The organism is Fervidicella metallireducens AeB, assembly GCF_000601455.1.
GTDB classification, from domain to species: domain Bacteria; phylum Bacillota; class Clostridia; order Clostridiales; family Caloramatoraceae; genus Fervidicella; species Fervidicella metallireducens.
On record NZ_AZQP01000002.1, the window covers coordinates 57,672 to 115,342 of the forward strand.

The 57,671-nt window shown below is 33.0% G+C and carries 57 protein-coding genes, 1 pseudogene and 1 other annotated feature (2 of these 59 cut by a window edge); all 58 genes and pseudogenes read left to right on the forward strand.

The features are described from left to right. On the forward strand, positions 1–1,016 hold the 3' portion of the coding sequence (locus Q428_RS01115) for a replication-associated recombination protein A (RefSeq protein ID WP_035377395.1). Its footprint begins 256 nt before the window's first position; 1,016 of the gene's 1,272 nt are visible here — the last part of the coding sequence; its start codon lies off the left edge, out of view; its stop codon occupies positions 1,014–1,016. 90 nt (positions 1,017–1,106) lie between these two features. Continuing rightward, on the forward strand, positions 1,107–2,168 hold the full coding sequence (locus tag Q428_RS01120; RefSeq protein WP_035377397.1) for a M24 family metallopeptidase: 1,062 nt from the start codon (positions 1,107–1,109) through the stop codon (positions 2,166–2,168). A 238-nt stretch (positions 2,169–2,406) separates the two neighbouring features. Then, complete coding sequence (locus Q428_RS15590) at positions 2,407–2,556, forward strand: CPC_1213 family protein (protein WP_169734712.1); 150 nt, start codon at positions 2,407–2,409, stop codon at positions 2,554–2,556. A 16-nt stretch (positions 2,557–2,572) separates the two neighbouring features. After that, positions 2,573–2,704, forward strand: a complete 132-nt coding sequence (locus tag Q428_RS16220; RefSeq protein ID WP_278244851.1) for a hypothetical protein — start codon at positions 2,573–2,575, stop codon at positions 2,702–2,704. Between the two features lie 203 nt (positions 2,705–2,907). Continuing rightward, on the forward strand, positions 2,908–3,360 hold the full coding sequence (locus Q428_RS01125; RefSeq protein ID WP_035377399.1) for an RrF2 family transcriptional regulator: 453 nt from the start codon (positions 2,908–2,910) through the stop codon (positions 3,358–3,360). Between the two features lie 2 nt (positions 3,361–3,362). After that, positions 3,363–4,553 carry a cysteine desulfurase NifS gene (gene nifS / locus Q428_RS01130; protein ID WP_035377401.1) on the forward strand — a complete coding sequence of 397 codons (1,191 nt, stop codon included), beginning with the start codon at positions 3,363–3,365 and terminating at the stop codon, positions 4,551–4,553. Then, positions 4,554–4,982: a Fe-S cluster assembly scaffold protein NifU gene (gene nifU / locus Q428_RS01135; protein ID WP_035377403.1), complete on the forward strand. Its 429-nt coding sequence runs from the start codon at positions 4,554–4,556 to the stop codon at positions 4,980–4,982. 8 nt (positions 4,983–4,990) lie between these two features. Next, the gene (gene mnmA / locus Q428_RS01140; RefSeq protein ID WP_035377404.1) at positions 4,991–6,070 is read left to right on the forward strand and encodes a tRNA 2-thiouridine(34) synthase MnmA; all 1,080 of its coding nucleotides are present in this window, start codon (positions 4,991–4,993) and stop codon (positions 6,068–6,070) included. Positions 6,071–6,182: 112 nt separating this feature from the next. Next, a complete protein-coding gene (locus tag Q428_RS01145; protein ID WP_035377406.1) occupies positions 6,183–6,692 on the forward strand; it encodes a PRC-barrel domain-containing protein in 510 nt (169 codons plus the stop codon). An 11-nt stretch (positions 6,693–6,703) separates the two neighbouring features. Next, positions 6,704–7,714, forward strand: coding sequence for an AI-2E family transporter (locus Q428_RS01150; RefSeq protein ID WP_161633572.1), 1,011 nt, complete (start codon positions 6,704–6,706; stop codon positions 7,712–7,714). A gap of 101 nt (positions 7,715–7,815) precedes the next feature. Then, positions 7,816–8,026 (forward strand) — a binding site (T-box leader). Positions 8,027–8,095: 69 nt separating this feature from the next. After that, positions 8,096–10,726, forward strand: a complete 2,631-nt coding sequence (gene alaS / locus Q428_RS01155) for an alanine--tRNA ligase (protein ID WP_035377410.1) — start codon at positions 8,096–8,098, stop codon at positions 10,724–10,726. A gap of 376 nt (positions 10,727–11,102) precedes the next feature. Further along, on the forward strand, positions 11,103–12,863 hold the full coding sequence (locus tag Q428_RS01160) for an Ig-like domain-containing protein (RefSeq protein WP_035377412.1): 1,761 nt from the start codon (positions 11,103–11,105) through the stop codon (positions 12,861–12,863). A 56-nt stretch (positions 12,864–12,919) separates the two neighbouring features. Then, entirely contained in the window at positions 12,920–17,104 is a 4,185-nt protein-coding gene (locus tag Q428_RS01165; protein WP_051514794.1) for a CehA/McbA family metallohydrolase, read from the forward strand. Positions 17,105–17,239: 135 nt separating this feature from the next. Beyond that, positions 17,240–17,494: an IreB family regulatory phosphoprotein gene (locus Q428_RS01170; RefSeq protein ID WP_035377414.1), complete on the forward strand. Its 255-nt coding sequence runs from the start codon at positions 17,240–17,242 to the stop codon at positions 17,492–17,494. 27 nt (positions 17,495–17,521) lie between these two features. Next, a complete protein-coding gene (locus Q428_RS01175; RefSeq protein WP_035377417.1) occupies positions 17,522–18,586 on the forward strand; it encodes a hypothetical protein in 1,065 nt (354 codons plus the stop codon). 14 nt (positions 18,587–18,600) lie between these two features. After that, positions 18,601–19,119, forward strand: coding sequence for a hypothetical protein (locus Q428_RS01180; RefSeq protein ID WP_035377418.1), 519 nt, complete (start codon positions 18,601–18,603; stop codon positions 19,117–19,119). A 16-nt stretch (positions 19,120–19,135) separates the two neighbouring features. Further along, positions 19,136–20,086: an aldo/keto reductase gene (locus Q428_RS01185; RefSeq protein WP_035377420.1), complete on the forward strand. Its 951-nt coding sequence runs from the start codon at positions 19,136–19,138 to the stop codon at positions 20,084–20,086. Positions 20,087–20,098: 12 nt separating this feature from the next. Next, a complete protein-coding gene (gene ruvX / locus Q428_RS01190; protein WP_035377422.1) occupies positions 20,099–20,512 on the forward strand; it encodes a Holliday junction resolvase RuvX in 414 nt (137 codons plus the stop codon). Between the two features lie 62 nt (positions 20,513–20,574). Further along, the gene (locus Q428_RS01195) at positions 20,575–20,850 is read left to right on the forward strand and encodes a DUF1292 domain-containing protein (protein WP_423219565.1); all 276 of its coding nucleotides are present in this window, start codon (positions 20,575–20,577) and stop codon (positions 20,848–20,850) included. 49 nt (positions 20,851–20,899) lie between these two features. Next, positions 20,900–21,586, forward strand: a complete 687-nt coding sequence (sfsA, locus tag Q428_RS01200; RefSeq protein ID WP_051514796.1) for a DNA/RNA nuclease SfsA — start codon at positions 20,900–20,902, stop codon at positions 21,584–21,586. 111 nt (positions 21,587–21,697) lie between these two features. Beyond that, positions 21,698–21,934: a FeoA family protein gene (locus Q428_RS01205; protein WP_035377424.1), complete on the forward strand. Its 237-nt coding sequence runs from the start codon at positions 21,698–21,700 to the stop codon at positions 21,932–21,934. Further along, positions 21,934–23,775 carry a ferrous iron transport protein B gene (feoB, locus tag Q428_RS01210; RefSeq protein WP_035377426.1) on the forward strand — a complete coding sequence of 614 codons (1,842 nt, stop codon included), beginning with the start codon at positions 21,934–21,936 and terminating at the stop codon, positions 23,773–23,775. The genes Q428_RS01205 and feoB overlap by 1 nt, the downstream gene beginning before the upstream one ends. Before the next feature lie 12 nt (positions 23,776–23,787). Then, positions 23,788–23,934, forward strand: coding sequence for a hypothetical protein (locus tag Q428_RS15320; protein ID WP_161633573.1), 147 nt, complete (start codon positions 23,788–23,790; stop codon positions 23,932–23,934). Positions 23,935–24,040: 106 nt separating this feature from the next. Next, positions 24,041–24,502 carry a Fur family transcriptional regulator gene (locus tag Q428_RS01215; RefSeq protein WP_035377428.1) on the forward strand — a complete coding sequence of 154 codons (462 nt, stop codon included), beginning with the start codon at positions 24,041–24,043 and terminating at the stop codon, positions 24,500–24,502. 529 nt (positions 24,503–25,031) lie between these two features. Further along, on the forward strand, positions 25,032–26,696 hold the full coding sequence (locus tag Q428_RS01220) for a ribonuclease J (protein WP_035377430.1): 1,665 nt from the start codon (positions 25,032–25,034) through the stop codon (positions 26,694–26,696). Between the two features lie 137 nt (positions 26,697–26,833). Then, positions 26,834–27,307 (forward strand): QueT transporter family protein, encoded by a 474-nt coding sequence (locus tag Q428_RS01225; protein ID WP_035377431.1) that lies wholly within the window; start codon positions 26,834–26,836, stop codon positions 27,305–27,307. Between the two features lie 91 nt (positions 27,308–27,398). Next, positions 27,399–29,243 (forward strand): translational GTPase TypA, encoded by a 1,845-nt coding sequence (gene typA / locus Q428_RS01230; RefSeq protein ID WP_035377433.1) that lies wholly within the window; start codon positions 27,399–27,401, stop codon positions 29,241–29,243. Between the two features lie 65 nt (positions 29,244–29,308). Continuing rightward, positions 29,309–30,334 carry an endolytic transglycosylase MltG gene (mltG, locus tag Q428_RS01235; RefSeq protein ID WP_035377435.1) on the forward strand — a complete coding sequence of 342 codons (1,026 nt, stop codon included), beginning with the start codon at positions 29,309–29,311 and terminating at the stop codon, positions 30,332–30,334. An 80-nt stretch (positions 30,335–30,414) separates the two neighbouring features. Further along, a complete protein-coding gene (locus tag Q428_RS01240) occupies positions 30,415–31,068 on the forward strand; it encodes an O-methyltransferase (RefSeq protein ID WP_035377437.1) in 654 nt (217 codons plus the stop codon). A 3-nt stretch (positions 31,069–31,071) separates the two neighbouring features. Beyond that, positions 31,072–32,295: a peptidase U32 family protein gene (locus Q428_RS01245; protein WP_035377439.1), complete on the forward strand. Its 1,224-nt coding sequence runs from the start codon at positions 31,072–31,074 to the stop codon at positions 32,293–32,295. A 1-nt stretch (position 32,296) separates the two neighbouring features. Further along, positions 32,297–32,932 (forward strand): uridine kinase, encoded by a 636-nt coding sequence (udk, locus tag Q428_RS01250; protein WP_035377440.1) that lies wholly within the window; start codon positions 32,297–32,299, stop codon positions 32,930–32,932. Positions 32,933–33,322: 390 nt separating this feature from the next. Beyond that, entirely contained in the window at positions 33,323–34,006 is a 684-nt protein-coding gene (gene sigK / locus Q428_RS01255; protein WP_035377441.1) for an RNA polymerase sporulation sigma factor SigK, read from the forward strand. 387 nt (positions 34,007–34,393) lie between these two features. Further along, the gene (locus Q428_RS01260; protein WP_035377442.1) at positions 34,394–34,903 is read left to right on the forward strand and encodes a YqeG family HAD IIIA-type phosphatase; all 510 of its coding nucleotides are present in this window, start codon (positions 34,394–34,396) and stop codon (positions 34,901–34,903) included. Continuing rightward, complete coding sequence (gene aroE, locus Q428_RS01265) at positions 34,875–35,705, forward strand: shikimate dehydrogenase (RefSeq protein WP_242847739.1); 831 nt, start codon at positions 34,875–34,877, stop codon at positions 35,703–35,705. Before Q428_RS01260 ends, aroE begins: the two co-directional genes overlap by 29 nt. Positions 35,706–35,806: 101 nt before the next feature. Next, positions 35,807–36,865 carry a type IV pilus twitching motility protein PilT gene (locus tag Q428_RS01270; RefSeq protein WP_035377445.1) on the forward strand — a complete coding sequence of 353 codons (1,059 nt, stop codon included), beginning with the start codon at positions 35,807–35,809 and terminating at the stop codon, positions 36,863–36,865. Between the two features lie 298 nt (positions 36,866–37,163). After that, positions 37,164–38,851 (forward strand): annotated as a pseudogene (locus Q428_RS01275) (GspE/PulE family protein). A gap of 5 nt (positions 38,852–38,856) precedes the next feature. Further along, complete coding sequence (locus tag Q428_RS01280) at positions 38,857–39,915, forward strand: type IV pilus twitching motility protein PilT (RefSeq protein WP_035377446.1); 1,059 nt, start codon at positions 38,857–38,859, stop codon at positions 39,913–39,915. Between the two features lie 13 nt (positions 39,916–39,928). Next, positions 39,929–41,134 (forward strand): type II secretion system F family protein, encoded by a 1,206-nt coding sequence (locus Q428_RS01285; protein WP_035377448.1) that lies wholly within the window; start codon positions 39,929–39,931, stop codon positions 41,132–41,134. Positions 41,135–41,186: 52 nt separating this feature from the next. After that, a complete protein-coding gene (locus Q428_RS01290) occupies positions 41,187–41,564 on the forward strand; it encodes a prepilin-type N-terminal cleavage/methylation domain-containing protein (protein WP_051514797.1) in 378 nt (125 codons plus the stop codon). 130 nt (positions 41,565–41,694) lie between these two features. Beyond that, positions 41,695–42,237, forward strand: a complete 543-nt coding sequence (locus Q428_RS01295; protein WP_035377450.1) for a PilW family protein — start codon at positions 41,695–41,697, stop codon at positions 42,235–42,237. A 128-nt stretch (positions 42,238–42,365) separates the two neighbouring features. Continuing rightward, positions 42,366–43,685 (forward strand): DUF7305 domain-containing protein, encoded by a 1,320-nt coding sequence (locus Q428_RS01300; protein WP_035377452.1) that lies wholly within the window; start codon positions 42,366–42,368, stop codon positions 43,683–43,685. A 29-nt stretch (positions 43,686–43,714) separates the two neighbouring features. Next, positions 43,715–44,074 carry a type IV pilus modification PilV family protein gene (locus Q428_RS01305; RefSeq protein WP_035377454.1) on the forward strand — a complete coding sequence of 120 codons (360 nt, stop codon included), beginning with the start codon at positions 43,715–43,717 and terminating at the stop codon, positions 44,072–44,074. A gap of 35 nt (positions 44,075–44,109) precedes the next feature. Beyond that, on the forward strand, positions 44,110–46,788 hold the full coding sequence (locus Q428_RS01310) for a vWA domain-containing protein (protein WP_035377455.1): 2,679 nt from the start codon (positions 44,110–44,112) through the stop codon (positions 46,786–46,788). Positions 46,789–46,883: 95 nt separating this feature from the next. Then, positions 46,884–47,444 carry a PulJ/GspJ family protein gene (locus tag Q428_RS01315; RefSeq protein ID WP_035377456.1) on the forward strand — a complete coding sequence of 187 codons (561 nt, stop codon included), beginning with the start codon at positions 46,884–46,886 and terminating at the stop codon, positions 47,442–47,444. Positions 47,445–47,449: 5 nt separating this feature from the next. Beyond that, positions 47,450–48,433, forward strand: a complete 984-nt coding sequence (locus Q428_RS01320) for a PilW family protein (RefSeq protein WP_161633575.1) — start codon at positions 47,450–47,452, stop codon at positions 48,431–48,433. Then, positions 48,423–50,021, forward strand: coding sequence for a hypothetical protein (locus tag Q428_RS01325; RefSeq protein ID WP_035377459.1), 1,599 nt, complete (start codon positions 48,423–48,425; stop codon positions 50,019–50,021). The genes Q428_RS01320 and Q428_RS01325 overlap by 11 nt, the downstream gene beginning before the upstream one ends. A 46-nt stretch (positions 50,022–50,067) precedes the next feature. After that, the gene (locus Q428_RS01330; protein ID WP_035377461.1) at positions 50,068–50,814 is read left to right on the forward strand and encodes a prepilin peptidase; all 747 of its coding nucleotides are present in this window, start codon (positions 50,068–50,070) and stop codon (positions 50,812–50,814) included. Positions 50,815–50,825: 11 nt separating this feature from the next. Next, on the forward strand, positions 50,826–51,308 hold the full coding sequence (locus Q428_RS01335; RefSeq protein ID WP_035377463.1) for a prepilin-type N-terminal cleavage/methylation domain-containing protein: 483 nt from the start codon (positions 50,826–50,828) through the stop codon (positions 51,306–51,308). Next, on the forward strand, positions 51,305–51,772 hold the full coding sequence (locus tag Q428_RS01340; RefSeq protein ID WP_035377465.1) for a type IV pilus modification PilV family protein: 468 nt from the start codon (positions 51,305–51,307) through the stop codon (positions 51,770–51,772). Before Q428_RS01335 ends, Q428_RS01340 begins: the two co-directional genes overlap by 4 nt. A 21-nt stretch (positions 51,773–51,793) precedes the next feature. Next, complete coding sequence (locus tag Q428_RS01345; protein ID WP_035377467.1) at positions 51,794–52,261, forward strand: prepilin-type N-terminal cleavage/methylation domain-containing protein; 468 nt, start codon at positions 51,794–51,796, stop codon at positions 52,259–52,261. Then, positions 52,258–53,430 (forward strand): hypothetical protein, encoded by a 1,173-nt coding sequence (locus Q428_RS01350; RefSeq protein ID WP_035377469.1) that lies wholly within the window; start codon positions 52,258–52,260, stop codon positions 53,428–53,430. Before Q428_RS01345 ends, Q428_RS01350 begins: the two co-directional genes overlap by 4 nt. Positions 53,431–53,462: 32 nt before the next feature. Next, positions 53,463–54,491 (forward strand): pilus assembly protein PilM, encoded by a 1,029-nt coding sequence (gene pilM / locus Q428_RS01355; protein WP_035377471.1) that lies wholly within the window; start codon positions 53,463–53,465, stop codon positions 54,489–54,491. Positions 54,492–54,495: 4 nt separating this feature from the next. Continuing rightward, positions 54,496–55,020, forward strand: coding sequence for a PilN domain-containing protein (locus Q428_RS01360; protein ID WP_035377472.1), 525 nt, complete (start codon positions 54,496–54,498; stop codon positions 55,018–55,020). Between the two features lie 11 nt (positions 55,021–55,031). After that, complete coding sequence (locus Q428_RS01365; protein WP_035377474.1) at positions 55,032–55,721, forward strand: hypothetical protein; 690 nt, start codon at positions 55,032–55,034, stop codon at positions 55,719–55,721. Next, positions 55,696–56,217 (forward strand): shikimate kinase, encoded by a 522-nt coding sequence (locus Q428_RS01370; protein ID WP_035377535.1) that lies wholly within the window; start codon positions 55,696–55,698, stop codon positions 56,215–56,217. The genes Q428_RS01365 and Q428_RS01370 overlap by 26 nt, the downstream gene beginning before the upstream one ends. 108 nt (positions 56,218–56,325) lie before the next feature. Then, positions 56,326–56,751 (forward strand): type II 3-dehydroquinate dehydratase, encoded by a 426-nt coding sequence (gene aroQ, locus Q428_RS01375; RefSeq protein WP_035377476.1) that lies wholly within the window; start codon positions 56,326–56,328, stop codon positions 56,749–56,751. A 124-nt stretch (positions 56,752–56,875) separates the two neighbouring features. After that, on the forward strand, positions 56,876–57,433 hold the full coding sequence (gene efp / locus Q428_RS01380) for an elongation factor P (protein ID WP_035377478.1): 558 nt from the start codon (positions 56,876–56,878) through the stop codon (positions 57,431–57,433). Between the two features lie 71 nt (positions 57,434–57,504). Then, positions 57,505–57,671: the 5' end (the start) of a CD1247 N-terminal domain-containing protein gene (locus tag Q428_RS01385; RefSeq protein WP_035377479.1), read on the forward strand. 274 nt of this gene lie beyond the right edge of the window; 167 of the gene's 441 nt are visible here — the first part of the coding sequence; its start codon is at positions 57,505–57,507; the stop codon falls past the right edge of the window.

The window sequence follows — 57,671 nt, forward strand, 5'->3', positions numbered from 1 at the left end:
TTGGTACTCTTTTAACCCACAATGGAGTTTTGCTGTATTTAGACGAAATACAGAATTTTAATAAAAAACAACAGCAGTCACTTCTTGAGTTCATTGAAAATGGACAAATAACCCTTATAGCAAGCACCACTGAAAATCCTTACCACTACATCTACAAGGCCATATTAAGCAGGGCATCTGTATTTGAGTTTAAGCCTCTAAATGAGAATGAAATAAAAAGAGCTGTTTTAAGGGCAATAGAAATTCTTAACAATGAAGAAGATAATAAAACATTCTTTAATGATGAAGCAGTAAGCTATATCTCAAGGATATGCGGTGGTGATGTCAGAAGGGCATTAAATGTAGTTGAACTGTGTGCAGGATCAGTAGAATCAGATGAAGTTGGAAACAAATACGTAGATTTAGACAGGGTAATGGAATGCAGTCAGATAAAAATACTTAATTATGATAAGGATGGGGACAGTCACTATGATATCCTAAGTGCTTTTCAAAAATCAATTAGGGGCAGTGATGTAGATGCATCCTTACACTATTTAGCCAGATTGATTAAAGCAGGAGACTTAATCTCCATTTGTAGGAGACTTTTGGTGATAGCATCTGAGGATATTGGACTTGCATACCCTAATGCTATTGTTATAACAAAAAGTTGTGTAGATTCCGCAATGCAGCTTGGATTTCCAGAGGCAAGGATACCCCTTGCACAGGCAGTTATAACATTGGCAACATCACCAAAATCCAATTCAGCTATATGTGCTATCGATAAGGCTTTGATGGATTTAGAAGAGAAGAACATTGGAGATATACCTGTATATTTAAAGGATTCACATTACTCAGGTGCTGAAAAGTTAGGTAGAGGAATAGAGTATAAATATCCGCATGATTATCCTAACAACTATGTAAAACAACAGTATTTACCAGACAATATAAAGGATGCTCTTTATTATTTCCCAGGAAAAAATAAGATGGAAGAAAAAATACAGCTATATATGAGAGGCATAAAAAATGAAATTAAATGAATTAATTAATATGCAAAATTAGAAAATTTAGTGTTATAATGAAAATTGCATAGACCTTATTTAACACTTAAAAAAGGGAGGACATGGATTATGAAATTAAACAATTTACTTCAACAAAATAACTTAGATGGAATACTTTTAACAAACAAGTATAATCTAAGATATTTTACATCTTTCACAGGAACTACTGGTTTTGCTCTAGTTACAAAAACAGGTAGATATTTCTTCTCAGATTTCAGATATAAGGAACAGGCAACAAATCAGGTTACACCAAGGGGATTCGAATTTGTACTCTGGGATAGATCTATGAAATCAGTTGCAGAATTTTTAAAGAAAAATGAAGTTAAAAGGCTGGGAATTGAAGATCAGGATGTAACTTTATCATATTACAATAACTTAAAAACAGAATTTGAAGGTGTGGAACTTGTTGCACTGGAAGACAAGGTTTCAAAAACAAGAATGATAAAAACAGAAGAGGAAATAGAAAACATAAAAGAAGCTGTTAGAATAGCTGATATTGCATTCTCAAAGATTCTTGAAAAAGTTAAAGAAGGAGCAAAGGAAAAGGATTTATCAGCAGAAATAGAATACATAATGAAACTTAACGGTGCTGAAGATAAATCATTTGATTTTATTGTTGCTTCAGGCTACAGATCAGCTATGCCTCATGGTGTTGCAAGCGATAAGACAATTGAAAAAAATGAATTTGTTACATTTGATTTTGGATGTTACTACAATGGATATGCTTCAGATATAACAAGAACAATTTTCTTTGGTGATGAAATAACTGAAAAGCATAAAGAAATATACAACACAGTTCTTGAAGCCCAGCTGCTTGCAATAAGCAAAGCTAAGGCTGGAATGAAGGCAAGTGAACTTGATAAGGTTGCAAGAGATTATATAACTGAAAAAGGATATGGAGAATATTTTGGACATGGCTTAGGACACGCACTAGGTCTTGAAATTCATGAACAGCCATTCGTTTCAAAGATTGGCGATATTGTACTTGAAGAAAACATGGTTGTTACAATTGAGCCAGGTATTTACATTGAAGGATTCGGTGGAGTACGAATTGAAGACGATGTAATAATTAAGAAGGACGGCTGTGAAGTACTAAACAAGAGTCCAAAGGAACTACTAATATTAAAGTAGGGACATATAAGTAGTGATATAAACCAATAAATAGCATCTCCCTTCAAAGGAAATACTAACAACAGAGTAGACTTTGAAGGGAGATGTTTTCTTATGCCCAAAATGGCTAGGCAAATATGAAAATATCGAAAAAATATATATAATATATGACAACACTAAGTATATGTCCCTATACATGTGTCCCTATACATAAAACTTTCTTCACTGGAGAATATAAAAATAGAAAGGGGAGATGTTTATGTCAAACAATAAGATAAGGGAAACAAAAAATAATAGAAAACATGATGAAAGATTTAAAAAAATAAATATTAAGCATGACCCTCAGGAAGAGAGTGCACGTGCAGTATTTCACAAAAGAACTGAAGTGGATTTGGATGATATACATTAGGAGGGTGATTTAATAAATGACACACAGAGAAACTAAAAAGGAAACAAAAATGCAGAACAAACAAAGTGCAACACCACCTATAATACACAATGATGAAATAAAAAAGAAATTTCCAAAGGGAGTAATTAAGGGAACGGATAGAATATAACTGATTAAATCAGGAATAGCTGACAAGCCAGATGAATTTGGAATATTAAATTTTGACAGGGCAAATTCATTTTACACTTGTCAGTTATTTTATATTTATATATTTAAAATTTTGGTTTTATTAAAGTTGACAATTTTGCTCGGTTATAATAGAATTAATTTAGTAGATATCCTATCTTTTTACTCGGAATTCGAGGTGATTTAATGAAATTATCAACAAAGGGTAGATATGGTGTTAAGGCTATGTTTGAATTGGCTTTATCAACGGCATTAAATGATGAGCCGGTGTCAATAAAAATGATAGCAGAAAAACAAAATATATCAGAATATTATCTTGAACAACTCTTTGCCAGCCTTAGAAAGGCTAAGTTAATAAAAAGCATAAGAGGGGCTCAAGGAGGATATGTCCTGGCAAAACCGCCTAAGGATATAACTGTTGCTGATATTTTAAACGTACTTGAGGGTCCTGTTGAAATATCAGACTGCATAAGCGATGAGGATTCAAGTTGTTCAAGATCAGGTTACTGTGCAACTAGATTACTTTGGATAAAGATATATGACAGTGTAAACCAGGTGATTAATTCTATTACACTACAGGATATGTTAAATGATTATTATGAAATGCAAAAAACTAATATTTTGCAAAGGGGAGAATAAATATGGAACAAAAAAGATTAATTTACATGGATCATGCAGCTACTACATACACAAAGCCTGAAGTTGTTGAGACAATGATGCCATTTTTTACAGAGCAGTTTGGAAATGCTTCATCTGTTTATACCTTTGGAAGAAAATCAAAGGCTGCTGTTGAAACAGCAAGAGAACAGGTTGCAAAGGCAATAGGTGCAAAATCAGATGAGATTTACTTTGTAAATGGTGGATCTGAAGCTGATAACTGGGCAATTAAAGGAATAGCATGGGCTCATAGAGATAAGGGAAATCACATTATAACTACAAAAATAGAACATCATGCTGTTCTTCATGTATGTGAGTATTTAGAAAATAACGGATTTGAAGTAACTTATCTTTCAGTTGATGAAAATGGTCTTATTGATCTTGATGAACTTAAAAGGGCTATAACAGATAAGACTATATTAATAACAATTATGTTTGCAAACAATGAAATTGGAACTATTCAGCCAATAGCAGAAATAGGTAAAATAGCAAGGGAAAGAGGAATTATATTCCATACAGATGCTGTTCAAGCTGTTGGAAATGTTGCAATAGATGTTGAAAAGATGAATATAGATCTTTTATCCTTAGCAGGACATAAATTCTATGGACCAAAGGGAATTGGTGCTCTTTATATAAGAAAGGGTATAAAAATAGAAAACCTTATTCACGGCGGCGGACAGGAAAGAAGGAGAAGGGCAGGAACTGAGAATTTACCAGGAATAGTTGGTCTTGGTAAAGCTATTGAAATGGCAACTGAAAACCTTGAGGAACATAACGAAAAAATAAGAAAAATGAGAGATAGATTATTAAATGGAATTATGGAAAAAATTCCATATACAAAACTTAATGGCCATCCTGAAAAAAGATTGCCTGGAAACATTAATGTTAGTTTTAAATTTATTGAGGGTGAATCATTGCTGTTAATGTTAGATCAGCTAGGTATTTGTGCCTCAACAGGAAGTGCTTGCTCATCAGGCTCACTGGATCCATCACATGTTTTACTTGCAATTGGACTTCCTCATGAAATAGCACATGGCTCATTAAGATTGTCGCTTGGTGACTTAACGACAGAAGAAGATATTGATTATGTACTGGAAGTACTTCCGAAAATAGTTCAAAGATTGAGAGAAATGTCTCCTCTCTATGAAGATTTTATAAAAAAGGGGGAAAACTAAATGTATAGCGATAAAGTAATGGATCATTTTATGAATCCAAGAAATGTTGGAGAAATTGTTGATGCTAATGGTGTTGGTGAAGTAGGAAATGCAAAATGTGGAGATATTATGAAAATCTATCTTGAGGTTGAAGACAATATAATAAAAGATGTTAAGTTTAAAACATTTGGATGTGGAGCAGCAATAGCTTCAAGTTCAATGGCTACTGAACTTATTAAGGGAAAGACTTTAGAAGAAGCTTGGAATCTTACAAACAAAGCTGTTGCTGAAGCATTAGATGGACTTCCTCCAGTTAAGATGCATTGTTCAGTTTTAGCAGAGGGAGCAATTCATAAAGCAATTAATGATTATAGAATAAGAATGGGTCTTGAACCATGGGAAGATAACATAACAGATTTAGATGATCACCACCACCATAATAATGAGTAGGTGAAATTATGAAGAAAAAAGTTGTTATTGGTATGAGCGGTGGAGTAGATAGCTCCGTTGCAGCATACTTGTTGCTTCAACAGGGATATGACGTAATCGGTATAACTATGCAGATATGGCCTGAAAACAAGGCTGTTGAAGAAAGAGAAGGAGGGTGTTGCTCATTAACTGCGGTTAATGATGCACGAAGGGTTGCTGATAAGCTTGGAATTTATTATTATGTAATGAATTTCAAAGAAGTCTTTGAAAAGAAGGTAATAAATTACTTTGTTGATGAGTATCTTGCAGGTAAAACCCCTAATCCTTGTATTGCATGTAATAAACATATAAAGTTTGATGAGTTTTTAAAGAAAGCTCAGATGCTTGGAGCTGATTATATTTCAACAGGTCATTATGCCAAGGTAGTTAAGGACGAAGAAACAGGAAGGTATTTGCTTTTAAGATCTAGGGATGACAGAAAGGATCAAACATATGCTCTTTACAATCTGACTCAGTATCAGCTATCTCATACGGTAATGCCATTAGGGGACTATACAAAGGATAGAATTAGAGAAATAGCTGATGAATTAGGTTTAATTGTAGCAAACAAACCAGACAGTGAAGAGATTTGTTTTGTTCCAGACAATGATTATGCAGGATTTATAAAAGAAAGGGTACCGGATAAAGTTAAACCTGGGAATTTTGTAGATGTTAATGGAAACGTAATTGGAAAGCATAAGGGTATAGTCCACTATACTATTGGTCAAAGAAAGGGTCTAGGCCTTGCCCTTGGAAAACCCGTCTTTGTTGTTGACATCATTCCTGAAAAAAATCTTGTGGTTATAGGGGATGAAAAGGAAGTATTTAAGGATACCCTTTATGCAGAGGATATAAATTTAATTCCATTTGATAAGTTAAATGGTGATCTTAGAGTTACAGCTAAAATCAGATATAGTGCAAAGGAAGCCCCTGCTACAATATCCCCTTATAAAAATGGAGTAATTGTAAAGTTTGATACTCCTCAGAGAGCCATCACCAAAGGTCAATCAGTTGTATTTTATAATGGTGATGTAGTTGTAGGCGGAGGAATAATAAAAGATGTGTTATAAGTCAGTATCGTTGATACTGGCTTTTTTTTGCATAAAAATGTGCTTCGTTTATTTTGTGATAATGAGGTAATAATAAATATTAATCAAAACAGGAAGGGGGTATATATATCAAATGAAAAAATATTTAGACCTAAGGGGAATAAATGTAGTAGATGAAAAGGGAAATTTAAAGGGAAATGTTGATGACTGTATTTTTGATATTAAAAGAAGGAAAATCTATTCTCTTGTTGTTTCTACAAGGAGCTTTTTTTCTCCTTGGTTTTTAGTGTCTTTTTGTAATATATCTGCTATAAATGACTCAGTAATAATAAGGGAAAATCCTTTTAAAATAAATAAAAAGCTTGTTAAAAAGAACAAACAATTTATGATTCAATATTATATTGGAAAAGAGATTATTGATACTGAAGGCAATACATTAGGCATACTTTCAGATTTAATTTTTGATGAAAAGAGCGGATATGTCAAAGCTATTATATGTTCAAGGGGGGTTGTGGATGATCTTATTGAAGGAAGAAGAATAATAATTTTAAATGATTTAACTGTATTTGGAAGGGAAAAAATAATAGTTGAGAAAAGCTCCATGGAGATAATAAACAATATTACATTGAATAAATTTAAATAACGAGGATGATTATGTTGAAAAAAATAAGTATTAAATACATAATAATTATTGTCTTAGTATTACTAATGATTTCATTGGTTTTTATTTCAAGAACAATAATAAAACCTATAGTATTTTCTGCAATTATGGCATATATTTTAAATCCACTTGTAAAATTAATATCAGGCAGGGGAATAAAAAAGAAGAATGCAGTTTTGATTTCTCTGGCATTATTATTGGGTATTTTTATTCTCATAATATTATATGTAATACCAGGTGTAATAAAAGATGTTATGGGGATATTATCCAACATAGATAAATATAATCAAATGATAAATAGTCTTATTCCTAAAATAGGTTATGATGGATTTCCAGTGTACCTAAAGGAAGTTATAGATGCAACTTTAATTAAAATTCAAGAATTTTTAAAGAATTATTTATCCAATACTTTTAGTGAAATTTTAAATTTTACAATGGAGATTCCAACCTACGCATTGACTCCTATATTCATTTACTATTTTTTAATTGACTCTGACTATTTTTCAGGCATTTTAAAGTCCTTTTTTTCCATAAAATTCAGAGGAAAAATGATAGAACTATGGCATGAAATTGATAAAATCCTTGGTTCATTTATAAGGAGTCAAATAATCCTATCAATTATAATTGCAGGGATGACTTTTGTTGCATTATCAGTTATGAAAGTAAAGTACGCAATAATAATTGCACTGATAAACGGTATAACGAATATAATACCATATTTTGGACCAATAATAGGTTTCCTGCCGGCTTTTTTTATAGCAGCCTCTGAATCACTTAAAAAAGCTGTGATTGTGTCTATTACAATGTTCATTATTCAAGAAATTGAAAGTTCAGTTATAGCACCAAAGCTTATGGGAGAAAGTCTTGGAATACATCCGGTTTTTATCATGATAGTTCTTATTCTTGGAGGAAAATATTTTGGTGCCTGGGGACTTGTGCTTTCCGTTCCTTTGGCAGGGATGGTAAGAGTTACTTACAGATATATAATTAAAAACCTATTTTAGAGTGCAAATTAAGGTTATAGTCAGGTATTTAACCAAGGGACTTTTTAATTACTACTCTGGAATTGACAATTTTATATTGCTTCTGTATAATGGTGTAAAAGTTAAATGCAATGAGAGGAAGGAGTACATCTTAAACTTACTTTAAGAGAGAAGGCGGTTGGTGCGAGCCTTTAGAAGTTGAGATAGAAGCAGTCCTGGAGCAGTGCCGCTGAAATAAGTAAGCGACAACGGTGGCAAACGTTATCTGCCTTAAGAGACCTTGATGAGAGGTAATGTGGGTGGTACCGCGGAGATTTGACCTTCGTCCCTTTTTTGGGATAGAAGGTTTTTTATTTGTCAAAATTAATAAAACAATACATAAGCATTAGGAGGTAATATTTTATGATGGGAGTTAACGAAATCAGGGAAAAATATCTATCTTTTTTTGAAAGCAAAGATCATTTAAGGCTTGAAAGTTTTCCTTTAGTTCCTAAAAATGATAAGAGTTTATTGCTAATAAATGCAGGCATGGCTCCATTAAAGCCATATTTTACAGGACAGGAAATACCGCCAAAAACCAGAATAACAACATGTCAAAAATGCATAAGAACTGGGGATATAGAAAATGTAGGGAAAACATCAAGACATGCTACTTTCTTTGAAATGTTAGGTAATTTCTCCTTTGGAGACTATTTTAAGGAAGAAATAATTCCATGGGCATGGGAGTTTGTTACAGAGGTTTTAAAAATATCAAAGGAAAAACTCTATGTAACCATATATTTAGAGGATGATGAGGCTTTTGAAATCTGGACAAGAAAGACAGATGTAGATCCATCAAGAATATTCAGATTAGGTAAGGATGATAATTTCTGGGAGATAGGTCAGGGACCATGTGGGCCATGTTCAGAAATACATTTTGACAGAGGAGAAGGTAAAATAAATACTGTTGAAGAATTTATTAAAGCTGCAGAGGAAGACAGGGTTGTTGAGTTTTGGAACCTGGTATTCACACAGTTTGACAAAGATGAAGATGGAAATTACAACAGGCTTGCAAAGACAAATATTGATACAGGTATGGGTCTTGAAAGAATGGCAACAATAATGCAGGGAGTTAAGTCAATCTTTGAAATCGACACCATGAAGAATATATTAAATAATGTTTGTAAAATTTCTGGTGTTGAGTATGGAAGCAGTGAAAATAAAGATGTTTCACTTAGAATAATTACTGATCATATAAGAAGTGTTACTTTTATGGTAAGCGATGGAATTCTTCCGTCTAATGAAGGAAGAGGCTATGTTTTAAGAAGATTATTAAGAAGGGCAGCAAGACATGGTAAACTTCTTGGAATCAATAGAGCCTTCTTAAATGAGCTTTGTGATGTTGTTATAGAAAATTCAAAGGATGCATATCCAGAACTTGCAGAAAAAAGAGATTATATAAAGAAAGTAATTAAGCTTGAGGAAGAAAGATTTGATGAAACTATAGATTCAGGTATAAATATATTAAATGATTATATTTCAGAGCTTAAATCAGAAAACAAAAAAACGCTGTCTGGTGAAAAGGTATTTAAACTATATGATACCTATGGATTCCCATTAGAGCTGACACAGGAAATACTTGAAGAGAACGGTATGGATGTTGATTTAGAAGGTTTTGAAACGGAAATGAAATTACAAAGGGAAAGAGCCAGGGCTGCAAGGGGAGAAACAAATTACATGGGAACAGATATGAATGTTTTCATGACACTTCCTCCTTCAGTTACAACTGAGTTTAAGGGTTATGCAAGTACAGTTTCTGAGGGTGAAGTTCTTGTTATTGTAAAGGGAGATGAAATAGTTGAGAGTGCAGAAGAAGGCTGTGAGGTAACTTTAATTCTTGACAGAACTTCTTTTTATCCAGAAATGGGAGGTCAGGTTGGAGACAGTGGAGAAATAGTGTCAAGTGGATTTAAGGTTAAAATTGAGGATTGTAAAAAGACTGCAAACGGCAAGGTTATACATGTTGGTAAGGTTGTAGAAGGTACAGTAAGACAAGGGGATAAGGTTACAACAATTGTAAACAAATCAAGAAGAATGGATATAGCCAGAAATCATACTGCAACACACCTTATACATGCGGCCCTTAGAAAAATACTTGGAACCCATGTAGAACAATCAGGTTCACTTGTAACACCAGAAAGATTAAGGTTTGACTTTACCCACTTTGAAGCTATATCCCACGAAGACTTAAAGAAGATTGAAACCCTTGTAAATGAAAAAATAATGGATGCAATTGATGTTGAAACTATTGAAACTTCAATTGAAGAAGCACGAAAAATGGGAGCTGTTGCTCTATTTGGAGAAAAATATGGCTCAAGTGTAAGAGTGGTTAAAGCTGGAGATTTCAGTATGGAACTTTGTGGAGGAACCCATGTGGCAAATACTGCTTCAGTAGGAATGTTTAAAGTTATATCTGAAAGTGGAGTAGCTGCCGGAGTTAGAAGAATTGAGGCAGTTACAGGAAAGGGTGCCCTTGAATATGTAGAAGGCCTTGAAAATACAATAAAGGAAGCTGCAGCAGCATTAAAAACTTCAGTTAAAGATATAACAAGAAGAGTTGAAACGGTTATGACAGAACTTAAGGAAAAAGAAAAGGAAATAGAAGTTCTTAAGGCTAAAATGGCTTCAAATGTAGCAGATGAAATAATAAACAATGCTGTTGATATAAAAGGTGTAAAGGCGGTAACAGCAGTTGTAGAACTAGATGCAGATGGATTAAGAGGATTAGGAGATAAACTTAGGGATAAACTTGGAAAATCTGTAGTGGTACTTGCAAGTACAAAGGATGATAAGGTTACATTCATTGCAATGGCAAGTAAAGAAGCTGTATCTTCAGGTGTTCATGCTGGAAACATAATAAGAGAGGTTGCAAAAATTGCCGGCGGCGGCGGTGGTGGAAGACCTGATATGGCACAGGCTGGAGGAAAGGACAAAACAAAGGTAAAAGAAGCACTTGAAGTTGTTAATGGACTTGTTGAAAGTATGATTAAATAAAAAAGGCGAGGTGAAATTCACCTCGCCTTAATTAAAGTTAAAATACACATTAAAATATTCTATTATTTTTGGATAAAAATATTTGTTATAAGGACGATTGATGTTGTAAGTGAAAAACTTGCGATTTTTTTTTGTTTTAAATTTGTATAATATTAGTTATATTTAAAGTGTGCAAAAAGTGGAAAATAAGTATAATAATACTACATATTATAGGGAGGGTTGATAATGCTGAAGATGTAAAGGACAAAAAATTACTACAAAAAATTTTTTATGGGATAATATGTACAACATGAATCCTCTTGTTAAGTCGCTGGAAAATACAATCAATTGATTGGGTTTTCTCCAGACATTTGATAAATTGAAGGGGGACTGAGATATGAAAAGAAAGATATTAATATGGCTCTTGACGATAAATTTTTTAATACTTAATTTATTTGCTTTAAATACATATGCAGCAAGTAAAATTACTCCTCAAATAATTGGTCTGAATTCATCTTATGCTACAGGAGTTTCACCAACGGTATATCTACTTACTAATGGTTTTAAGGGAAAGGTTCAATATAGAGTAGTTTTAAATGATTTAGTTACAGCTAAAAGTATTGACATTACAAAGGGCTATACAAAGGCAGTTTTGAATTCTGTTAAGCAAAAAATCGTTTTACCTAAATTAAGCGACGGGTACTACAGAGTATTTGTCTATGTAAAAAAACTTGGCAGTAAAGCTAGTTACGACGGCTATTTAGTAAAAAGTCTAAATGTATATGTAAACAGTTTAACTATTACAAACAAGGGTTTTGTTGCAGGCTCAAAAAAAGAAAATCTTCCTCAATTAGTTAAGAAAGATGTAAATATCAAGGCTGATAAGGTAGTTTATAAAAATGCTAAAGTTGACGGAGATTTGTATGTTAACTCAGACAATGTATCATTAGAAAATATTAAAATTAAAGGGAAGATATACTTAGATCCAGGTTTTTATGGAAATACTAACTTAGATAAAGTTTGGGCAAGCGAAATAAAAGTATTATCTGGTGGAAGCAATAGCATTCATTTTAACAATATAACTACTGACAGGCTAACAATAGATTCAAAGTCCAACGTTAGGGTAGCTTTAAAGGATAGCAGAATTTCAAGGATAAATATTAATACACCTTCGATATTACATAATGAAGGGACAAGTATTGGTAGTGTTGAAGTAAATACTAATAATTCAAATAAAGTTGTTGAGTTTAGAGGTAGTATTGATACTAAAGTAGTTGTGAAGGGAGAAAGTTATATTAAATCCCAAGGGGGAATAAAACTTTTGCAAATATCACCAATTGAATCAGACTCCAAAGTTGTAGTGGAAGGGAAAGTAGAAACAATTGAATTAAAATCAGAGACTAAATTAGAGCTCAATAATGCGGAAGTTAGAACATTAGTTGCAGATTCGAAGGCAGAAGTTGTAGCAAATAAAGAGTCGAAGGTTGAAAAGATAGAAGGAAACAAAAAAGAGGATTTAAAAGTATCAGGAGAAGGACAAATACCAAAGGATAGTGGCTCAACAGGCGGTTCTTCAGGTAACACAGGCCCTCAAACAGGAAATACGGGCAGTACTGGTGGAAGTGGTTCAACTGGAGGTTCCACAGGTTCTGGAGAAACAAGTACTATATTAGTTAATGACGTAAAAATTTGCGATTCGGTTATATTGTTGAATATAGATGATGAATTAGATATTTCTTATTCTATAGAACCAGCTAATGCTACAAATAAAACTTTAGTATGGAGCAGCAGTGATGAAAAAATATTAACAGTAACAAATGGAAAAATAAAGGCTAAATCAATAGGTGATGCGACTGTAACAATTAAATCACAGGATAATAGGGTTACAAGAACACTAAAGGTTAAGGTTATTGATAATGGAATAACCGTTAATATTAAGAAGGAAGCGGAAAAGGTTGCAATTTATGTAAAGAGTAAGAATTCAAAGGAGATAGTAACTTTAAAGATTACACAAGGTGATAGCATAAAATATATTGACCAAATTAATTTAAACAACAATACCCAAAAAGTTACTACTATTTTGGAGAATGGTCTATATAGGATTTATGTAAAGGGATTAAACAGCGAAGTAATAAATATTGATTTTACTATAAATTAAAAAAGCATTATTAAGGGCAATCCCTTAATACAAAAAAGTTTCAGGGAGGGGTATAAGTGATTAAGAAAAAAATGACTAGGAAATTGACGTCTTTGTTCCTTGTCTTTGTTATGGTCTTAAACTTTTTCAGTATAAGCATTCCAGTTCAAGCAGCTCAACCAGATACAGTAGCTTCATGGGACTATATATCAGCACCAACTTCCTATCCAATTCCTGCAACAGGGGGGACATATAAGGACACTGCATTTTTAAAGAATTTTAAGGATGCTACCCCTAGTTATAGTGCAGTAAGTTTATCAATTAACGGATGGGATAATGGCACTAATACAAAGTATTGGCAGATTGAGTTTTCAACAAAGGGATATGACAATTTAATTTTATCTGCAAAGACCCGTTCTTCTTCAACAGGGCCTAGGGACTTTAAATTAATATACAGCGTAGATGAAGGAAACACGTGGGCTGATGTTCCAAATAGCACATATGCAATAACAGGTACTACTCTAAACAACTACATGTCAGCAATTAATTTGCCAAGTGAGATTTCAAACAAAGATAAGGTTTATATTAGATTTATAATGACATCTAATGCTTCAAGTTCATCTACTACTGTTCTTGAAGTTGCGCCAACAGGAACAAGTAACATAAATAATATATCAGTTACAGGAACACCAGTTTCAAATGCTGAAACTGTGGCAGGTATTGAGGCATCTCCTGAAAGCGGAAATGAAATTGCTCTTGGATCTAAGGTTGCTCTTTACTGTGCAACTGAAGGTGCAACTATTATGTATTCTATAAATGACAGTGAATTTACACCATATAACCCAGAAACACAGATTACTCTTACAACACTTCCTGCAACTATTAAGGCCTATGGAATGAAGGAAGGATTAAATAACAGCGTTGTATCTACATTCAACTATACTCAAGGGAAGACTTTATCAGTTACTGCAAATCCAAACGGCGGTGCTGTAATTTTGCATAAAGCAGTTATGTTATCATGCGAGACACCAAATTCAACAATTAAATATTCACTTGATGATGGTGTAAATTGGAATGATTATACTGAGCCAATAATTCTAAGGCAACTTCCTACAACAATTAAAGCATATGCAAAGGCAGAGGGGTTATTGGACAGCCCAATTTCAACATTTAGCTTTACTCAAAAGGTAAATACTGAATACAATATATATTTTGGACAAATACATTCGCATACAACTAACTCTGATGGTCTAGGGACACTTGATGATGCTTATAGCTATGCAAAGAACACAGCAAAGCTTGACTTTTTTGCAGTGACTGACCATTCTAATTCCTTTGATAATGCTCTAATATCAAGCATGGCTGATGGATCAAAGAGCACAAAGTGGCTAAATGGAAGGGATGCAGCAGATAGATATACTGGCAACACTTTTGTTGGTATTTATGCCTATGAAATGACGTGGTCTAATGGAACTGGGCATATAAACACATTTAATACACCTGGTTTTGAGACTCGTGATAATGCAAAGTATAAACAGCCAGATGGCCTAAAACAGTATTATGATCTTTTGAAGTTATTCCCAGATTCAATTTCACAGATGAACCATCCAGGGCCAACCTTTGGAGATTTTAATGATTTTGCATATTATGACCCACAAATAGATAAGTTGATTACCTTAATTGAAGTAGGAAATGGAGAAGGAGCTATAGGAAGCAGTGGATATTTCCCATCCTATGAGTATTATCAAAGGGCACTTGATAAGGGCTGGCACCTTGCACCTACAAATAACCAGGATAATCACCTTGGAAAATGGGGAACAGCAAATACAGGAAGGACTGTTGTGTTAGCAGATAGTTTAACAAGGGATAATATATATGACGCAATGAGGAACATGAGGGTTTATGCTACTGAAGATAACAATTTAAAAATTAATTATACATTAAATGGCGAGATAATGGGAACTATTTTTGAAAGCAAGCCTGAAAGCGTAAATATTAAAGTTGATATTGAAGATCCAGATAACGAAGCTCTTGGAAAGATTTCAGTAATTGCAAATGGTGGGAAGGTAGTTGCAACGAAAATTGTTACAGCTAATAAGGATTTAATAGAATTTAACCTTTCGGCAAATTATTCATATTACTATATAAGGGTTGATGAGGCTGATAAGGATATTGCAGTTACAGCACCAGTATGGATTGGAGAGGTTGATAAGGCTGGAATTTCAAAGACTTTTGGAAGCACAACACTACCAATTAAGGGTGAGAGCTTTAAGATAACTTCAAATCTATTTAACAATGAAAATTATCCAATGGAAATAACAAGTTTGGTTTATTCAATTAATGGCAATGTAATAAACGAAGCACATGATCTAGCTGCAGTTGCATCCTTAGGAGCCGCTGCATATTCATTTGATTATACTCCGCCGGCTTCAGGAAAATTTAATATCGATGTTAAGATGATGGCAAGGATAAATGGAGTTGAAAAGATTTTCACTGATGTTTTGAAGGTAGAGGTAGTTGATCCTTTAGTGACTACAAAGGTTGTTGTTGATGCAACTCATTACAATGACTACGTATATGGGTATTACGCAAATAATTTAAACAACTTTACAACCATTGCAAACAGTCAAAAGATTGCTGTAAACATTGAAAAGAACAAGCTTACTGATGAAGTTTTAAAGGATGCACAGCTTTTAATAATTACAGCACCAGCTAAAAAAGCAGGAACAGTAAATGGTATATCATATCAGCCGCAGAGCTTCAGTGATGAGGATATTGCAGTTGTGAAAAGGTTTGTAGATAGAGGCGGAAATTTAATTGTTTGTGGAATTGCAGACTACCAGGATGGAACAGGCGAATATCAAACTTCAACACAGATGAATAGACTTTTAGAAGGAATTGGAGCCTCTACAAGATTTAACAACGATGAAGTTGTTGATGATATTAATAAGTTAAATAATCAAAACTATAGGCTTGCCTTTAGAAACTATAATTTTAATTCACCTTATTTGAATGGTGTTTTACCAGAACAGAATTATAGCTTTTATAGTGGTTGTTCATTGAATATTGATGAAAATTCACTTAATACAGGAAGGGCTACTTGGCTAGTTAAGGGATATGACACAACAAGGTCAATAGATTCTAATAAAAATGTAGCAGGAGTTTCACTTCCAGAGGGAAGTGTATATGCACTTGCAGTAGAAAACCTTCCAGGTGGAGGAAAGATGTTTATTGGGGGAACAGTGTTTATATCAGACTTTGAAGTAAAAGTTCAGCTTGATAATTCTGCTCAGCTTCAAAACAGCAACTACAATATTACTTTAAACATATTAGACTCAATTAAGAAGGTTATACCAGTAACTCCAATAGCAAATGTTAGAGAAGGACAAAAGGGAGATGTATACTGCGTAGAAGGAACGGTAACTGCAGGTAAGACTCCTTCTGATAACGCCTTCTTTGACACTTTATATATTCAGGATTCTACAGGTGGTATTAATCTTTTCCCGATTTCAGATGGGAATATAATGGTTGGCCAAAGGGTAAGAGCCATTGGAACATTGGATGAGTATCAGGGAGATTTGGAATTAAGGGTGATTGAATATTCAGTAACAGATATCTCAGTAAATCCTATAGATCCCACATTATTGTCAACTAAGGATGCCATGGACAGTAAGTTTGGTGGGTTATTGGTAAAGGTTATTGGAAAAGTAACTAGGATGGATAGTCAAAATATTTATGTAGATGATGGTACTGGGGAAGCACGTGTATTCCTTGATGGATATATAGGAGATGGAAGTGGAGATTCTACAAAGGCTGGCAAATGGGATGAAAGAATTAAGGTTGGAAGCAAGATAAGTGCAATTGGATTGGCTTCTGTTGATCCTTTTGGACCAAGGTTAAGGGTTAGAAATACTTCAGAGGTTGTTTGGATTGAGGATTCACCACAAAGGGATGATTTTGAAATAATAACTACTGAAGTGCCAGAAAAGATTATAAAGGGTCAGGATGTAAGAATAAGCATTAAAGGAATAAACTATACTAAACAAGACAAAAGGGTTGCTTTGATTGTTGCTTTATATGATGAAAATGATAAGATGCTGCTCTATGGGGCATCACAACAGATAATTAAGGTTACTGATAGTGCTACATTAACTGTTATGATGAGCATACCAAATGTTCAAGGTAAGCTGAAAATAAAGTACTTTATTTGGGAATCTTTAGATAATATGATTCCGCTTTCAGATATGCATGAAATTGAATAGAAAAATAGGCAGGCTTAGTCCTGCCTATAACTTTTAATATGGAAAAATAATAACAATCATAAGGATACATTTGATTTAAACTGAATAACATGGTATATTAAAATTAAACATACTAGAGAGAAAGGTGTGGTTTGAATGACCGAACGCCATGAAGGTACTATGAAATTCAGCTTTAAAATGGAAGAAAAGAATAAAACAAAAGAAATTTTAAAAGAAGTGTATAATGCCCTTCAGGAAAAGGGATATAGCCCAATAAATCAATTGGTAGGATATATTTTATCAGGGGACCCTACTTATATAACTAGTCATAATAATGCAAGGGGACTTATAAGAAAACTTGAGAGGGACGAAATCTTAGAAGAACTTTTAAGAAGTTACCTTAAGGATTAGTTTAATATTATTTAGAGGGTGCTAAAGATGTTAAAAAAAATACTGGTGTTGTTTTTTGGTTTTTTCAGTATAATTTTTTCTGTTAACGCTAAGGAGCGATACATAATATTTATAGAAAACATCACCATTGAACAACTTAGTATTTATGAGGAAACAAAGGAAATAATGGAGAATTCAGTAACTGCCTTGTCTATTCAAAGAACAAACGGAGGGGAGTTTGGTTTTTTCAAGAGCCTGGTAAATGAAAAACCAGCTGAATTAAAGGAAGAAGATGTTCCTGAATATATAAATGATATAGAAGCCAATAATGTGATTATAAAGGGTTATGTTGAAAAAGACGGTACATTGTATGTGCCGTCTAAATTTTTGCTTTCTGGACAACCTGACAGGGATAGGATATACATATATCATATAAGTTCATTAGGGGAATTAGAGGATTTTTTACAACAAATAAAAGACAAAAAAAATAAAGTCATATTGATTATTTCATGGAAAAGGTATTCGGAAAAAAGATATGAAAGATTTCTATTGCCATTGATTTATTACGATGGAGAGAATGGGGGAATTTTTTATTCTGAAACAACAAAAAATATGGGCATATTAGATTATAAAAATATTAATAACATTATAAAAGGTAATTTTAAGGATTTAAAAATTGTTAAGGGAAATTTAAATGACATATATGTAAAAAGAATTTTACTTCTGAACCAAAAAAGAGACTTTCTAAAACTATTCAGCTACTTTATATGTGTAATAACCCTGTTTAATGTTTTATTGCTAAAGGTAAATAATTCAGAAAGGATACCATATTTAAGCCTTTCTATAATAATGATTCCAATTATGGTGCTGATAGAACCTTTATTTCTTTTGGATAATTTTATTTTAAAAGTGATTTTAATAGCTGTTGGAACGTTAATATTAGTTTTGTGTGTAGAGAAAAGTGGTGTATATATTCCAATAATACTGTTTTTAATTGTTATTTATGGGGATGCTCTGACAACCAACTATCTTTTAAAAAATTCCCTCTTAAGCTATGAACCCTCATTAGGAGCAAGGTTTTATGGGATAGCAACGAATACCTGGGAATTATAATTGCCTATAATTTTATGATAAGCAAAAGGCTTAAATCTAAAACACAGTGGACTATATGGTTTCTTAATGGATTGTTGTTATTATCAAGTAAATGCGGAAGCAACTTTGGAGGGTTTTTAACATGTTTTGGCCTTACTATAATTACAGCACCTTTAGTAATTATTTTAACACTCCTGTTTTTTGCAGCCTTTATAATATTAAAATCGGATAATCATATAAATGTTTTTTTCAGAAATGTTTTAACAGGAAACAGGGAATACATTTTAACTGTATTGAAAAGTAAGTTATACACCCAAAGGAGACTTATAACTTTTAATAGATGGACAGTAATAACAGCTGCAACTGCAGCAGTGTTTATATATGAAGTTTTAAGGGGAAAACTCAATTTTAGTGGAAATAAGTTTATTTTTGTGTTATGTTGTATTTTGATAACATTTCTGAATGACTCAGGAATAGTATCCCTTGCTTTATTTTTAACTTTATATGTAAACTACCTTTTCTTTATTAACTGTATTGAAAAGATTAATGATTGAGTATCTGGAGGATATTATGGAGTATATAAGATTAGGCAAGTCAAAGCTTGTGGTTTCAAAACTTTGTTTTGGTGGATTAACCGTAGGCCCCCTTCAGGCTGATTTACCTGTAGAAGAAGGAGCTAAGGTTATTGCACATGCCTTTAATTTGGGTGTTAACTTTATTGATACTGCTAAGTTATATAAAACTAATCCTTATATAAAAAGAGCAATGGAGCTGTCTTGCAACAAAGAAATATTAATTGCATCAAAATCCTATGATTACACATATGAAGGTATGAGGGACAGTTTAAAAGAGACATTGGAAGAACTAGGACTTAAAAGAATGGCTTTGTTTATGTTACATGAACAGGAGAGCAGATTAACACTAAAAGGTCACGAAGAAGCTCTAAGATATTTAGTAGAAGCAAAAAAATGTGGATTGATAGATGCTGTAGGTGTTTCAACCCACGCAGTTGAGGTTGTAGAGGCAGTATGCAGTATGGATGAAGTTGATGTTGTGCATCCTATAGTTAATATTAAGGGACTTGGAATAATTGACGGAAGTATAGATGAAATGCTTGCAGCAATTGAAAAAGCATATAAATGCGGTAAGGGAATATATGCAATGAAACCCCTTGGCGGAGGGAATTTAATGGCATCAGCTGATGAATGCTTTAATTTCGTATTAAATAATCCTTACATTCATTCCATAGCCGTTGGAATGCAGACCATTGATGAGGTAAATGCAAACGTATTACGCTTTGAAGGAAAAACAATTGATGAAGGATTAAGGGAAAAACTTAAAAACAGAACAAAACACCTACATATAGATTTTTGGTGTGAAGGCTGTGGAAGCTGCGTTAAAGCATGTAAAAACAAGGCTTTAGAAATATCAGATAATAAGGTGATTGTAAATAAGGAGAAATGTGTTTTATGTGGGTATTGCTCTGCATATTGCCCAAATTTTTGTATTAAAATAGTTTGAGGGAGGATATTAATGAGAGTATTAGGACTAGACATAGGAGAAAAAACAATAGGTGTTGCAGTCAGCGATCCAATGGGCTGGACAGCACAGGGAATAAAAACAATTAGAAGAACAGGTATTAAAAACGATATAAAAGAAATAATAGATATTGTAAAAGAGTATAATGTTGAAAAGATTGTAGCAGGTCTTCCTAAAAATATGAATGGAACATTAGGGCCTATGAGTGAAAAAATTATGAATTTCTGTGAAAAATTAAAAAATAAATCTGGTCTGGAAATAATTTATCAGGATGAAAGATTAACTACTGTTGCTGCAGAAAGAATGCTTATAGGAGCCGATGTTTCAAGAAAAAAGAGAAAGGAAGTAATTGACACAGTTGCCGCTACATATATACTACAAGGATATCTTGATAGGATAGGCAAATAAAGGTTGACAATTATATCCTCAAACATTACAATTACAGTATATTAAAAATCGAGGTGATTTAAATGGAGAACATGGAAAACATGGAAAACGTAGTTGTTCTAACTGATGAAAATGGTGTAGAAACTAAATTCGAAGTTATAACAGCTCTTGAAGTTGATGGAAAGGAATATTTTGTTCTTTATCCTGTAGATTCAGAAGAAGATGATGCAGTTGTGTTCAGACTAGATACAAACGAAGATGGCGAAGAAATGCTTGCTGAAATTGAAGATGATGAAGAATTTGAAAAGGTAGCTCAAGCTTATGAAGAATGGCTTGAAGCAGAAGACGACGAAGAGTAATTAATGAGGATATACCTATAGGTATATCCTTTTCATATGGGGTGAAATTATGACTGTTAAAATCGAGGGAGACAAGGTTTTGGGAATATTTATAGAAAGACCAAATCGTTTTGAGGCACTTGTTAATATAGATGGCAGTATAGAAAGGGTTCATGTTCCAAACACTGGGAGAATGAGAGAGATGCTTTTTCCAGGAACAGAGGTTATCCTTGTAAAGTCTCAGAATCCTAATCGAAAGACTAGATATAGTCTTATGTTTGTATATAAAAATAATCATTTAATATGTATAAATTCAGCATTAGCTAATAAGGTTTTTGAAGATGCTTTGTTAACAGGAAAAATAAAATGGCTAAATGGGAAGATCAAAAGAGAAGTAACTTACAATAATAGCAGAATAGATTTTTTTATAGAGGGTGAAGAAAAAACACTTCTTGAAGTAAAGTGTGCAACCTATGAAGAAAACAAAATAACAATGTTTCCAGATGCACCTACAGACAGGGGAAAAAGGCATATAGATGAACTTATAAAGGCAAAAAAAGAAGGATTTGGTGCTGCCATTGTAGTTATTGCATTTATGGATTATGTAGAGGAATTCACTCCTAATTATAAAATAGATAAGGCCTTTGGAGAGAAGCTTAAAGAGGCTTATGATAATGGGGTAATAGTTAAAGCTTATAAATGTTCTATCAGTGTTGATGAAATATCTATAAAAGAAGAGATAAAGATTTATTTTTAATATTGACAATCATTATCAATAGGGTTAAAATAGAATTGAGATTAATTCTCAATTATTTTTTCGCTACATAGTGATAATGAATATCAATAGCAATATAAGGAGGGGGTTCCTATGACATTAGATAAAGCAAAAAAAGGTCAGACTGTTATTATAAAAAATATAAATGATAATGAAATAAGGGTGCAGGCTATAAGGTTAGGGCTATATGAAGGTGCACATGTCAATTGCTCAGGTAAAATACCATTTGGGCCTGTGATTTTAAGTAATAGATTACAAGAGATAGCTGTAGGAAGGGAACTGGCAAAAAGAATTACAATTGAGGTGTGTGACTTAAAGGAGGGAGCATAATGAACTGCTGTGATAAAATAAATATTGATATACCAAAGGGAGCTAAGAAGATAGTACTTGCGGGAAACCCAAATGTAGGTAAATCCGTATTCTTTAATGCTTTGACAGGAATGTATGTGGATGTTTCTAATTTTCCTGGTACTACAGTTGATGTATCCCATGGAAAATTCGGAAATGACGTTGTAATTGATACTCCAGGTGTATATGGAGTATCATCCTTTAATGATGAGGAAAGGGTAGCCAAGGATGTTATACTTTATGGAGACATTATTTTAAATGTTGTTGATGCACTTCATATAGAAAGAGACTTGTTTTTAACGCTGCAAATCATGGATATGGGTAAGCCAATGATTGTTGCTCTGAATATGATGGATGATATTGAGAGAAACGGAATAGATCTAGATGTTAAAAAATTAAGTGAGCTTTTAGGAGTTCCAGTAATACCAACTGTTGCAGTAAAGGGGAAGGGACTTGAAGAAGTAAAGAAGAACATCCATAATGCAAAAATAGGAAATGCTAATCCTCAAATACTTGAGATGGTTAAAGAATATATCCATAAGGTTGGAGAACAAAGCGAGGCTTTAATGGTTGTTGAAGAAGATGAGGATATTTTAAAGGAATACAGCTTAACTTCAAAGGGCAAAAGAGAAGAGGTTTACAGATTAAGAAGGGAACAGGTTGATAAAATAGTATCTGAAATTATTAAAAAAGAAGGTAAAGGAAATACATTCAGATATAAGCTTGGTCAGTATATGTTAAACCCTATTACAGGTATCCCAATGCTTGCAGTTTCTCTATATGTTATGTTTAAGGTAATAGGTGTGTTTGTAGCAGGTGACGTTGTTGGTATAACTGAAGGTGTAATAATGGGTGAGCACTATGAACCTTTTATTAGAAAGATAGCTTCAGGATTATTAGGAGATAATACCCTTTTATACAGAGTTTTTGCTGGAGAGTTTGGTTTGTTTACATTAACTCCAACATATATGCTTGGTTTGTTATTGCCACTGGTAATTGCATTTTACTTCTTTATGTCTATTATGGAGGATTCAGGATATCTGCCAAGGATTGCTGCATTAGTAGATAGAGTGTTATCCTTTTTAGGAATGAATGGAAGGGCCATAATACCGATAATATTAGGTTTTGGATGTATAACTATGGCTACAATAACTACAAGACTTCTTGGTACAAGAAGGGAAAAGATTATAGCAACAGCATTACTTGGACTTACAATTCCATGTTCTGCTCAGATGGGTGTTATTGCTGGGCTGATTGCACCACTTGGAGCTAAATACTTAATGATTTATTCATTTACTATATTGGCAGTATTTGTTTTAACAGGAACACTTTTAAATAAGGTTCTTCCAGGTAAATCATCAGATTTATTTATTGATTTACCGCCAATTAGAATGCCAAGATTGTCAAATGTTTTATCAAAAACATGGACAAAGTCCTGGATGTTTATAAAGGAAGCAACACCATTATTTGCATTAGGAGCACTAATAATAACAATTTTAAATGAAACTAATGCGTTAGTTGCAATTCAAGATGCAGTACAGCCAATTACTGTAGGTCTTTTAAAATTACCTAAGGAGGCAGCAAATGCCTTTATAATGGGTATAATAAGAAGGGACTTTGGTGCTGCAGGGTTAACTGATTTATCAATGTCAGCATCCCAGACAGTTGTTGCGTTAATAGTTATAACATTATTTGTACCATGTATCGCTTCAATTATGATTCTATTTAAGGAAAGAAGTAAAAAGGAAGCTATATACATTTGGCTGGGTAGTTTTGTAACTGCATTTTTAGTAGGTGGAGCTGTTGCATGGATGATAATATAAGAGGGTGAGTTTATGGAGGTTAAATGTCCAACTTGTGGATATATGGTTAAGGATTCTACTGTATGTCCAAGATGTAGAACAAAATTGTTTGACTGCTTGAAGTGTTCTGGAAACTGTTTAAAATGTTCAGCACAAAAAAACAAAAGGTCTGCAGAATAATCTGCAGATTTTTTTTGAAGAATAGTTATCAAATGAATATCTCTTGACAATGAAGGGAAATAAATGTAAACTCTAATTAACCTAAATTAGGAATTGAGGTGTATTTATGGGTTTAATGTCAAAGGAAGATATAGAAAAATTAAAACAGCAGTTAAAGGTGCAGGGATATAAATTAACCCCCCAGAGAAGAGCAATATTAGATGTTATTATAGAGAACGAAGGTAAACACCTCTCAACGGAAGAAGTTTATGATATTGTTAAGGATGATTGTCCGGAAATTGGATTGGCAACTGTGTATAGAACGCTTCAACTTCTTGAAAAGATGGGTGTTCTGTGTAAAATGAATTTTGATGATGGATGTAATAGATATGAATTGGTTCATAATGATGAAGATCATCAGCACCACCACCTTGTATGTATAAGCTGTGGTAAGGTTGAGGAAGCGGAAGATGATTTACTAGAAAAATTAGAAGAGAAAGTAGAAGATTTATATAAATTCAGAATAGTTAATCATAGTGTTAAGTTCTTTGGTTATTGTTCCAGCTGCTCAGAAAACCTGAAAAAATAGACCTGTGTTTGTGCACAGGTAAGGCTGTGTACAGGTAACGTGTTTTATGAGGTCATGAATAATTGCATAAGTTTTAGGTCATTTCATCAAGTAAGTCTAAATTTTTCTTTGTTTAAAAAACCTTACCCTCGGCAGTCGACATCCGTGTCTCCGGCCTCGGCTCAGCACGTCCATGTGCTGAATTACAGGATTTTTTAAAGTCGAAAAATAAGACTTACTATGATTCATGACATGCACTTTCTGCAATTATTTCATGACCTTGTTGTAAACTTTATTTACAGATGATGTATGACGTCAATCTGACCTGTGTTTGTGCACAGGCTTTATTTATAATAGAAAACTATTAATAAGTTCTGATAATTTTATAAAAACTGCTTAAAATAAAGATAAGTAATTTACAAACATCACACGTATCAAAAAATTAAAGCATTAATGAATAAATTTATTGATAAATTTAGCATTAATAAAGTATAATAGCATTATTGGTAATGTGCGGTTGACTTAGCGGTAAAAAGGAGGGAAAAGATTTTTGACTAAGAAGGACAAAGTAAAAGTTATTCCTCTTGGAGGAGTTAATGAAATCGGTAAAAACATGACTGCAATTGAATACAAAAATGAGATTATAGTAATCGATTGCGGTTTGGCTTTTCCAGATGAGGAGATGTTCGGTGTTGATATAGTTATCCCTGACGTATCTTACCTTATCAAGAACAAGGATAAGGTTAAGGGAATAGTACTTACCCACGGACATGAGGACCATATAGGGGCCCTTCCCTATATATTAAAACAATTAAATGTACCAGTATACGGAACAAAATTAACTCTTGGAATAGTTGAAACAAAATTAAAGGAGCATGGTATCCTAAGGGAATCACAGCTCAGGGTAGTACAGCCTAAAGATGTAATAGTTTTTGGAGATGTTAAAGTTGAATTCATCAGAAACAGTCACAGTATTGCAGATTCATGTTCATTGGCAATACATACTCCTGTAGGAATTATAGTACACACAGGGGATTTTAAAATAGACTTTACTCCAATAGATGGAGCTGTTATGGATATAACCAGGTTATCTGAACTTGGAAAAGAAGGAGTACTTCTATTAATGGCTGACAGTACCAACGTAGAAAGACCTGGACATACAATGTCAGAGAGGGCAGTAGGAGAAACCTTTGAAAAGATATTCTCTGATACAAAACAGAGAATCATAGTAGCAACATTTGCTTCAAATGTTCACAGAATTCAGCAGGTTATAAATGCTGCTTACAAGTTCCATAGAAAAGTTGCTGTCTGTGGAAGAAGCATTGAGAATATAGTAGAAGTAGCTTCTCAGCTTGGATACCTGAGCATTCCAGAGGGTATGTTAATCAGTATAGATGATATTGGAAAATACCCAAAACATAAAATAACAATAATAACAACTGGAAGCCAAGGTGAACCAATGTCAGCACTGGCTAGGATGTCAACATCGGAACACAGAAAAGTTGAAATTGTAAAGGATGATTTAGTTATAATTTCTGCAACTCCAATCCCAGGAAATGAAAAACTTATTTCAAGGGTTATAAATCAGTTGTTTAAAAAGGGTGCAGATGTAATATATGAATCCTTAGCTGATATACATGTTTCAGGTCATGCCTGTCAGGAGGATTTAAAATTAATCCATACAATAGTTAAACCAAAGTACTTCATGCCGGTTCATGGTGAATACAGACACCTTAAGAAACATTCACTGCTGGCACAAAAGCTGGGAATGGATGAATCAAATATATTTATACCTGAACTTGGATATGTTTTAGAGCTGACTAAAGACAGTGCAAAATTCAATGGCAATGTAACTTCAGGTCAGGTTCTTGTAGATGGTCTTGGTGTTGGAGATGTAGGAAACATAGTGCTAAGGGATAGAAAACATCTTGCCCAGGATGGAATATTAACAGTTGTTGTTACCATCGAAAAAGAAACTGGAAGTGTCATTGCTGGACCTGATATTATTTCAAGAGGTTTCGTATACGTTAGGGAATCAGAGAATTTGATGGAAGAAGCTAGAAATATAGTAAAGAGGGCATTAGATAGATGTCTAGGAAATAATGTAACAGAATGGGCCGCATTAAAGTCAAGCATAAAGGATGATTTAAGAGAATTTTTATACGAAAAAACCAAGAGAAAACCAATGATATTACCAATAATAATGGAAATTTAATGAAAAAGGAGTCAAAGTCAAGGATTTTGACTCTTTTTCAATATTAAATTTAAAACTATAATCAAAGAAAGCAAATTATGTTGAAAAAAACAGAAAAATATGATAATAGTTAATTAAGATGAATAAGGGGTGATATGATGGAAAAAAGATATAATACCAAATTTTTAATTAAATCTGGTGTGATAGCTGCAATATATGTTGTTTTAACAATAATCCTAGGAGATTTATCCTATGGCCCGGTTCAGGCTAGGATTTCGGAAGCAATGACGATTTTACCATTATATGAAGCTGCAGCGATACCAGGTCTGTTTATTGGCTGTGCAATTGCAAATTTTGCAAGCGGATATGGCTTAGTTGATATTGTGTTTGGAAGTTTAACTACACTGGCAGCTGCATATTTAACTTCAAAAATGCCGAATAAATATTTAGCTGTGCTTCCCCCAATATTATTAAATGCGTTTATAGTTTCAATTTGGGTAAGCAAAATTACAAAGATACCATACATAGTAAACGTAGGAACAATTGGTTTTGGCGAGTTTTTAACAGCTGGAATTTTAGGAGTTATACTGGCTTCAGTTTTTGAGAGAGTTACAAAAAAAGACATGCGTTGACATTTTGTATTTAAAGGCTTAAAATTATAATGTTGTTTAATAGGATATTGATACAATATCCTATTTTTTATATATTGAAAGGAGTTTTGTAATGAGTTATATAAGAGAAGATATTAGAAATATAGCAATAATTGCCCATGTTGACCATGGTAAAACTACATTGGTTGATGGGATGTTAAAACAAAGTGGTATATTCAGAAGCAATGAAAAGGTTGATGAAAGGGTAATGGATTCTAATGATTTAGAAAAGGAAAGAGGAATTACCATTTTATCAAAGAATACAGCAGTAATTCATGATGGAATTAAAATTAATATTGTAGATACTCCAGGACATGCCGATTTTGGCGGAGAAGTTGAGAGAGTTTTAAAAATGGTTGATGGAGTGCTTTTACTGGTTGATGCCTTTGAAGGACCTATGCCACAGACCAGATTCGTTTTAAAGAAGGCATTGGAACTGAAGAAAAAAGCAATAGTTGTAGTTAACAAGATAGATAGACCGGATGCCAGACCAAATGAAGTTATCGATGAAGTTTTTGAATTGTTTATTGAACTTGGAGCAGATGATGAACTGCTAGACTTCCCAATAGTTTACTGTTCTGCAAGAAATGGAATAGCAACCCTTGATTTATCAGTAGAGGCTGTTAATTTAGAACCTTTATTTAAGACAATAATAGAACATGTTCCAGCACCAGAGGGTGATGAAGATGCACCTTTACAAATGCTGGTTACATCAATTGACTCAAATGAGTATGTTGGAAGAATAGCTGTAGGTAAGATAGAAAGAGGAAAGTTAAAGAAAAACCAGCAGGTTGCAGTTTGTGATAAAGATGGAGAAGTCAGAAATGGTAAAATAGCAAATCTATATGTTTATAATGGGTTAAGGAGAGTTGATGTAGAGGAAGCTTCTATAGGAGATATAGTTGCAGTATCAGGTATAGCGGATATTAACATAGGAGAAACAATAGCTGATATTTCAAACCCTGAGGCACTTCCATTTGTGGATATAGATGAGCCAACTATTTCTATGACATTCTCTGTTAATGACAGCCCATTTGCTGGAAGGGAAGGGGAATATGTTACTTCCAGACACTTAAGGGAAAGACTTATGAAGGAACTTGAAACTAACGTAAGTTTAAGGGTTAAAGAAACTGAAACAACAGATGCCTTTGAGGTTTCAGGAAGAGGTGAACTGCATCTTTCAATATTGATTGAAACAATGAGAAGAGAAGGTTACGAACTTCAGGTTTCAAAGCCAAGGGTTATATTCAAAGATATAGATGGAGTAAAGCATGAACCAATTGAATATCTTACAATAGATGTTCCAGAGGAATTTATGGGTGTAGTAATGGAAAAGTTAGGAACAAGAAAAGCTGAAATGGTAAACATGACTTCAGCAATAAATGGATATGTAAGACTTGAATTTAAGATACCTGCAAGGGGCTTAATAGGATATAGAAATGAGTTCTTAACAGATACAAAGGGTAATGGAATAATGAATCATATTTTCCATGGTTATGAACCATATAAGGGAGATATTCCAGAGAGAACAAGAGGTTCACTTGTAGCCTTTGAAAGTGGGGAAGCTGTAACATATGGTTTATATAATGCCCAGGAAAGGGGTACCCTGTTTATACCAGCTGGAACACCAGTATACAGCGGTATGATTGTAGGGGTTTGTTCAAGGGCAGAGGATATAGAAGTTAACGTTTGTAAGAAAAAACATGTAACAAACATGAGAGCATCAGGTTCAGATGAAGCCTTAAGATTGACTCCCCATACAGAAATGACACTTGAACAGAGTCTTGAGTTTATTGCAAGCGATGAACTGGTTGAGGTTACTCCAAAGACAATAAGAATGAGAAAGAAAATACTTGATGTGAATTTAAGAAAAAAAGAAGCCTCTGCAAAGGCAAAGGCAGCAAGAGAAGGAAAGTAAAACTTGTAAAATAAAGATTAGAATAATATAATAACATTAGTATTTTTACGAAAGCGGTGTATAAAGTGGGGTCAAATACATCAACTAAAAGGATATGGTTTATAGGAATAACTGTTTTAATATTAATTTCACCATTTGTTGTATATAATCTTTTTTTAAACTTGCCGATATCAAAAACAAAAATAGATGTAGAGTTCAGGGTAGCTAATGGTGAGTCAATTAATACAGTTATAAATAATTTAAATAAAAAAGGATTAATTAAATCAAAGCTTTTAGCAAAAATATACTTAAAAAACCAAAATATAAATAAAACCTTTAAAAAAGGAGTATATAGGTTCAATACTTCAATGACTCCAAAGGATGTATTTAAAAAACTTATAAATGGTGAGCTGGACCCAGATATATTAAGTTTTACCGTTCCAGAAGGGTATACTGTTAAACAGATTGCCGACAAACTTGTTTCAAAGGGTGTAATAAAGGACGCAGATGCTTTTATAAAAGAGGCTGAAAATGGAAAGTTTGATTATGAATTTTTAAATAATATACCTAAGGACAGACCATCAAGACTTGAGGGATATTTGTTCCCTGATACCTATGAACTTAGAAAAGGTATGAATGAAAGGGATATAATAATAAAGATGCTTGACACCTTTAACTATGTATATAAAACATCATTAAAGGAAGGCTTGGCAAATTCAAAATTAACCTTAGATGATGTTGTAATTATGGCATCGATTATAGAGAGAGAAGCAAAGTCATCGGAGGAAAGACCAGTTATTGCTTCAGTATTTTATAATAGATTAAACATCAATATGCCCCTTCAGTCCTGTGCAACTGTTCAGTATGCTCTGGGAAAAACAAAGCCAGTATTGTATTTTAAGGATTTAGAAATAGATTCACCATACAATACCTATAAAAATGCTGGGCTTCCTGTTGGACCTATTGCAAATCCAGGTAAAGATTCACTTGAGGCAGCACTGAATCCTGCCAAGACAGAGTTCATATATTTTGTTGCCAAGGGAGATGGAACTCATCATTTTACCAAGGATTACAATGAGTTTTTAAGATATAAAAAACTTTTAAATAATTAAATTAGGGGTAAAATAATAATTAATACATGGAATAGAGTCTGATAAATTTCCATGTATTAATTTTGTATGTGGAGGAAAATATGAGTAATATTGCACATGATTATATTGAAGACTACATAAGAGGATTAATAAAAAAACCAGAGGGATATTTAGGGGAAATCCTTGATTATGCAATAAAAAACGATGTTCCTATAATTCACCCTGAGGTTGCTCAATATTTAAGAGTTTTAATTAAATCCCATAATGTAAAGAAAATTCTTGAGGTAGGTACGGCTATTGGATATTCCTCTTCAGTTATGGCTGAGGCAGCTGGTGCTGACTGCAGCATAACCACTATAGAGAGGGATGATAATATGTATAGCCTTGCAGTTGAAAACATAAAAAAACAGGGTCTGGAAAAGAGAATCAACATAATTAAGGGAGATGCAATGGAGGTTTTGGAGAAAATAGAGGGTGAATATGATTTGATTTTTCTTGATGCAGCAAAGGGACATTATGATCATTTTCTACCACTATGTTTAAAGCATCTTAAAATAAATGGGTTATTGATTTCTGATAACGTATTGTTCAGAGGAATGATAGCTTCTAATGAACTTTTAATCAGAAGAAAAATTACGATAGTTAAGAGAATGCGTAAATATCTGGAACATATTTCAAATATGAGTGAATTGGAAACAGTAGTTCTCCCTATTGGAGATGGAATCGCCATGAGTACAAAGATTATGGAGGTGTAAATTATGAGTAAAATAGAGCTTTTAGCACCTGCTGGTAATTTAGAGAAATTAAAGACTGCCTTAACATATGGAGCTGATGCAGTGTATATTGGTGGAGAGTCATATGGACTCAGGGCTATGGCAGATAATTTTAATCTTGATGAAATGGCTGAAGGTGTAAAATTTGCCCATGATATGGGGAAAAAGGTTTTTGTTACAGTTAACATATTTCCTCATAATGATGATTTAAAGGGACTTCCAGAATATATCAAATCACTTGAAGAAATAGGGGTTGATGCTGTTATAGTATCTGATCTTGGGATTTTTTCAATTGTAAAAGAAACAGCTCCTGATATGGGAATCCATATAAGCACCCAGGCAAACAATGTGAACTACAAATCAGCTCAGATGTGGTATAAGCTAGGTGCAAAAAGGGTGGTTCTTGCCAGAGAATTGTCTTTAGATGAAATAAAGGAGATAAGGGAAAAAACACCTTTGGATTTGGATTTAGAAGCCTTTATACATGGAGCTATGTGCATATCTTATTCAGGCAGATGTCTTTTGTCAAACTACATGACAGGGAGAGATGCAAACAGAGGTGCCTGTGCCCATCCATGCAGATATAAGTATTATCTTGTAGAGGAGAAAAGACCAGGAGAGTATTTCCCTATCAATGAAGATGAAGGGGGAACATATATTATGAATTCACATGATTTATGTATGATAGAGCATATCCCAGAAATCGTTGATAGTGGCATTACAAGCTTTAAAATAGAAGGAAGAATGAAAAGTTCATATTATGTGGCAACTGTTGTTAAAGCATATAGGGAAGCAATTGACAGTTATCTTAAAGACAAAGAGAATTATAAGTTTAATCCAAAGTGGCTTGATGATGTATCAAAGGCAAGTCATAGAAATTTCTCCACAGGTTTTTATTTTGGCAAACCACAGGCTCAGATATATACTAATTCTTCATATATAAGGAGCCATGACATAGTTGGAATGGTAAAGGAATATGACAAGGAAAATGGTATAGCTACGATAGAGCAGAGAAATAGAGTATTTAAAGGTGAAACTTTAGAAGTTTTAACTCCAAAGGGAGAAAATTTTAACATCGTTTTAAATGAAATGTGGAATAGTGAAGGTCAGGTCATTGATGTGGCTCCACATCCACAGATGATTTATAAAATAAAGACAGATAGAGAACTAAAACCATTGGATATGCTTGTTAAGGAGAAAGGAGAATAAAATGAAAAAACCAATAATCATAGGAATAACAGGGGGTACTGGCTCCGGAAAAAGTACAGTAGCAAAGGAAATATATAAAAGTATACCAGCAGAAAAAATAGCTGTAATTGAGCAGGATTCTTATTATAAGGATCAAAGCCATCTATCCTTTGAAGAAAGAACGAAAACTAATTATGATCATCCAAATGCCTTTGATACTGAGCTTTTACTAAAGCATTTAAAGATGCTTATGAATGGAGAAGCCATAGACAAGCCGCTGTATGATTTTGAAATTCACACAAGAAAAAAGGAAACTGTAAGGGTTGAACCAAGGGACATTATAATTTTAGAGGGAATAATGGTTCTTGTTGAACCTGAAATAAGAGAACTCCTTGATATAAAGTTATTTGTTGACACTGATGCTGATGTTAGAATCGTAAGAAGGATTCAAAGGGATATTACTGAGAGGGGAAGAACAATTGATTCAGTAATTGATCAGTATATAAACGTTGTCAGACCAATGCATATGCAATTCATTGAGCCTACAAAAAGATATGCAGATATAATAATACCAGAGGGTGGATTTAACAAAGTTGCAATTGACATTATGATTGCAAAGGTTAGAGACATTGTTTCAAAAAGAGAAGTCATAGAATAAAGATTAAACAATTTATTCATATAAGAATAGCCCTATAAATAATTTTCATTGTGCATCTATTGATTTTGATAAAGTTTTAAGATGCTCTTCTGAATTTTATTCATGGGGCTTTAATAAAACAATGAACTGATTAAAAGTTTTAGGGTTAAAATCGTAAATAATGCATATACCATATTTATAAAAATATGGTAAAATATTATTACAAACAGAATTATATTGAAAGTGTCTGTTAAAATGTATAAATATTAAAAAATATTTAGGATAATGTTATAAAATATATTAAAAATTTGCAAATAACAAAGAAAATTTTATGCACCCTGAGATAGACAGGCACATAGCTACCCTGACTTACATATATTATACATATGACCTGTTAAGGGGGGAGTCAGGGTGTTCCAGGTTCTATTTAATATACTAAACGGTGCATTTTTATTAGTAGGTTACATTGCAAATGGCAATTCATTTCCTTATCCTCTAAATGAAGAGGAGGAAAGGGAACTTTTCAGGGCATATAAAGCAGGAGATGAGTCTGCCAAAAATGAGTTGATTACAAGAAATTTACGCTTGGTTGCTCATATAATTAAAAAATTTAATCCCCATACAAAGGATGCAGATGATTTGATTTCAATAGGCACAGTAGGCCTTATTAAAGCTATTGAGAGCTTTGATTATAACAAGGGAAACAGACTAGCTACCTATGCAGCAAGATGTATAGAGAATGAGATATTGATGCATGTCAGGGCCAGCAAAAAAGCTAAGGGAGAAGTTTATCTTCAGGATCCCATTGGAGTAGATAAAGAAGGAAATGAAATTTGTCTTATTGATGTTTTAGGTACTGAAAGCGATGCAGTATTAGATGAGGTTGAAAATAAAATTTCTATGAAAAAGCTATATGCTTTAATTGACAAGGTTCTTGAGGGAAAAGAAAAGATTATTATAAAGCTTAGATATGGTTTAGGGGGAGAACCACAAACCCAGAGAGAAATTGCAAAATTATTAGGTATTTCAAGGTCTTATGTATCTCGTATAGAAAAAAAGGCTTTAAAAAAACTGGCAAAAGAAATGCAAAACTAAAAACATGTAATGGCTCTGCCATTACATCAGGCTATTGAAAAGTTATATATTGATCAGCCCCTTGAAGAATTTCTTGGGCATCCCTTCATTTCGCTAAGCAATTCTAAGCTTTTCTTTGTTTGAAAAAGTCCTACCCTCGCGATGCCATCGTCCTGATGGCCGCTCGGCTCGGCACGTCCTGTGCCGATTTACGGACTTTTTCAAAGTCGAAAACCAAAAATTGCTAAAGCTCATGAAATATGCCTTTTGAAATCCTTTCATGGGGCTTTTTTATACTTTAACTAACAATTAGGTTTGTTAACAATCTGATGTAATGGATTTATCATTACATGTTTATTAATATAATGATAAATCTAGCAGATATTTTAATAAAAAGGACGGAGATTTATGAAAAAAATTTTTATTCCTCATTATTATTCTCAAAGTATTTACGATATTAAATATGAGAGGTTAATTGAGATGGGGATCAAAAATATCCTGATAGATATAGATAACACCCTTGCACCTTGGGGGAGTATAAAGCCTGATTTGAGAGCCAAGGAACATATCCTTAGACTTTTGGATATGGGCTTTAATATATGTATTCTTTCTAACAGTTCTAAAAAAAGGGTTAAGACCTTCAGTGATGAGCTGGGTGTTACGTTTTTTTCCTTAGGCATGAAGCCAATGGCGATAACCTTTAAGGGAGCAATTAAGTTTATTAAAGGCGACCTGAAGGATACATGTATAATTGGGGATCAAATATTTACTGATATATTTGGCGGAAGAAGAATAGGAATTCTGACTATTTTAGTAGAACCGATTTCAACAAGGGAATTGCCAACAACCAGATATATAAGGAGATTGGAAAAATACATTAAAACTAAATATGAAAAGGAGATTATTAAACTTGAGTGATGTTTATGGATTAATAGGGAAAAAATTATTACACAGCTTTTCACCAAAGATTCACTCCCTTCTATTAAAAGAGATGGATTTAGAGGGAAGGTACAATCTTTATGAAATTGAAGAGGAAAAGTTAGAGGAGAGTTTTTTAAACTTAAAAAATATTGGGGTTAAGGGTTTAAATGTAACCATACCTTATAAGGTAAAGATAATAAACTATCTTGATAAATTATCAGATGAAGCTGTAAAAATTGGAGCTGTTAATACCATTCAATTTCTAAATGGGAAAGCTTTAGGATATAATACAGACTACTTCGGTTTTAAACTTACTATAGAAAAATATGGGGTTAGGGTAAAGAACACAAGGGCATTAATATTAGGAACCGGAGGAGCAGCAAGGGTGGTATATCATTATCTTGTTGACAGCGGAGTAAGTGAAGTTGCCTTTTGCAGCAGAGATATAAAAAATGTTAAAATGGATAGCGATAAAAAAATAATATCATATGGCGATATTAAATATGAAAATAATTTTGATTTACTTATTAATTGTACTCCTTGTGGCATGTATCCAGATACAGGTGTTTCTCCAATAGCTGAAGAAGAAATAGAAAAATTTTCAACGATTATAGATTTAATCTACAACCCAAAGGAAACGCTTCTGATTAAATATGGTAAAGAAAGAGGTTTAAAAACAATAAATGGCCTATATATGTTAGTTGCACAGGCCTATGCCTCACAGTGTATTTGGAACTTAAGAGAAATAACAGTTAATGATATAATAATCGACAATATTGTAGCAATAATGACAAATTAGCTTTAGTGTAATATAATATTAGTAAGGAATTTCGGAAGTATATTTAATAAAAATATAGCAATAATCTTATCTTAATTGATGAAAAAGATTGGAGGGTATACATGTTAAACTTAGAGGATTTACTAAGGAAGGCAATTGAACTTGGAGCTTCAGATTTACATATAACAGTAGGGCTCCCGCCCACGATGCGTATAAATGGCAAGCTAATACCCTATGGCAACGGTAAGCTTGTACCAAAGGATACTGAAAACTATGTAAAAGAGATGTTAGATGCAGATCAATATGATGAATACATAAAGACTGGTGAAATGGACCTGTCCTTTTCAATTCAGGGTGTAGGAAGATTCAGGGTTAATGTTTTCAGACAAAGGGGAAGTGATGCTATTGCCCTTAGAACTGTAGCACCTCAGGTTCCTACATTGGACAAGCTGGGAATGCCATCTGTGATAAAGGAGTTAACGAATAAAACAAGGGGGCTTATATTAGTAACTGGCCCTACTGGTAGCGGAAAGTCAACTACATTAGCTGCTATGATAAATGAAATAAACAGTACAAGAAGCGGGCATATTATAACCCTTGAGGATCCTGTTGAGTATCTTCATAAACATAAGAGAAGCATTGTAAATCAAAGAGAAATTGGACATGATTCCAAATCCTATGCAAATGCTTTAAGAGCAGCATTAAGGGAGGATCCAGATGTTATTCTTGTTGGAGAGATGAGGGATCTTGAAACTATTTCAATTGCAATTACAGCAGCAGAAACAGGACATCTTGTATTATCTACACTTCATACAGTTGGAGCTTCCAAAACGGTAGATAGAATTGTTGATGTCTTTCCTCCATATCAGCAGCAGCAGATTAAGGTTCAGCTTTCAACTGTTTTAGAAGGTGTTATATCTCAACAGCTGATAACAAAGGCAAATGGTGAAGGAAGAACCTGTGCCCTTGAAATAATGACAGCAACTCCGGCAATAAGAAATCTTATAAGAGAAGGTAAGACACATCAGATTGATTCTGCTGTTCAAATTGGAGCAAAATATGGCATGAAAACAATGGATATGTCTTTAATAGAGCTCTATAAAAAAGGGGAAATAACCTATGAAGATGCAATGCTTTATTCTGTGGATTCTGATGTGATGATGAGGATGCTTAAATTATAATTTTATATTGTGAAAATAACATAAGAAAAAACAGCAATCCATTGTTAAATTTATGTTGATTGCTGTTTTTTAATTTGAGGGAAGGTTTGGAAAGCTTTATAATAAAAATATGGAGTAAAAAAAATTTTAAGAAATTCAAAAAAAACTATACCATAATATGTATAAAAGTGATAAAATTATCATAAAATATTATTTTATATCACTTCTATTTACAACATATGTAAAATAACAGAAAATTATAATGCTGAAAATGAAGTAAAGAAATAAAAATATATCAAATAGAGATAGAGGTTGATTGATGGTGGCAAGGTTTAAAAAAAGACTTGGTGATGTATTGGTTGAGGCTGGGAAGATAACGGCAGAACAATTAAATATGGTTTTAAAAGAACAGCAAAGAACAGGAAAGCGACTAGGTGAAATTTTAGTAGAAGATGGATATTTAAAGGAAAGGGATATACTTGAAGCCTTGGAGATGCAGCTTGGGATTCCACGTGTAAGCATTGAAACGTTAGATGTTGATTACGATGTTGTTAAAATGGTTCCAGAAACCTTAGCAAACAAGTATACTATTTTCCCAGTTGGAATAAGTCAGAATAGAATTCAGGTGGTAATGCTTGACCCTTTGAATATCTTTGCTTTAGATGATATTAAATTAGTTACAGGCTATGAAGTTGAGCCACTTTTAGGATCAAAGGAAGATATAAAAAACTCTATCAGCAAATTTTATTCAGGTCAGCAGGTTAAAAAGGCTGCAGATGAGCTTTCAAGGGAGAACATACAAGATGAAGGAACGGTCCAGGAAGAGAAGGAACTTGAAAATGTGAAAAATGCACCTGCAGTTAAACTGGTGGATTCAATTATTATGAACGCTGTGAAGGCAAGGGCAAGTGACATTCACATAGAGCCCTTTGAAAACCACATAAGGATTAGATACAGAATTGATGGCCAATTAAATGAGGTTTTAAAGCCAGCTAAGGAAATTCAGGCGGCCTTGGTTACAAGAATTAAGATTTTGGCAAATTTAAATATAGCAGAAAGGAGAGTTCCACAGGACGGAAGGATAATTACAAAGGTTGACGATAAAGATGTGGATCTTCGTGTTTCTGTACTGCCTACAGTATTTGGCGAAAAGGTTGTAATAAGAGTTTTAAGCAAAGACAATATGTTAATTGGAAAAAGGCAGCTTGGTATAGAAGATGATGATTTAGTAAAGCTTGATAAAATGATTAAAAGTCCACATGGGATAATACTGGTTACAGGACCTACTGGAAGTGGAAAATCAACAACCCTATATTCAATTTTAAATGAGTTAAACACAGATGAGAAAAATATAGTTACAGTTGAAGACCCTGTAGAATACCTTGTTGACGGTATAAATCAGGTAAATGTTAATGTTAAGGCAGGATTAACCTTTGCTTCAGGTTTGAGGTCAATTTTAAGACAGGACCCGGATATTGTTATGATAGGTGAAATCAGGGATAGTGAAACGGCTGAAATTGCAATAAGGGCGGCAATAACAGGGCATTTGGTTTTAAGCACTATCCATACAAATGATGCCCCTTCAGCAGTAGTGAGGCTTACTGATATGGGTATAGAGCCTTATCTGGTTGCTACATCTATTTCAGGTGTTGTAGCACAGAGGCTGGTTAGAAGAATTTGTCCATATTGTAAAAAGGGACATTATGCAGATGAATACCAAAAGAGAGTCCTTGGATTAAAGGCTGATTCCAGTGTAATAATATATAAAGGAGAGGCTGTAGTTACTGTAAAGGTACAGGTTATGCCGGAAGAGTGGGTGTCTATGAAATTATGGAAATCACCAGGGAGCACAGGGACTATATAATTAAAAACAAGAGTACTGACGAAATCAGGGATTTAAGTATCAAAATGGGTATGAAGACCTTGACGATGTCATGTAAGAACCTTGTTTTGAAGGGATTGACAACCTTCGATGAAATGATGAAAATAGCTTATATAAAGGAGTAGAAAAAATGTACATCTTTAAGGATTTGCTTAAAAAGGCATCAGAATTAGGTGCTTCAGATATTCACATAACCGTTGGTCTTCAGCCAATAGTAAGGGTACATGGAAAGCTTGTACCTATTGGAACCGAAAAATTGACAACAGATGATACTGAAAGTCTGGCAAGGGAAATATTAAATGAAAACCAATGGGAAAAATTTAATGAGCTTGGGGAGCTGGATTTTTCGTATTCAATAGAAGGCATTGGAAGATACAGGGTAAACGTATTCAAACAAAGAGGTTCTGTTGCTCTGGCGATAAGGCTTGTGGGACTTAGTATGCCAACTATCGAAAGTCTTGGTTTACCTAGTGTTTTAAAGGAGTTATGTAATAAGCAAAGGGGACTTGTACTTGTAACTGGTCCAACTGGAAGTGGAAAGTCAACAACCCTTGCAGCTATGATAAATGAGATAAACAAAACAAGGACATGCCATGTTATAACACTGGAAGATCCAGTTGAGTATATGCATAGGCATGGAAAGAGTATTGTAAATCAAAGGGAAGTAGGTCAGGATACCCTAAGTTATGCCAACGCCTTAAGAGCAGCACTGAGGGAGGACCCAGATGTAATTTTAGTAGGTGAGATGAGGGATTTAGAGACTATTTCTATTGCAGTTACAGCAGCTGAAACAGGACACCTTGTTTTATCAACCCTTCATACAATTGGTGCATCAAAAACAATTGATAGAATTGTTGATGTCTTTCCTCCTTATCAGCAGCAGCAGATTAAAGTTCAGCTTGCAGGAGTATTAGAGGGGGTTATTTCACAGCAGTTGATTCCAATGGAGAATGGAAATGGAAGGGCGGCAGCTTTGGAAATAATGATTTCAACCCCGGCAATAAGGAATTTAATACGTGAGGGAAAGACGCATCAGATAGATTCTCATATACAAACTGGGGGAAAATATGGAATGAAAACTATGGATATGTCTTTAACAGCTTTATATAAGGCAGGTATGATATCCTATGAAGATGCAGTAAACTTTTCTGTTGATAGAGATATAATATCAAGACTTTTGAACCAATGAAGGGGTGAAGCAGATGCCAATTTTTCAGTATGAGGCAAAGTCCCTTGATGGACGTACAGTTAAAGGGAAAATGGAGGCAGTAGACGAAAGAGCAGCAGCCCTGGCAATAAGGCAGCAGAACTATTTTCCAGTTAAAATAAAACCCTTCAGGCAGGGGCTTAATATAGATTTAGGGGAAGTTAAAAAGGTTTCAATAAGGGATATTTCAATATTCTGCAGACAGTTTTCGGTTGTTTTAACATCAGGTATAACGATACTTAAGGGGATTGAAATTATAAGGCAGCAGACTGAAAATAAAAAGCTTGCAAAGATACTTGCTGAAGTCTTTGAGGATGTTCAAAGGGGGAAAACCCTTTCTTTTTCAATGGGTAAGCACAAGGATTTTCCAGATATGCTGATTAACATGATTGAGGTTGGAGAAACCAGTGGTACCCTTGATAAAATAATGGAAAGAATGGCTGTTTATTATGAAAAGGAATATAAGCTTCAGCAGAAAATTAAACAGGCTATGACTTACCCCATAGTGGTTTCTATTGTGGCTATTGGAGTTGTAATTTTCCTTGTAGCAAAGGTAATACCGACATTTATAAGTATGTTTAGTGGTATTGGTAATTTTGAACTTCCTCTGCCAACTAGAATAGTAATTGGACTTAGCAATTTTATACGTTACAAATGGTATGTTTTAGTTTTTTTCATAATATTAATGATAGTGGTTTTTAAAGCTTTTTTAAGTACAGTGGATGGAAGGTTTAAAATAGATAAATTTAAATTAAACGCACCTGTTTTTGGAAAAATAAACAGAAAGATAATAACCTCAAGGTTTGCAAGAACATTTGGAATACTTATTGCCAGCGGTGTGCCGCTGCTGCAGAGTATATCAATATGTTCTAACATCGTTGGAAATACTCTGATAAGGGATGTATTAGATGAGGCAAGGGAGGATATAAATAAGGGTGCGTCAATTGGAGATACCCTGGCTAAAAGCGGGATATTTCCTGTTATGCTGACTCAGATGATTAAAATTGGTGAGGAATCAGGTTACCTTGATGATGTTTTAGCTAAGACGTCAGATTTTTACGATACAGAGGTTGAAACAGCAACAGCTCAGTTGACGACAATGATTGAACCTGCAATAATTGTTGTTTTAGGCGGGGTAGTTGCATTTATTATTTTATCAGTTATACTGCCTATGTTTAATATGTATAACGCTATTCAATAAGTTGTTGTTAATTTAATTAACATAAATTAAATATATTTAAGGAGGTTTTATAATGAAGAAAAATGAGAAAAAAAGAAAAAAGGGCTTTACACTGGTTGAGCTTATAGTTGTAATTGCAATCTTAGGTATTTTAGCAGCGGTTACTGTTCCAAGATTTACTGGGTACCAAGATAAGGCTAAATCAACCCAAACTCTGGTTAATGCAAAACAAATAGCAACTGCAATTGATAGTTTAATTGCAGAGGGTAAGACTGTTGATGAAGCATCAATAAGAAGTCTTTCAGGTGTTTCTGGAGGTACTTTGACTCTCGATAATAATGTTGGTACAAATGGATTTTTTACATTTGATGAAGGCGGATATAGAGCTGTGCGAAATACGCAAAATTCAGGAGTTACCATAACTGGTAAAACACCTACATCTGGATTATAGGATTTTTTGGTTAAAATTATTTCTTATCAACGAAGAGCCAGTTAGTTCTGGCTCTTTGTTGATAAAATTTTTTAAATTTTTTATTTAACAAACACCACTGGCAAAATGCAGCATTTATAGGAGAGATAACATGAAAAATTGGCAGAAGTATAAATATGTTGTTGAAAGGAAAAAAGGACTTACAATGGTTGAACTATTGATATCACTTGCACTTATTGGAGTAATTATTCTTCTGGTATCTTCAATATATATATTTGGTGTAAAAATTTTTGACAAGGGTACAACACAATCAAACATTCAGGTGGAAACAACCCAGGCAGGGGATTTCATTACAAAGGAGCTGCGTAATGCAGTTGAAATAACCTTTAACACTCCCGTGAATATAAGGGAATATAGTATGATATATTTAGATAAAAATATAATAAAATATAAACCAGAGGGTAAAACCCTTGAGGAATCAGTGAATAAAACTGATGCAATAATATTAGATAGTAATGATTTAAGTTTTCAAACTAGAAATAAAAATTCAATGGCTTTTTTAAACTTTACAATTAAAGGGACTGGAAAACAACAGAGCTATTTACTGAATTCAGAAGTTCTTTTAAATAACATTAAATCAATAGAAAATTCATCCTCATATAACTTTATTTATTATAAAGTAATAAAGGATTAAAATATATGGAGAAACTATATTTTACAGGTTGCTGTTTATATGGTTTGTAAACAAAAATATTATAAAAATAAGAGAGAATTTCTAATGAGGATTTACATAAATATAAAATTTTTGGCGGAGGTGATAATGTGAAAAAAAAGCATAAAGGTGCATCTTTAGCTATAGTGTTAATAACTTCTGCCACTTTGATAATTTTAGGTGGGGTTTTAGGATTAAGGGTAGTTTCTGAAGTTAAACAATCGGTATATAAAGAAAAGAAAACAAAGGCATATTATATTGCCAGGGCAGGAGCAGCTGCTGCTTCAAAATGGATAACAAATATGAACAGTTCTGAGTTAGACACTTTAAACAGCCTTGGTTCACAGATGATTTCACAACCCCAGGATTTTGGTGATGGTAAGTTTCAAATTAAAATAAACAAACAATCTGAAAAAATAATAATAGAATCAACGGGTATGATTGAAGATGGAAAATATGACAATGGAACAGTAAAGTATGTTGCAGAGAAAGTAACAGCAGTCCTTCAGAAAGAAAGTACAAATACCATTTCAAAGGTTGAAACTGCTGTTTATGGTGAAACTGGTCTTTACATTAAGGGCAAGGTATCAGGTGATATAGGAACAAGTTCATCAAATGCAGGGGCAATAGAGTTTGACTGGGGAACAAGTTTTAATGGAACAGTTTATATACCCTCTGGGGCTGATAAAAGCAAGGTTATTAAGGTTCCCAAAAATTTCAACATTAATCCTGTTGTAAAAACATTTGATGTAATTCCAACTTATCCAAAGCCGGTTTTACCTAGTTTTCCAGAGAATCTGTCTAATAAGGGCAGCATTCTTCTACAGGGTGCACAATCAAAGACCATAGAAGGTGAGGGCTATTATAGCAATATAACAATAAAGTCCAATAACATCCTTACAATTAATACAAAAAGCGGTGACAACATAATTAGAATAGGACAATTAAATGTAGAACAAGGGCATATAAAGGTAACTGGAAGTGGTAGGCTTCTAATCTATGTTGACGATTTTATAAAATTAAAGGGAAGCCTGAATGGTGGCGGTGATAAAAATAAAGTAATATTTTATTGTGGTGAGAAAGGCACATTATATATTACAGGTGAAACAGAGATAAATGGTTCCCTATATCTAGGAGAAACTAATTTGAGCATTACAGGATCAGGTAAGGTTTCTGGTGATATTGTAACTTCAGGAACAAGTATAACCATTACAGGCAGTGGACTTGTTGAGCCTAAAGTTATTTATGCCCCTAATGCAAACATAGAACTCAGCGGCTCTGGGACAGTTAAGGGAGCAGTTATTGGAAAAAGTGTTTCAATGACTGGGGGATCAGAGATTGTATTAAATGGAGGTATAGAAATACAAATTCCAATTGAAACTGTTTCTCAGGAAGGAAAGGCAACATACAAGCAGATATACTGGAAATAGTAGTTCTAAATCTTTGAGAAGGTGATAAATTGGTTTTAAAACATAAAAACAAAGGATTTACTCTCATGGAAGTAATAATTTCACTGGCAATAATCACAATATCAGTTCTATTTATTCTTCAGTTTTTTACAGGCAGCTTCAAACATATAGTAAAATACGGTAAAAGAACGGAGTCCATTTTTGAAGCCCAGAAAAAAATTGATAACGCAATTGCAAATTCTCAGGAAACAAATGGAGTAACTGTTGTGCCGGGTAGCATTCCCCTTAAAATATATTCTCAGGACTACTCAAAATCAATTGAAACACAAGGGGTACAGGGAAATATCATTACAGTAAAGGCAGGGGATAATAACGAAATAATAATTTCAACCTTCGTTACTGGTGATTAAAAAAGGAGTTAAAAAATGATAAAGGAGGAGAAAGGGTGAAAAGGTTTAGTACTAAGTTTAAATCCTTAACCAGCTTTTTAGTTATTGGCTTAATAATCATTTCATGTTTTTCTGTTAATTTTGCCAATGCTGCCAGCAGTACACTAATGAGCACGGATAGAACAGTGGATGTTAATAGGGTAAAGGTTGGAGATACATTTACAGTAAACTACTGCATTACACCTAAGGCACTGACAACTCCACAAAACAACAATATAAAGGATATAGTTCTGGTAGTTGACACCTCACTTAGTATGGATAGAAATTTAAATAATAATGATATAGCCAGTGCAGGCAGCTCAAGATTGGATTCAGTGAAAAGAGTGGCAACTGAATTTATCTCTAAATTTAACGATTCAAATGTAAATATTTCAGTTGTTAAATTTCATGGAAGGGCAAGTACAGTGATGCCCCTTACAAATACTTCAAACTCTTCAGACCGCAAGGCATTAGTGGATAGTATTAAAAATTTGAATACAAAGGGCTCAAATGGTACTAACATTGGGGATGGAATGAGAAATGCCTTTTACACTTTAGGGGATAGCAACAATAAACATGAAAAGTATGTTATTGTACTAACAGATGGAGAGTCAAATTTTTACAGTTACACTGGTTACTGGAATTGGTTTCATTATTATTGGGATTATTATTTAGGTAACAATTATACTTCTTATTATGTAGATGGTGCTGAAGGTGACCCCAAAGGACGTTCATTATACTATGCAAAGTTAGTAGCAAAAGATCAAATTAAAGCTAATAACATTAACACCTACGTTATTGGCTTTGGGCCAGAGCCCACAAGCAATAATTTAGAAATATCCCAGGAGGCAGGAGGAACATATTTTAAATCAACCAGTGAAATAGGACTGAATAATTTATATAACAAGTTTTTTACAAGTATAAACAATCCATCTGCAATGATTAATTTTGAAGAAACCATACCTGAAGGAGCAGAGTTTGTTACTTCAGAAAACCCAGAAATAACTGTCAGCGGAAGAAAACTATATGGAAATATTGGTTTTTATTATAAAAGAGATAACAACAATCAGCAGTTTATTGCTGAGCCGATAAATATCAAAATAACATATAGAGCTGCAAAATCAGATGGAAGTGTCTTTCAGGGAGATAGGATAACTTTTCTTGAAAACTCCGGTAAAGTTACATTGACACCAGTTAATTTTAACGGTAAGCCTGAGATTCTTAATTTTGACACAAGATGTATCATAGATGTTATGCCACTTGATAAACCCATATGTATTCCGGATATAACAGTGCCCACAAACAGCAACGTTAATGTAACGGTTAAGTATGATATTAATTCAATTAGAAAAGAATACAGCACAGATGGAACAATATGGAATGAGTATACTGGACCGATAGTTATTACATCAAATAAAACTGTATATGCAAGGTCAAGGGATGCCTGGAACAGGATTTACTATTCAGAACCGTTGATTGTTAACAACATCGACAAAACCCTTCCAACAGCTGTAATAAAATACAGTACAACAAACCCAACAAATGGCAATGTAATTGCCACATTAGTGCCAAACAAAAGTGTTGTAGTTTTAAATAACAACGGTTCCTTTGATTATACATTTACAGAAAATGGAAGTTTCCTTTTCAGTTTCAAAGATAATTATGGAAACATTGGAACAGCTGTTGCAACGGTAAATAACATAGATAAGACACCACCAACAGCAAGAATAACTTACAGTACCTTAAAGCCAACAAATGAAGACGTAACAGCAACCTTAGTACCAAGTGAGAAGGTTATTATTACTAATAATGGAGGATTGACTTCATATACTTTTAAACAAAAGGGCAGTTTTATTTTTCAGTTTAAAGATGAGGCTGGAAACACAGGTACTGCAAAGGCAGAGGTAAATAATATTGATAAAACACCACCAACGGCAACCATAAGCTACAGTACAACAAAGCCTACAAGTGGTAAAGTAACTGCAAAATTAATACCTAGTGAACCTGTTATAATAATGAACAACAGCGGTTTGGATATTCGAGAATTTACTGAAAATGGAAGCTTTACCTTTCAGTTTATGGACGAGGCGGGAAATACAGGTAATGTGACAGCTGTTGTAAATAATATAGATAAAACATTGCCAACAGCAACCATAAGCTACAGCTATGAAAATGGATATGTCAAAGCAACATTAGTGCCAAATAAGGCTGTAACTGTAACAAATAATAACGGTTCCTTTACTTATAATTTCTTTAAAAATGGAAGTTTTACATTCTTTTTCAAGGATGCCATAGGTAATACAGGAAGTGCAGTTGCTTCAGTGAGCAGCATAGAACCTGTCATTCCTGCAACTACAGTTAAAGTTTTAAAGGTAAATCCAAAGAAGCCAAAATCCGAACAGATTAAAATTCAATTAAACAAGATAAATCCTGATTTTATAGCAGATATTGATTTAATTAAGAAATCAGGTGATGTTAAGAATAATTTATCAGTTTCATATCAGGGCTATACAATAACTGATTATCAAAGGGGAGTAATCAGCTTAGGTATAAGTGGATATTCTGTAAAGGCAGGCATTAGTGCTAAATATGACATTGTTATTAAATTAAAACAAAGTGATACAGATAATAGTCCTAAGACTTATATAATAAGGCTTGAAATAAAAACAGTTTCTTCAGGTACGGGTTTATCGTAAGTTCTGTAAAATTAACATGGGACATTTAATAATCCCATGTTAATTTTTCAGTTATTAGAATTATTGCAATTGTCTCAGATTGGAGAGTCACTTTTATGATGGATATAAAAAATAAAAAGAGATACGGTGTTACATTAATAGAAATTATGATTTCATTAACTATTGTTGTTATTGTTTTTACAGCTGCTGCTTCTACTTTTGTTAGTGCATTCAAAAGTGCAAAGAATGAGGAGATAAAATTAGAAACAATGACAGGAGTTCAATCAACTATTCAATGTCTGAGAATGCAGGGGGTTGATACCCTTGAAGCTATATATAATTTAGTAAAAAATAAAGATGGTAGTGCTAAGATTTATTTGTTGTATGATGATATAAAGGAAATAGTAGATGAGGGTGGAAAGCTAAATTTTGGGCAAACCATAAGTGATGATTTTCAGCTGGAAGGAGAATATCTTAAAACATATTCCCTTGAGGAAGCAGAAAATAAATTTGGTGATAACAGGAAATTTTATTTATGCCTTGAAATATATGAAGAAAAGTATAATAACAATACTACAAATTTCAGATTTTATAATGTGTTGCGTGTGAAAGTTACCATAGGAAAACTTAACGATAAAAATATATTTTCTGAGGGGACAGCTTACTTTGGGGGATGATTCTTTTGAAAAAAAAGGGCTTAACATTAATAGAACTTTTGGTTTCCTTAGCAATAATGGCTGTGTTATTCGCTGCAGTAACTGGAATTTTTACAACTGGTTTAAAACTTTATGGGGCAGGGGAAATTCAATCAGAGGTTTTAAGAGATACCAGAACAGCTATTTTGAAAATCTCAGATGACATTAAAAAAGGAGTTATGTTTATCAACACAGATGATTTTCAGAATGCTCAAGGCAATATATATTTTAGCGATGTAAAAAATAAAGTGACTAAGCTTTTGGAAGATTATAATGAAAAATACAGCCTGAATTATATACCTTTGCTATTTATAGAGCAATTAAATGGAGAAAATTATCTCTATGCCGTAGAAACAAAGATTGAAGATAACAAGACGTTTTATAAACTTCATAGAATTCATCTGAGGGTGTCAGATAATTTACAATACAACTATTATTACAGCAACACGGATAATAATCCAGTTGAAAATTTTGATTTAGACAAAATAAAATTTGGAATTATTGACTCCTATGAGGCCAGATATTTTAAAAATAATTATAAGATTAAATCATCTTTAATAAAGATTAAAAATGAAAATATTCTACCCAGTGACAGATATGGTAATTACACTAAATCAATTAGTATAGAATTGTATGGAAATATAATAAATGATGCTATTACTTGTCCATTCGATTATTATCAGGGAAAAGACGTTTTTAGATGTGTATATGATAAAGAAAAATCTGTTTTTAAAAGCATAAAGCTTGAAAAAATGCCATTGTCTTTAAATGAAATAGATAAGTCAGATGATGAGCTGATGTCTGAAAATCTTTGTGCAATGCCTTTAATTAAGCCTGAGGACAGTAACAAAAGCTATAATATAGAAATTATTGTTGGCAAATTCAATAAAAATACAGGATATACATATCAGAAAAGGCTGTCTACAAAGGTTGCAGTTGGAAACTATGGAGGGGATATAGATGATGAATAAGAGAAAAAAAGGCTCTGCCATATTATATACAATAGTTGTTGTTTCCATACTGTTGTTAATCTCAATCAGTGCTTTATCCCTTTCCTTTTCAAACAGAATTTCAACTTTAAATTTTGAAGGACTCAACAATTTAAAAACAATTGCACAGACTGGAGTAGACATAGGGCTGGCTGTTCTTAAAGAAAAAATAGTATTAAATGTTCTTAATTCAAGGGACATTAAATCATCTGTTCTTTATAATACTGCATTGGATACAAATTCAACAGTAAGGGAGCTTGGATTAGAGGCAGTTAATACCTTACCTGGGGATATGGGAAGCTTCTCAATAGCATTTAATGTATTTGGTCAGGAAGTAGATTCCACAAATCCTAAAAATGGAGACTGTTTTATTAGATATGTTGATAAAATCGATAATAACTGCCAACCTATAGAAGACCTGGATAACTATATTACTCCAACGGGAAAAATATCAAAAAGGTGTATAAAAATGACGGTTTTAGCCTTTGGTAGAAAACAAACTACGAAAAAAATAGAAGTTTATATTGATAAGGATTCAATTTCAAATTATTATATGGAAAAAATACTTGGTAATGTTTTAACCGTTATAAACGAAACAAATAACCCAGAAGCAGTATTTGATAATAGCGAAATAACTCAATTTAATGCTTCAGGAGATATATATTTTAAAGGAAATAAAATAAACTCAATTAATGGAATAGATGGTAAGAAAAGAAGCATAACAGTGGATGATGAAAAAAAAGTTATATTTTCAAATACAAAGAAAAGTCTTCCATCTATGAATCTAAGTGATTTAAAAAATGTTGATATTATTGATATACCAACTGAAGATCAGCTTATAGAAGAAAATAAGTTCAGCTATATAGAATCAGATTATAGTGATAAAAATGCACCATTTCTTGTTACGTCACAATGTAAGCCTAATTTAGGGGAAGATGCTGTGGATTTAAATAAAATAATATTAGGCAAAGATTTAGATTCAACTAAAGGATTGAGGTACTATATTGCAAACACACCGGTATTTAATTTTGAAAATGAAGCTGATTTGACAAAGATGTTTAAGTTGGTTGTAGTTTATGGGGATTTGAACATTGATTGCCAGAGTTTTTATACAGACGGAATAAATTATAAGGATAGTGATGAGTTTAAAAATCCTGCAAGTTACAGGCAGATAACTCCATTTAATTACATCATCATATGTCTAGGTAAAGTGAAGATAAAAGGAAGGTTTAACTTCATAAACAGCTCAATATTTGCCAGGGAGATCAAGTTTGAAAAAAATAAGAATAATGACTTAATTGTGATGCAGGATGAGGATGGAAACGAAGTATTACATACAGTTTCAACAGATACTGCTGTTAATATGAAAGGTATTGGTGTGGAAGATTCTATCAAAGATATAAAGGAAAGTCTTAGTGAGTACTATGATGACTTACCTGATAATGCCTGGGGATATTTTAATAACACTGAGAGAGCCTTATTGAATTCCTTTCTTATAAAAAATTTACCTGATGCTTATTCAAAGGCATTAAAATTAAAGGTAATAGATTGGAAGGAAAGCGGATATTAATATGCAAAGGAATATAAAAAATTAATTTAAAAGGAATGTTTGTGATATGATATTAGGTTTTGTTATTTTATTCAGTTTACTTATTGGCAGTTTTTTAAATGTTTGTATATATAGGATACCAAGGGAGGAGAGCATTTCTTATCCTCCTTCTCATTGCGTAAATTGCGGCTCAAGAATTAAATTGTACGACTTAATTCCTATAATCAGTTATTTATTTTTGGGAGGAAGGTGCAGAAACTGTAAAAGTAGAATTTCAATTGAATATCCAGTAATTGAATTTATTACAGCAGTTATTTTTCTGATGATCTATATAAATTATGGATTAAGTTTTGAATTTATTAAATACTCCATATTAACAGCTTTTATGATTGTAATCGGTATGATTGATTATAAAACTACTGATGTTTATTTCAAAATATCAATTTCAGCGATAATAACAGGTATAATATTTACTGTAATTGGCAAGTATTTAGGGAGTGGTATTTTGGAATATATCTATGGTGCTGCCTTAGGTGGAGGCATTATCACCCTTATAATACTGATAACTAAAGGCATGGGCTGGGGTGACGCTGAAATTTGTACAATATGTGGTCTTTTTTTAGGTTTCAGGCTTACTATGCTGCTATTGTTTTTAAGTTTTATCATCGGAGGTGCCACAGGTGTAATCCTTATACTGCTTAAAAAGAAAAGCCCAAGGGATTATATACCATTTGGTCCATCTATTGCACTAGCTTCTGTTATAACAGTTATCTTTGGAGAGAGGATTTTATCCTGGTATTTTTCCCTGTTTTAAGGAGAGATATTTTGAAAAGGGGAGTAACTTTAATTGAATTAATCGTTGTTATTGGGATAATTTCCATAATATTGACTATTTCTAAGCCTTCTGTTATCGCTTATATAAGAAGGGATAGGCTTGAAATCAGTACGGATAAGTTGATAAATGACTTGAAGTATGCAAAATTGTATGCTATGTCAAATGATGATTCGTCTATTTATATAAGGTTTTATAAAGCTTTTGGAAGTTACGAATATGATAGTTATTCTATTTGTGATGGTAACAGGCTGACAAATAATATTCTAAAAAAGGTTAAACTTCCAGATGGCATCAGGGTTTGTGCAAGGGGAGATGGAAGCACCTTTGATGTTACAGAAAAAATTACATTTCAGTCTGCAGGTAATGTAAGCCCCTTTGCATGTACAATCGCTCTAAAGGATTTAGATACAGGTGAAAAGACATTTACAACCTTAACCATTGGTTTTACCAGGATTATGGAGATAAAAAAGTGAAGATAAACAAAGGTTTTACTTTAGTTGAGGTTATTGTTTCTATTGCACTCCTTGCAATACTTTTAATATCTGTATCAATTTTAAATCTGATGAGTATCAGGATGAACATTGCAGCAAGGCAAAGGGATAAAGTATTTTATATAGCAAAGGGAATATGTGAAATTTATAGTTCTGAAGATATAAATTTTACTGAGGATTTATATAAATCAGTATATAAAGGAATAGATGATTTGTCTGAAGTAACAGGTATAGTTGATATATTTAAAAACAATGATGGTATATGTACTGGGGTTGAGGATGAAATACCAGCTGTTGGTAAGAAATACATGGTGTTACTAAGTCTTCAAAAAAGTTTACAAAATTCAAATAATGGAGGAGCAAGCATAAGATTGAATATTCTGAGGGTTAGAGTTTTAGAAGTTGGAGAAAATCAAAACAGTGTTACATTAACTTATGTAAAGTAACAGGAGGCTTTTAACTGTTAAATGAAAAGAAAATCTGGAATAACCTTAGTAGAGTTAATAATAGCTATATTTCTTTTGTCAATTATAGCTGCTGTTACCTTTGATTTTATTTTTACAAATTACAGATTTTATTTATTATATAGCTTTAAGGCTGATGAAAATCAAAATGTAAGAATAGCTGTAGAATATTTGTCTAAAGGTATTACCAATGCTAAAGAAGTTAAGCTTATTAAAAAAATAAATAACAGGGAATTTACAGCCCAAGAGATTGTAGCAGAAGATAAAGAAGGAAATTATAGTCAATATGTTTATTTAGATGACAAAAAAATATATCTTTTAAATGGTATAATAAGATGTGATACATCTTCACAGCATGTTGTTTCAGGTATAAAATCCTTTGAAATCAAAGATAAGGGTAGAGGATTATATACTATAACGGTGAATGGAAAGGAATATTCCCAAAGCACTAATATTTTTAAAGGGAAGTGAAGTCTACGCAAAAGGTTAAAAAGTATGGAATTGCTTTAATATATGTTATTTTAATTATGATTCCAGTTTTATTTATAGCCCTTTCGCTAATAGATTTAGTTTCAACGGATTTTATGGTGAGCTATAAAGTGTTTAATGGTAACCAGTCATTATATAATGCAGAGTCTGGTATAACAAATGGAATAAAAAGGCTGCAGATAAAGGAATTTCAAAGAGGATATAAGGATAACTTCACAGTAGCATTGGATGACTTACAGAACAGTCAAAATTATTATAATACCGTTATAAAAAGTAATGGAGAGATGTTTCAGATAAGTTCCATGGGATTTTATAAAGGCAGCGTAAAAAGGCTCAATACAGATATCGATAGAGAACTGCTACTGAATTTAAATCGCAAGTTTATGGCAGGTCAGATTACATCACCTGGAAGGGTTGTATTTAGAATATCACCATTAAACTGGGAAACCAGGCTTAAAAAATATGAGAAAATCTTATTACTCAACCAGTCAGGCTTAATGAATGATGGTAATATATATTACTTTTTCAGTGGTGAAAATATATCAACTGCTGTTAAGGGTACTAGGGATGTCCTTATTTGTACAAGCATTATAAAAAATGATAAAATTAAGAGTATAAAAGCAGATTCAGCTAGCAGGAAAAAATGGCTGACAGATGGAAATGATATAATGTATTATATCGGTGCTGAAGGTGAGAATTTTAAATTTGATTTAGAAAAAATCAAAAATGCTGATGAAGCTATCTATAAAGGCTTTAGGGAATATGGAAATACAGTGACTGAGGATAATGGAATTATATCTAAATATATTCGAATTCTTTTTATTGATGGAGATATTGACTTAACAGGTATAAAGGGTGATTATATAGGGAATCAGGTATCTAATGCACAGATGTATCTGGATAATTTAATTATTTATTGTACAGGGAAAGTAACCATAAAGGATTGTGAAATTCAAGGTTATAACAATGGCCTACGTGAATATAAGGACATAGACATCAGCATTGTTTCTGATAGAGTTGAATTTTCTTCGGATAATTTAATAAGCTATCAAGGCCCAAATGACGGTTTAATTAAAAATAAAGTAGATAAAATTATCGATGTCATTCGGAAAAATACTGATATTTATTCAAACTGGGTGGTTAAATATTAATTGAAATCAAAAGGTGGATGTGAGGTGTTTAGATGTTTTTAAAGGATGGTCTTGCTGTAGATATTGGAAGCAGCTATATTAAAGTTGTTTTAGGAAATAAACAAAGGATAAGTGCCTTTGGTCTTATAAAAACACCAGAAAGAAGTGTAGTTGATAATAACATTGTGGATGCAGAAGCTATAAAAAATTCATTACAGGAATTTATTACAGAAAAACGCTGGAAACCTAGTTATGTTTCATTTGTTATTCATGGCCAGGATTTGATAATAAAGCATATAGAAGTTCCAATAATGGATGAAAAAGGTATCAACAAGGCTGTGGAAATGGAGATAAGCCAGATACTTCCAGATAATGGGGACAAATATTATATTGATTTTGAAATTCAAAGTAAAATTAATACAAAGGATAAAAAGGTATATAACCTTTTGATTGGAGCAGCTCCAAAGTTAAAAATAAATAAATATGTTGAAATCGCTGATGGATTAGGTTTGAAATTGAAAGCCATTGATTTATCAGCAAATTGTAATGCCAGAGTTTTTAAAGGAGGAGAAAAGGAAAACCAAAATTCTTCTAACATAGCCATAATTGATATTGGTTATAGAAGCTGCAAAATGACAATATTGGAAAACGGGAATCTATTTATAGAAAGAGAGATAACATCTGGGATTAGAAATGCAATAGTTGACATTGCAACAAGATTATCTATTGACGAAGAGGAAGCCTTTGGATATTTATTTGACAAATTTGACTTCACCTATATAAGACAGGATAACTATTTAGATAAGGATATACAGATGATTTTTGATAACGTATTTGTAAATTTTGAAAAAATTGTTCAATTCTTTGCCACAGGGAAATTACAGAGAAAATTAGATAAAATATATTTAACCGGTGGCGGAAGCGAAATAAATGGCATAGATAACTATATAAGAGATTTTTTTGGTTCGCAGGTATATTCTCCTGATTCCACAGAAAAAATTTCTTTAAAGATAAAGGCACCTGTAGGGTTTACTTTGAAAATGTATTCTTGTGCTTTAGGGCTTTTGCTTAGAAAGGAGTAAGGTCATGACTGAACTTAATTTAATACCATATGAACTTAGAAGGAAAAAGAAATTAGGTTATACAGGAAGGGAAATGGCAAAAATAGCCCTTGTAATTGCTGGTATTTTACTCTTTGCCATTTTGATTCCAACGGGTAAACTCATTTTTCTGCAGAATAAGGAAAAGGCTTTAATTAAAGAAATAAGCAGCAAAGAATCACAGCTTAAAGAGAGCGAAGAATTATCTAGAAAAATCACCAGCTATAAGGAATATATAAATATGGTTGAGGGGATTTTAAGTCAAAAACAGACAATAGAAGATAAGGTTAGAACTATTGAAAAATATATGGTTTCTGATGTTGTGATTACAAATCTTTCAGCTGGTAAGGGAACAATTAGTATTATTGCAAATTCTAAAAGCTACAGTTCCTTATGTGTGTTTGTTGCAAATCTGCAGGAATCAACGGAGTATAAGGAAGCTAGATTATCAGGGATAAATTTTAATACTGATAAATTAAATTACACGGCAGCAATAACCATTAGTTATTAGGGGGTAGAAGTATGGAAAATTTAGCAAAAAGAGAGAGAATTCTATTGATTGTACTTGCCTTTATGGTTATCTTCTACCTTTATTACACTTTATTTCTATCACCGGTTTTAGTTAAGATAAGCGATGTTAATTCAAGGATAAAAGTTTATCAGCTAAAAGCTGAAAGTATAAAAAATGCAAATGTAATTATAAAAAGGCAGCAACGTGAGTTAGAGGGTCTAAAAGAAAAGTTTAAAGATGCAACTTCAGCCATTCCAGAACTAGAGCGTGATGCTGAGATAGCTTACAGGCTTAAATTCTTAGCAGAATCAAAGGGAGTTACATTATCATCAGTTAATTTTGCTGAGGCCACAGAAATAGGTGTTAAGGAAATCAGTGTTTCTGGAGATTTAAATGGCGGAGAGCAAAATAATAGTGGAGTGTCAAATAATGTCTCAACAAATAGAGACAAAATATACAGGGTATCATGTACAGCAGTATTATTAGGCAACTATAATCAGATAGTTAATTTGATTGCTGATTTAGAGAAGGATAAAAGATTTGTAGTTATAGAAAATTTTGGTGTTACTTCAGGGGCACAAAATGAGAGATTAAATGCTACTTTAAATTTAAACTATTTCTTTACTAACAATAAAACAGAAGGTGTAGTTGATTATGATTTCAACAATGGAACATATGGCAAGGAGAATATTTTTAAATAAAAACATAGTTTTAATAGGGATGCCTGGCTGTGGGAAAACTACCATTGGCAGGTTGCTGGCTGACAACTTATCACTTCCCTTTGTTGATGTGGATGAATATATTGAGAAAAAAACCGGGAAAAGTGTAAGGCAGCTTTTTTCAAGGGGTGAAGAATTTTTCAGGGAAATTGAAACAACAGCAATAAAAGAAATTTCATCATTATCTCCAAGGGTTATAGCAACAGGTGGCGGAGTTGTAAAAAAAGAGGTTAATATGGATATTTTATCTAAAAATTCTATAATTATTTTTATTAACAGGCCCATTGAAGATATCGTAAAGGATATTGATGCTGACTCAAGACCTTTGCTTAAAGATAATTTAGATAGAATATATTCCCTATTTTATGAAAGGTATCCACTTTATTTAAAATATTGTGACCTAGAGATTAAAAATGACATTGGTATTGATGAGACCATAAATGAAATATTAGATGCTATTAAAAAAGGGTATGATTAGAATAAGTCAACATTTAATTGAAATATGTCAATAAATTTGTTAAAATACAATTATTGTACATATTAAGGTCAATTTTGTATAAAATTCCTTAAAAACAGGTGTGAAGATATGAAAATTATAATAATTAACGGAGTAAATTTAAACTTGCTTGGTCAAAGGGAACCCCATATATATGGGAACAAGGGATATGATGAATTATGTAAAGATATTATTTCAGAAGCTGAAAGATTAGCTGTAGAAGTAAAGATAGTTCAAAGCAATGTAGAGGGAGAAATAGTAAATTTTATTCACCAGGCTCAGGGCAAATATGATGGGATTATAATAAATCCAGGAGCATATACACACTATAGTTATGCTATTTATGATGCACTTAAATCAGTTGATGTTCCAGCAGTTGAGGTTCATTTAAGCAATATACATTCCAGAGAGGAGTTTAGAAAAAATTCTGTTGTTGCACCTGCATGTATTGGTCAGATTTCTGGATTTGGTACTTATGGGTATATAATGGCATTACATGCTATAATACATAGGTAAGGATATTGCTGTTAATCTGATAACAGTTTTTTCTTGACAAAAAATATAATAACATTATAGTAGAAAGAGTAAAAGTATAAACAAAATAAAATCTGTTAATAATATTTTATGGAGGGATAATTTAATGATAGTAGCTGGAGATTTTAGAAAAGGTAGTACTTTTGAGATGGATGGACAAGTATTTACAATCATCGATTTCATGCATGTTAAGCCAGGAAAAGGTGCTGCATTCGTAAGAACAAAAATAAGAAATGTTGTTTCAGGAGCAGTTGTTGAAAGAACTTTCAACCCAACAGACAAGTTCCCTGAAGCTGTTATAGAAAGAAAAGAAATGCAATACCTATATAACGATGGTACATTATATTATTTCATGGATATGAATACATATGATCAAATACCATTAAACTATGAAAAGGTAGAAGAAGCTATTAAGTACTTAAAGGAAAATATGTTTGCTATTATTAAATTCTACAAGGGAGAAGCATTCTCAGTAGAAGCACCTAATTTCGTTGAGTTACAAGTAACACATACAGAACCAGGTGTAAAGGGAGACACTGCAACAAATACATTAAAGCCAGCAACTGTTGAAACAGGTGCAACATTTATGGTTCCATTGTTTGTTAACGAAGGAGACACTATAAGAATCGACACAAGAACTGGTGAATATATGTCACGTGTATAATGCATAATATTAATAATTAACAGTGGCTCTGCCACTGTTAATTATTATCATATAAAAAGGAGGTAAGATATATGGAAACTATCAAAGAAAAGGTTGCATATCTTAAAGGAATGTCAGATGGACTTGGCATCAACCACGAAACAAAGGAAGGAAAACTTTTGTTAGCAATCATTGACGTCATTGACGATATGGCTGAAGAGATTGATCTTTTAAATGAAGCTCAAACAGAGCTTGATGA

Coding starts and splice junctions, on each gene's coding strand:
- Q428_RS01175 (WP_035377417.1), top strand. CDS start 17,522: ATGTTAAAAAAAATACTGGTGTTGTTTTTTGGTTTTTTCAGTATAATT.
- Q428_RS01215 (WP_035377428.1), top strand. CDS start 24,041: ATGGGTTTAATGTCAAAGGAAGATATAGAAAAATTAAAACAGCAGTTA.
- Q428_RS01270 (WP_035377445.1), top strand. CDS start 35,807: ATGTTAAACTTAGAGGATTTACTAAGGAAGGCAATTGAACTTGGAGCT.
- Q428_RS01120 (WP_035377397.1), top strand. CDS start 1,107: ATGAAATTAAACAATTTACTTCAACAAAATAACTTAGATGGAATACTT.
- Q428_RS01315 (WP_035377456.1), top strand. CDS start 46,884: ATGATGGATATAAAAAATAAAAAGAGATACGGTGTTACATTAATAGAA.
- Q428_RS01365 (WP_035377474.1), top strand. CDS start 55,032: ATGGAAAATTTAGCAAAAAGAGAGAGAATTCTATTGATTGTACTTGCC.
- Q428_RS01185 (WP_035377420.1), top strand. CDS start 19,136: ATGGAGTATATAAGATTAGGCAAGTCAAAGCTTGTGGTTTCAAAACTT.
- efp (WP_035377478.1), top strand. CDS start 56,876: ATGATAGTAGCTGGAGATTTTAGAAAAGGTAGTACTTTTGAGATGGAT.
- Q428_RS15590 (WP_169734712.1), top strand. CDS start 2,407: ATGTCAAACAATAAGATAAGGGAAACAAAAAATAATAGAAAACATGAT.
- Q428_RS01125 (WP_035377399.1), top strand. CDS start 2,908: ATGAAATTATCAACAAAGGGTAGATATGGTGTTAAGGCTATGTTTGAA.
- Q428_RS16220 (WP_278244851.1), top strand. CDS start 2,573: ATGACACACAGAGAAACTAAAAAGGAAACAAAAATGCAGAACAAACAA.
- Q428_RS01370 (WP_035377535.1), top strand. CDS start 55,696: ATGGCAAGGAGAATATTTTTAAATAAAAACATAGTTTTAATAGGGATG.
- pilM (WP_035377471.1), top strand. CDS start 53,463: ATGTTTTTAAAGGATGGTCTTGCTGTAGATATTGGAAGCAGCTATATT.
- Q428_RS01145 (WP_035377406.1), top strand. CDS start 6,183: ATGAAAAAATATTTAGACCTAAGGGGAATAAATGTAGTAGATGAAAAG.
- sfsA (WP_051514796.1), top strand. CDS start 20,900: ATGACTGTTAAAATCGAGGGAGACAAGGTTTTGGGAATATTTATAGAA.
- Q428_RS01260 (WP_035377442.1), top strand. CDS start 34,394: ATGAAAAAAATTTTTATTCCTCATTATTATTCTCAAAGTATTTACGAT.
- aroQ (WP_035377476.1), top strand. CDS start 56,326: ATGAAAATTATAATAATTAACGGAGTAAATTTAAACTTGCTTGGTCAA.
- Q428_RS01160 (WP_035377412.1), top strand. CDS start 11,103: ATGAAAAGAAAGATATTAATATGGCTCTTGACGATAAATTTTTTAATA.
- ruvX (WP_035377422.1), top strand. CDS start 20,099: ATGAGAGTATTAGGACTAGACATAGGAGAAAAAACAATAGGTGTTGCA.
- Q428_RS01290 (WP_051514797.1), top strand. CDS start 41,187: ATGAAGAAAAATGAGAAAAAAAGAAAAAAGGGCTTTACACTGGTTGAG.
- aroE (WP_242847739.1), top strand. CDS start 34,875: ATGAAAAGGAGATTATTAAACTTGAGTGATGTTTATGGATTAATAGGG.
- Q428_RS01285 (WP_035377448.1), top strand. CDS start 39,929: ATGCCAATTTTTCAGTATGAGGCAAAGTCCCTTGATGGACGTACAGTT.
- Q428_RS01245 (WP_035377439.1), top strand. CDS start 31,072: ATGAGTAAAATAGAGCTTTTAGCACCTGCTGGTAATTTAGAGAAATTA.
- Q428_RS01225 (WP_035377431.1), top strand. CDS start 26,834: ATGGAAAAAAGATATAATACCAAATTTTTAATTAAATCTGGTGTGATA.
- nifU (WP_035377403.1), top strand. CDS start 4,554: ATGTATAGCGATAAAGTAATGGATCATTTTATGAATCCAAGAAATGTT.
- Q428_RS01360 (WP_035377472.1), top strand. CDS start 54,496: ATGACTGAACTTAATTTAATACCATATGAACTTAGAAGGAAAAAGAAA.
- Q428_RS01195 (WP_423219565.1), top strand. CDS start 20,575: ATGGAGAACATGGAAAACATGGAAAACGTAGTTGTTCTAACTGATGAA.
- Q428_RS15320 (WP_161633573.1), top strand. CDS start 23,788: ATGGAGGTTAAATGTCCAACTTGTGGATATATGGTTAAGGATTCTACT.
- nifS (WP_035377401.1), top strand. CDS start 3,363: ATGGAACAAAAAAGATTAATTTACATGGATCATGCAGCTACTACATAC.
- alaS (WP_035377410.1), top strand. CDS start 8,096: ATGATGGGAGTTAACGAAATCAGGGAAAAATATCTATCTTTTTTTGAA.
- feoB (WP_035377426.1), top strand. CDS start 21,934: ATGAACTGCTGTGATAAAATAAATATTGATATACCAAAGGGAGCTAAG.
- Q428_RS01330 (WP_035377461.1), top strand. CDS start 50,068: ATGATATTAGGTTTTGTTATTTTATTCAGTTTACTTATTGGCAGTTTT.
- Q428_RS01150 (WP_161633572.1), top strand. CDS start 6,704: ATGTTGAAAAAAATAAGTATTAAATACATAATAATTATTGTCTTAGTA.
- Q428_RS01325 (WP_035377459.1), top strand. CDS start 48,423: ATGATGAATAAGAGAAAAAAAGGCTCTGCCATATTATATACAATAGTT.
- udk (WP_035377440.1), top strand. CDS start 32,297: ATGAAAAAACCAATAATCATAGGAATAACAGGGGGTACTGGCTCCGGA.
- Q428_RS01170 (WP_035377414.1), top strand. CDS start 17,240: ATGACCGAACGCCATGAAGGTACTATGAAATTCAGCTTTAAAATGGAA.
- Q428_RS01295 (WP_035377450.1), top strand. CDS start 41,695: ATGAAAAATTGGCAGAAGTATAAATATGTTGTTGAAAGGAAAAAAGGA.
- Q428_RS01240 (WP_035377437.1), top strand. CDS start 30,415: ATGAGTAATATTGCACATGATTATATTGAAGACTACATAAGAGGATTA.
- typA (WP_035377433.1), top strand. CDS start 27,399: ATGAGTTATATAAGAGAAGATATTAGAAATATAGCAATAATTGCCCAT.
- Q428_RS01345 (WP_035377467.1), top strand. CDS start 51,794: ATGAAAAGAAAATCTGGAATAACCTTAGTAGAGTTAATAATAGCTATA.
- Q428_RS01280 (WP_035377446.1), top strand. CDS start 38,857: ATGTACATCTTTAAGGATTTGCTTAAAAAGGCATCAGAATTAGGTGCT.
- Q428_RS01180 (WP_035377418.1), top strand. CDS start 18,601: ATGATAAGCAAAAGGCTTAAATCTAAAACACAGTGGACTATATGGTTT.
- mnmA (WP_035377404.1), top strand. CDS start 4,991: ATGAAGAAAAAAGTTGTTATTGGTATGAGCGGTGGAGTAGATAGCTCC.
- Q428_RS01205 (WP_035377424.1), top strand. CDS start 21,698: ATGACATTAGATAAAGCAAAAAAAGGTCAGACTGTTATTATAAAAAAT.